General features: G+C 46.7%; 54 protein-coding genes and 1 riboswitch (1 of these 55 running past the window's edge). Of the genes, 22 read left to right on the forward strand and 32 right to left on the reverse strand.

The annotated features are described in order from the left end of the window. Nucleotides 1-153: the end of an oligogalacturonate lyase family protein gene (locus tag ACWPOD_RS07630; RefSeq protein ID WP_167427158.1), read on the forward strand. 1,014 nt of this gene lie to the left of the window's left edge; 153 of the gene's 1,167 nt are visible here — the last part of the coding sequence; its start codon lies beyond the left edge, outside the window; its stop codon occupies nucleotides 151-153. 86 nt (nucleotides 154-239) lie between these two features. Here the strand turns inward: ACWPOD_RS07630 and ACWPOD_RS07635 are convergent, their stop codons facing one another. The 3 genes from ACWPOD_RS07635 to ACWPOD_RS07645 form a co-directional block, all read right to left on the reverse strand. Next, nucleotides 240-1,013, reverse strand: a complete 774-nt coding sequence (locus ACWPOD_RS07635) for a siderophore-interacting protein (protein WP_167427159.1) — start codon at nucleotides 1,011-1,013, stop codon at nucleotides 240-242. Nucleotides 1,014-1,224: 211 nt separating this feature from the next. Further along, the gene (locus ACWPOD_RS07640) at nucleotides 1,225-3,147 is read right to left on the reverse strand and encodes a prolyl oligopeptidase family serine peptidase (protein ID WP_456231741.1); all 1,923 of its coding nucleotides are present in this window, start codon (nucleotides 3,145-3,147) and stop codon (nucleotides 1,225-1,227) included. A gap of 255 nt (nucleotides 3,148-3,402) precedes the next feature. Beyond that, nucleotides 3,403-3,987, reverse strand: a complete 585-nt coding sequence (locus tag ACWPOD_RS07645; RefSeq protein WP_006740964.1) for a LysE family translocator — start codon at nucleotides 3,985-3,987, stop codon at nucleotides 3,403-3,405. 114 nt (nucleotides 3,988-4,101) lie between these two features. Between ACWPOD_RS07645 and ACWPOD_RS07650 the strand changes: the two genes are divergently transcribed. Together ACWPOD_RS07650 and ACWPOD_RS07655 are read left to right on the forward strand one after the other, a co-directional pair. Continuing rightward, complete coding sequence (locus tag ACWPOD_RS07650; protein ID WP_029862756.1) at nucleotides 4,102-4,542, forward strand: Lrp/AsnC family transcriptional regulator; 441 nt, start codon at nucleotides 4,102-4,104, stop codon at nucleotides 4,540-4,542. Between the two features lie 215 nt (nucleotides 4,543-4,757). Then, entirely contained in the window at nucleotides 4,758-5,936 is a 1,179-nt protein-coding gene (locus tag ACWPOD_RS07655; protein WP_456231742.1) for a lytic polysaccharide monooxygenase, read from the forward strand. A gap of 116 nt (nucleotides 5,937-6,052) precedes the next feature. Here the strand turns inward: ACWPOD_RS07655 and ACWPOD_RS07660 are convergent, their stop codons facing one another. The 3 genes from ACWPOD_RS07660 to ACWPOD_RS07670 are packed head-to-tail and all read right to left on the reverse strand — an operon-like array spanning nucleotide 6,053 to nucleotide 7,683. Next, complete coding sequence (locus ACWPOD_RS07660; protein ID WP_048625535.1) at nucleotides 6,053-6,673, reverse strand: HAD-IB family hydrolase; 621 nt, start codon at nucleotides 6,671-6,673, stop codon at nucleotides 6,053-6,055. A gap of 38 nt (nucleotides 6,674-6,711) precedes the next feature. Continuing rightward, complete coding sequence (locus ACWPOD_RS07665) at nucleotides 6,712-7,023, reverse strand: cupin domain-containing protein (protein WP_048625536.1); 312 nt, start codon at nucleotides 7,021-7,023, stop codon at nucleotides 6,712-6,714. Between the two features lie 9 nt (nucleotides 7,024-7,032). After that, a complete protein-coding gene (locus tag ACWPOD_RS07670; protein WP_167427162.1) occupies nucleotides 7,033-7,683 on the reverse strand; it encodes a Qnr family pentapeptide repeat protein in 651 nt (216 codons plus the stop codon). 496 nt (nucleotides 7,684-8,179) lie between these two features. Here ACWPOD_RS07670 and ompW point away from each other — a divergent pair, with 496 nt between their 5' ends. The 3 genes from ompW to ACWPOD_RS07685 all read left to right on the forward strand — a co-directional run bounded on the left by ompW (nucleotide 8,180) and on the right by ACWPOD_RS07685 (nucleotide 11,551). Continuing rightward, nucleotides 8,180-8,824, forward strand: coding sequence for an outer membrane protein OmpW (gene ompW, locus ACWPOD_RS07675; RefSeq protein ID WP_167427163.1), 645 nt, complete (start codon nucleotides 8,180-8,182; stop codon nucleotides 8,822-8,824). Between the two features lie 214 nt (nucleotides 8,825-9,038). Further along, entirely contained in the window at nucleotides 9,039-10,064 is a 1,026-nt protein-coding gene (locus ACWPOD_RS07680) for an HlyD family secretion protein (RefSeq protein WP_167427164.1), read from the forward strand. Next, nucleotides 10,061-11,551, forward strand: coding sequence for an MDR family MFS transporter (locus ACWPOD_RS07685; protein ID WP_167427165.1), 1,491 nt, complete (start codon nucleotides 10,061-10,063; stop codon nucleotides 11,549-11,551). Before ACWPOD_RS07680 ends, ACWPOD_RS07685 begins: the two co-directional genes overlap by 4 nt. Before the next feature lie 96 nt (nucleotides 11,552-11,647). Here ACWPOD_RS07685 and ACWPOD_RS07690 read toward each other — a convergent pair whose 3' ends face one another. Beyond that, a complete protein-coding gene (locus ACWPOD_RS07690) occupies nucleotides 11,648-11,893 on the reverse strand; it encodes a Rho-binding antiterminator (protein WP_005460845.1) in 246 nt (81 codons plus the stop codon). 180 nt (nucleotides 11,894-12,073) lie between these two features. On the opposite strand from ACWPOD_RS07690, the gene ACWPOD_RS07695 reads away from it, so the two are divergent. From ACWPOD_RS07695 to ygjK, 3 genes are all read left to right on the forward strand, one after another. Continuing rightward, nucleotides 12,074-13,210: an MBL fold metallo-hydrolase gene (locus tag ACWPOD_RS07695; protein ID WP_104972990.1), complete on the forward strand. Its 1,137-nt coding sequence runs from the start codon at nucleotides 12,074-12,076 to the stop codon at nucleotides 13,208-13,210. A gap of 455 nt (nucleotides 13,211-13,665) precedes the next feature. Further along, complete coding sequence (locus ACWPOD_RS07700; RefSeq protein ID WP_167427166.1) at nucleotides 13,666-14,433, forward strand: transcriptional regulator; 768 nt, start codon at nucleotides 13,666-13,668, stop codon at nucleotides 14,431-14,433. Nucleotides 14,434-14,548: 115 nt separating this feature from the next. Further along, entirely contained in the window at nucleotides 14,549-17,239 is a 2,691-nt protein-coding gene (gene ygjK / locus ACWPOD_RS07705; protein WP_140134294.1) for an alpha-glucosidase, read from the forward strand. 133 nt (nucleotides 17,240-17,372) lie between these two features. Here the strand turns inward: ygjK and ACWPOD_RS07710 are convergent, their stop codons facing one another. The 4 genes from ACWPOD_RS07710 to ACWPOD_RS07725 form a co-directional block, all read right to left on the reverse strand. Then, on the reverse strand, nucleotides 17,373-17,885 hold the full coding sequence (locus ACWPOD_RS07710; RefSeq protein WP_046875590.1) for an O-acetyl-ADP-ribose deacetylase: 513 nt from the start codon (nucleotides 17,883-17,885) through the stop codon (nucleotides 17,373-17,375). 58 nt (nucleotides 17,886-17,943) lie between these two features. Beyond that, a complete protein-coding gene (locus ACWPOD_RS07715) occupies nucleotides 17,944-18,369 on the reverse strand; it encodes a VOC family protein (protein WP_005391937.1) in 426 nt (141 codons plus the stop codon). A gap of 154 nt (nucleotides 18,370-18,523) precedes the next feature. Next, nucleotides 18,524-19,366: a LysR family transcriptional regulator gene (locus ACWPOD_RS07720; RefSeq protein WP_203485384.1), complete on the reverse strand. Its 843-nt coding sequence runs from the start codon at nucleotides 19,364-19,366 to the stop codon at nucleotides 18,524-18,526. A 151-nt stretch (nucleotides 19,367-19,517) separates the two neighbouring features. Next, entirely contained in the window at nucleotides 19,518-20,825 is a 1,308-nt protein-coding gene (locus ACWPOD_RS07725; protein WP_203534194.1) for a DUF1254 domain-containing protein, read from the reverse strand. 141 nt (nucleotides 20,826-20,966) lie between these two features. On the opposite strand from ACWPOD_RS07725, the gene ACWPOD_RS07730 reads away from it, so the two are divergent. Then, on the forward strand, nucleotides 20,967-21,881 hold the full coding sequence (locus ACWPOD_RS07730; RefSeq protein WP_456231743.1) for a LysR family transcriptional regulator: 915 nt from the start codon (nucleotides 20,967-20,969) through the stop codon (nucleotides 21,879-21,881). Nucleotides 21,882-21,953: 72 nt separating this feature from the next. On the opposite strand, the gene ACWPOD_RS07735 is transcribed toward ACWPOD_RS07730, so the two are convergent. The 5 genes from ACWPOD_RS07735 to ACWPOD_RS07755 all read right to left on the reverse strand — a co-directional run bounded on the left by ACWPOD_RS07735 (nucleotide 21,954) and on the right by ACWPOD_RS07755 (nucleotide 26,177). Further along, complete coding sequence (locus ACWPOD_RS07735) at nucleotides 21,954-22,439, reverse strand: VOC family protein (RefSeq protein ID WP_025588940.1); 486 nt, start codon at nucleotides 22,437-22,439, stop codon at nucleotides 21,954-21,956. Nucleotides 22,440-22,577: 138 nt separating this feature from the next. Next, nucleotides 22,578-22,895 (reverse strand): DUF4144 domain-containing protein, encoded by a 318-nt coding sequence (locus ACWPOD_RS07740; RefSeq protein ID WP_024702302.1) that lies wholly within the window; start codon nucleotides 22,893-22,895, stop codon nucleotides 22,578-22,580. Nucleotides 22,896-22,991: 96 nt separating this feature from the next. Continuing rightward, entirely contained in the window at nucleotides 22,992-23,702 is a 711-nt protein-coding gene (locus tag ACWPOD_RS07745; RefSeq protein WP_456231744.1) for an HAD family hydrolase, read from the reverse strand. 25 nt (nucleotides 23,703-23,727) lie between these two features. Further along, the gene (locus ACWPOD_RS07750; protein ID WP_029838629.1) at nucleotides 23,728-24,264 is read right to left on the reverse strand and encodes a DUF924 family protein; all 537 of its coding nucleotides are present in this window, start codon (nucleotides 24,262-24,264) and stop codon (nucleotides 23,728-23,730) included. 65 nt (nucleotides 24,265-24,329) lie between these two features. Beyond that, nucleotides 24,330-26,177: a M3 family metallopeptidase gene (locus ACWPOD_RS07755; RefSeq protein WP_419454464.1), complete on the reverse strand. Its 1,848-nt coding sequence runs from the start codon at nucleotides 26,175-26,177 to the stop codon at nucleotides 24,330-24,332. A gap of 231 nt (nucleotides 26,178-26,408) precedes the next feature. On the opposite strand from ACWPOD_RS07755, the gene ACWPOD_RS07760 reads away from it, so the two are divergent. Further along, nucleotides 26,409-26,771 carry a hypothetical protein gene (locus ACWPOD_RS07760; RefSeq protein WP_456231745.1) on the forward strand — a complete coding sequence of 121 codons (363 nt, stop codon included), beginning with the start codon at nucleotides 26,409-26,411 and terminating at the stop codon, nucleotides 26,769-26,771. 69 nt (nucleotides 26,772-26,840) lie between these two features. Here the strand turns inward: ACWPOD_RS07760 and ACWPOD_RS07765 are convergent, their stop codons facing one another. After that, the gene (locus ACWPOD_RS07765) at nucleotides 26,841-27,014 is read right to left on the reverse strand and encodes a hypothetical protein (protein ID WP_005391896.1); all 174 of its coding nucleotides are present in this window, start codon (nucleotides 27,012-27,014) and stop codon (nucleotides 26,841-26,843) included. 234 nt (nucleotides 27,015-27,248) lie between these two features. On the opposite strand from ACWPOD_RS07765, the gene ACWPOD_RS07770 reads away from it, so the two are divergent. The 3 genes from ACWPOD_RS07770 (at nucleotide 27,249) to ACWPOD_RS07780 (ending at nucleotide 31,055) form a co-directional block, all read left to right on the forward strand. Continuing rightward, complete coding sequence (locus ACWPOD_RS07770) at nucleotides 27,249-28,391, forward strand: sugar diacid recognition domain-containing protein (RefSeq protein WP_005460816.1); 1,143 nt, start codon at nucleotides 27,249-27,251, stop codon at nucleotides 28,389-28,391. Nucleotides 28,392-28,549: 158 nt separating this feature from the next. Beyond that, nucleotides 28,550-29,902 (forward strand): GntP family permease, encoded by a 1,353-nt coding sequence (locus ACWPOD_RS07775; RefSeq protein ID WP_258497718.1) that lies wholly within the window; start codon nucleotides 28,550-28,552, stop codon nucleotides 29,900-29,902. Nucleotides 29,903-29,918: 16 nt separating this feature from the next. Beyond that, a complete protein-coding gene (locus ACWPOD_RS07780; RefSeq protein WP_456231746.1) occupies nucleotides 29,919-31,055 on the forward strand; it encodes a glycerate kinase in 1,137 nt (378 codons plus the stop codon). 96 nt (nucleotides 31,056-31,151) lie between these two features. Here ACWPOD_RS07780 and ACWPOD_RS07785 read toward each other — a convergent pair whose 3' ends face one another. Then, complete coding sequence (locus tag ACWPOD_RS07785; protein WP_456231747.1) at nucleotides 31,152-32,588, reverse strand: aminotransferase-like domain-containing protein; 1,437 nt, start codon at nucleotides 32,586-32,588, stop codon at nucleotides 31,152-31,154. A gap of 92 nt (nucleotides 32,589-32,680) precedes the next feature. Between ACWPOD_RS07785 and ACWPOD_RS07790 the strand changes: the two genes are divergently transcribed. The 3 genes from ACWPOD_RS07790 (at nucleotide 32,681) to ACWPOD_RS07800 (ending at nucleotide 34,698) form a co-directional block, all read left to right on the forward strand. Then, the gene (locus ACWPOD_RS07790) at nucleotides 32,681-33,580 is read left to right on the forward strand and encodes a DMT family transporter (RefSeq protein ID WP_268978478.1); all 900 of its coding nucleotides are present in this window, start codon (nucleotides 32,681-32,683) and stop codon (nucleotides 33,578-33,580) included. 67 nt (nucleotides 33,581-33,647) lie between these two features. Then, nucleotides 33,648-33,932: a hypothetical protein gene (locus ACWPOD_RS07795; RefSeq protein ID WP_047009765.1), complete on the forward strand. Its 285-nt coding sequence runs from the start codon at nucleotides 33,648-33,650 to the stop codon at nucleotides 33,930-33,932. Between the two features lie 238 nt (nucleotides 33,933-34,170). Further along, on the forward strand, nucleotides 34,171-34,698 hold the full coding sequence (locus ACWPOD_RS07800; protein WP_054866721.1) for a hypothetical protein: 528 nt from the start codon (nucleotides 34,171-34,173) through the stop codon (nucleotides 34,696-34,698). On the opposite strand, the gene ACWPOD_RS07805 is transcribed toward ACWPOD_RS07800, so the two are convergent. The 5 genes from ACWPOD_RS07805 to ACWPOD_RS07825 form a co-directional block, all read right to left on the reverse strand. Further along, on the reverse strand, nucleotides 34,682-35,194 hold the full coding sequence (locus ACWPOD_RS07805) for a GNAT family N-acetyltransferase (protein ID WP_203347732.1): 513 nt from the start codon (nucleotides 35,192-35,194) through the stop codon (nucleotides 34,682-34,684). The two genes, ACWPOD_RS07800 and ACWPOD_RS07805, sit on opposite strands and share 17 nt — an antisense overlap. Nucleotides 35,195-35,227: 33 nt before the next feature. Then, a complete protein-coding gene (locus ACWPOD_RS07810; protein WP_203347731.1) occupies nucleotides 35,228-35,695 on the reverse strand; it encodes an HAD family hydrolase in 468 nt (155 codons plus the stop codon). A 118-nt stretch (nucleotides 35,696-35,813) separates the two neighbouring features. After that, nucleotides 35,814-36,284, reverse strand: a complete 471-nt coding sequence (locus ACWPOD_RS07815) for a GNAT family N-acetyltransferase (RefSeq protein WP_134646394.1) — start codon at nucleotides 36,282-36,284, stop codon at nucleotides 35,814-35,816. Between the two features lies 1 nt (nucleotide 36,285). Next, nucleotides 36,286-37,017: a glucose 1-dehydrogenase gene (locus tag ACWPOD_RS07820; protein ID WP_167427174.1), complete on the reverse strand. Its 732-nt coding sequence runs from the start codon at nucleotides 37,015-37,017 to the stop codon at nucleotides 36,286-36,288. Nucleotides 37,018-37,026: 9 nt separating this feature from the next. Continuing rightward, nucleotides 37,027-37,542 (reverse strand): GNAT family N-acetyltransferase, encoded by a 516-nt coding sequence (locus ACWPOD_RS07825; RefSeq protein ID WP_456231748.1) that lies wholly within the window; start codon nucleotides 37,540-37,542, stop codon nucleotides 37,027-37,029. Nucleotides 37,543-37,812: 270 nt separating this feature from the next. Here ACWPOD_RS07825 and ACWPOD_RS07830 point away from each other — a divergent pair, with 270 nt between their 5' ends. Together ACWPOD_RS07830 and ACWPOD_RS07835 are read left to right on the forward strand one after the other, a co-directional pair. Continuing rightward, complete coding sequence (locus tag ACWPOD_RS07830; RefSeq protein WP_085344579.1) at nucleotides 37,813-38,907, forward strand: NapC/NirT family cytochrome c; 1,095 nt, start codon at nucleotides 37,813-37,815, stop codon at nucleotides 38,905-38,907. A 22-nt stretch (nucleotides 38,908-38,929) separates the two neighbouring features. Further along, on the forward strand, nucleotides 38,930-41,377 hold the full coding sequence (locus ACWPOD_RS07835; protein WP_456231749.1) for a trimethylamine-N-oxide reductase 2: 2,448 nt from the start codon (nucleotides 38,930-38,932) through the stop codon (nucleotides 41,375-41,377). Between the two features lie 70 nt (nucleotides 41,378-41,447). Here ACWPOD_RS07835 and ACWPOD_RS07840 read toward each other — a convergent pair whose 3' ends face one another. From ACWPOD_RS07840 to thiD, 8 genes are all read right to left on the reverse strand, one after another. Then, the gene (locus ACWPOD_RS07840) at nucleotides 41,448-42,173 is read right to left on the reverse strand and encodes a phosphatase PAP2 family protein (protein WP_167427177.1); all 726 of its coding nucleotides are present in this window, start codon (nucleotides 42,171-42,173) and stop codon (nucleotides 41,448-41,450) included. Nucleotides 42,174-42,354: 181 nt separating this feature from the next. Further along, nucleotides 42,355-42,969, reverse strand: coding sequence for a thiamine phosphate synthase (thiE, locus tag ACWPOD_RS07845; RefSeq protein ID WP_167427178.1), 615 nt, complete (start codon nucleotides 42,967-42,969; stop codon nucleotides 42,355-42,357). A gap of 63 nt (nucleotides 42,970-43,032) precedes the next feature. Beyond that, nucleotides 43,033-43,824 carry a hydroxyethylthiazole kinase gene (gene thiM, locus ACWPOD_RS07850; protein WP_005391861.1) on the reverse strand — a complete coding sequence of 264 codons (792 nt, stop codon included), beginning with the start codon at nucleotides 43,822-43,824 and terminating at the stop codon, nucleotides 43,033-43,035. Nucleotides 43,825-43,842: 18 nt separating this feature from the next. Beyond that, nucleotides 43,843-44,505 (reverse strand): thiaminase II, encoded by a 663-nt coding sequence (tenA, locus tag ACWPOD_RS07855; protein WP_006740999.1) that lies wholly within the window; start codon nucleotides 44,503-44,505, stop codon nucleotides 43,843-43,845. A 54-nt stretch (nucleotides 44,506-44,559) separates the two neighbouring features. Then, nucleotides 44,560-45,510 carry an ABC transporter substrate-binding protein gene (locus ACWPOD_RS07860; protein ID WP_167427179.1) on the reverse strand — a complete coding sequence of 317 codons (951 nt, stop codon included), beginning with the start codon at nucleotides 45,508-45,510 and terminating at the stop codon, nucleotides 44,560-44,562. A gap of 22 nt (nucleotides 45,511-45,532) precedes the next feature. Then, nucleotides 45,533-46,333, reverse strand: coding sequence for an ABC transporter permease (locus ACWPOD_RS07865; protein WP_005391855.1), 801 nt, complete (start codon nucleotides 46,331-46,333; stop codon nucleotides 45,533-45,535). Then, nucleotides 46,326-47,084 carry an ABC transporter ATP-binding protein gene (locus ACWPOD_RS07870; protein WP_053809665.1) on the reverse strand — a complete coding sequence of 253 codons (759 nt, stop codon included), beginning with the start codon at nucleotides 47,082-47,084 and terminating at the stop codon, nucleotides 46,326-46,328. Before ACWPOD_RS07870 ends, ACWPOD_RS07865 begins: the two co-directional genes overlap by 8 nt. After that, entirely contained in the window at nucleotides 47,074-47,931 is an 858-nt protein-coding gene (gene thiD / locus ACWPOD_RS07875; RefSeq protein WP_161445034.1) for a bifunctional hydroxymethylpyrimidine kinase/phosphomethylpyrimidine kinase, read from the reverse strand. Before thiD ends, ACWPOD_RS07870 begins: the two co-directional genes overlap by 11 nt. Before the next feature lie 97 nt (nucleotides 47,932-48,028). After that, a riboswitch (TPP riboswitch) is annotated at nucleotides 48,029-48,136 on the reverse strand. Between the two features lie 312 nt (nucleotides 48,137-48,448). On the opposite strand from thiD, the gene ACWPOD_RS07880 reads away from it, so the two are divergent. Continuing rightward, the gene (locus tag ACWPOD_RS07880; RefSeq protein WP_046875568.1) at nucleotides 48,449-49,834 is read left to right on the forward strand and encodes a TldD/PmbA family protein; all 1,386 of its coding nucleotides are present in this window, start codon (nucleotides 48,449-48,451) and stop codon (nucleotides 49,832-49,834) included. After that, nucleotides 49,834-51,177, forward strand: a complete 1,344-nt coding sequence (locus ACWPOD_RS07885) for a TldD/PmbA family protein (RefSeq protein WP_167427181.1) — start codon at nucleotides 49,834-49,836, stop codon at nucleotides 51,175-51,177. The genes ACWPOD_RS07880 and ACWPOD_RS07885 overlap by 1 nt, the downstream gene beginning before the upstream one ends. A gap of 80 nt (nucleotides 51,178-51,257) precedes the next feature. Here ACWPOD_RS07885 and trmY read toward each other — a convergent pair whose 3' ends face one another. Continuing rightward, nucleotides 51,258-51,857 carry a tRNA (pseudouridine(54)-N(1))-methyltransferase TrmY gene (gene trmY, locus ACWPOD_RS07890; protein ID WP_134646416.1) on the reverse strand — a complete coding sequence of 200 codons (600 nt, stop codon included), beginning with the start codon at nucleotides 51,855-51,857 and terminating at the stop codon, nucleotides 51,258-51,260. 160 nt (nucleotides 51,858-52,017) lie between these two features. Here trmY and ACWPOD_RS07895 point away from each other — a divergent pair, with 160 nt between their 5' ends. Continuing rightward, nucleotides 52,018-52,542 (forward strand): DUF3087 domain-containing protein, encoded by a 525-nt coding sequence (locus ACWPOD_RS07895; RefSeq protein WP_145534167.1) that lies wholly within the window; start codon nucleotides 52,018-52,020, stop codon nucleotides 52,540-52,542. Nucleotides 52,543-53,099: the final 557 nt, after the last annotated feature.

The raw sequence follows: 53,099 nt of genomic DNA on the forward strand, positions 1-53,099 counted from the left end.
AGCACATCTTGGGATGTGTTGGATGGCGATCGCCAAATTACTCACCCGCATCCGTCATTCACACCGAACGATGATGGCGTGTTGTTTACCAGTGACTTTGAAGGCGTTCCTGCGATTTACATTGCGGACGTGCCGGAGTCTTACAAACACTGATTACGTCAAACATGATGATGAAAAACGCCCGGTGATGCCGGGCGTTTTTATTGGGATGAGAGCTGGAATCGAAAAGACATGAACCACTATTGGTTGGATTCCGCGTCTTCACGTTTAATCACTTTGTGCCCATCTTCAGACACGCCTTGCTTCCAATAGCTGCTGATGTAGATATTCTCGCGATCGACTTCTTTCTCATTGCGGAAATATTGGCGCAGCGCACGCATTGAATCGAACTCACACGCACACCATATCGAAGCGTTACCATCTAACCACTCGAGTTCGCGAACGCTATCAGCCAAGGTTTGCCCTTCGGTTAGCCAAATCAACTCCATGCCTGCTGGCGCGTGTAGGGGTTGGATGTCGGCTGGAGACATCACGCTGATCACTGCGTAGCCTTTGGCCTCTTCTGGCAACGTACGAATTTTCGCAGAAAGCGCTGGAAGTGCCGTCATATCGGCAGCCATGAAGAACCAATCCGCCTCAGTATTTAAGTTGGAGATGCTACCCGGCCCCACGATGCTGATCGTGTCGCCTTTTTGCGCGGCCATTGCCCAACGTGCGGCAAAGCCACACTGTAAATCTTGTGTGGTGTGGCGGACAAAGTCGACTTCGATGGTGTGTATTTCCGGATGGAAACGACGAATAGTATAGGTTCGCATTAATGGTCGGTCATCGTCGCTTAGCGTGCTCAAATCGGTACCGCCCATCTCATTGAACAATAGCTTGATGTAGCTACCTTCGCAGTCGCGTGGAAACTGGCTTAGCGCTTCACCTTGCAAAGTAATACGCTGCATATTTGGGGTAATTGTCTCTGTATCTGTGACAACAATCGTTTTAGGTTGAGGCTTCTTCTTCATCTTTGACTCTACTCGATAATTATTCTCTTTCTCATTTAAGGTTATCAAGATCTCTCATAAGAGGGTAGTGTCTTTATATAAATTTACACTGTGAATTGAGCTGGATTATTGGAGTATTGCAGTAGTACTGGGGACTGGGGCGAGCAAAATACGTAGAAAAAATAAGAAAGGGCACGCCAACATGCCCTCTCGAACTTAACGATGTAAAGGCTTACTGAGTCTGCTCAAGTAAATGTGTTTTTAGGAATCTATCCATCGCTTGGTAACCATCAAGACGGTTCTCTAAAGAGCGGAATCCGTGCCCCTCATTTTCCTTCACGATGTATTCGACCTCGACGCCTCGTTCACGCAGTGCATTAACGATTTGGTCTGACTCGCTCTTCACCACGCGTGGATCTTGTGCTCCCTGTAGAACCAATAAGGGTGCCTTAATTTGGTCGACATGGAACACTGGTGAGTAGGCTTTCATCATTTTCGCGTCTTCAGAATCATTCGGATTGCCTACTTGCTCGTGTAACATTGCAAGGAATGGTGCCCAATAAGGTGGAATGGAGTCCATAAAGGTAAATAAGTTAGATACGCCAACGTAGTCGATTCCGCACTTATACAAATCAGGAGTGAATGTCACCCCCGCCAGAGTTGCGTAGCCGCCATAAGAGGCACCATAAATACATACGTTGCCATCTTGTGCGTAACCTTGTTCGGTAGCCCATTTGACACCGTCGGTAATGTCATCCTGCATGGATTGTCCCCATTGCTTGAACGACTTCTCCCAAAACTCGCGACCATAACCAGTTGAGCCTCTGAAGTTCATTTGCAGCACGGCGATACCACGGTTAGCGAATAATTGTACCTCAGGCTGAAATCCCCAGTGATCACGAGCCCATGGACCACCGTGTGGGAGCACAAGCAAAGGCAGATCTTTGGCTTCTCGACCCTTCGGCAGCGTTAGGTACCCATGAATGGTTTCTCCATCGCGAGCGGTGTATTGGATAGGCGTCATCTTCGCCATATGTTCTGGCTTATGCCATGGAGCGTTTTCTGCCAATTTCTCCAATTTGTCTGCTTTACGATCGTAGAAGTAGTAATTTGGTCGATCGACATCGCTGTAGGTGACGACAATCATTTTACTTTCATCTCGCGTCGCACTGGTTACAGAAATTTCTACATTTGGCAGTTTCTCTGAGAGGCGCTCGAAGGTTTGTTGGTAGGAATCATCTAAGAAGTGATAGTGGTTTTTATCTGTCACGTAAGAGACTGAAACCAGCTTATTAAGCGCTTCAGAGTAGTGAGCGCTATTCACGTCAACTTCCGGGTGAGAGAAGATTTCTCGTATTTCTTTATTGGCTTTTACATCGTATTCAACGATGGCTGATTTATCACGCGTAATTCGTGATGCCACATATAAGTTTTTGTTGTCCGGCGTGAATGAAATGGGGCTAAAGCTCTCTTTGAAAGTGAGATTCTTTAGCGGCTTAAATTCATCTTCAACCGTATCGCGATATAAAACGGAGGTATTAACACCATCTGATGTGGTGATGACACGAATGTTGCCATCGTGATCGGTACCCCATGAGCGCACATTGCCCGGGTTTTGCGCGACGAGAGTATTTTCGCCTGTTTTTAGATTATGTCGATAGACATCAAAGACTTGCGGGTTACGCTCGTTACTCGAAATCAAAATGTCATCGGGTTGATTGTCTAGTGTGTCGATAACGTATGCCACAACACCGGATGTCGGTGTGATGGTTTTCTCTTCGCCTGTTTTGACATTAACCGTCACGAGATAAAAGTTCTCATCTCCTCCCGTATCACGAGAGTAAATTACGGTGTCTTCGCCAACCCAGTAGTAGTATGCAATGTCGCGCCCTGTTACGGATGTGACGCGTTTTATCTGATCGGGGTTATCTGTGGGATAAACAAAGACGTTCTTACGGTCTTGCCATGGCTTCATCATTGAGATGTAGTCACCAGCAGGAGAGATTTGATAGCTAGAAACTTCGCTGTTTTTAAAGAAATAATCCACTGGATACTCGGGTGGAATCATTTCAGCATCGGTTGTAGTGGATGTTTGACTGCAACCCGCCAATAATAATCCAAAAGTGGCAGCAAGAATAAGCTTGCGAGTGTGCATTGTGTAACGCTCCTTGTGTAAAGGACCTTAAGCTCATGAGCTTTTGGCCAGGGTGATAGATTCATCGCAGTTACTGCGAGCAAGCAACGAACATAAAAATAGCTGTGGCTTATGATTAGCGTGCTTTTAATAAATAGCGCATTGCTTCGCTACTATGACCCTGGCATTGTCCAAAAGTGGCGTTAGATTATGATTATTGATTCAGTATCTACCTGAACTTTGTATTAGATCACGGTTTTACGGATATTTTGTCTTCTATATCATTGGGATAGTCGACAGCAGTAAAAGCGCTGCCATCCCATAGTTAAACCCTTTTACACGCCTAGATGTGGTCAACCAGCGTTGAAGTTGCATGCCTGCCGCAGTCCAAAATGTTACCGATGGCAAGTTAGCTAAGCAGAAGATACCCGCGATAAAAGTCAGTTCAAGCCAAGAACCGCCACTGGTGTATACCGTAATGGCCGTCAACGCCATCGACCAACCCTTCGGGTTCACCCATTGGAATGCCACCGCCCCTAAAAAAGACATTGGGCGAAAATCGTGTTTTGCTTCGGTTTTGCCGCTCGTGGCGATTTTGTACGTCAAGTACAGCAAATAACTCAAGCTCAATACTTTCAAAATGGAGTGAGTAATCGGGTAAGCGTTGAAGAGACTCATCAAACCAATGCCTACTAAAATCAGCATGGCACCAAAACCGAAGGTAATGCCCAACATGTGTGGAATGGTGCGTTTAAATCCAACATTTGCCCCTGAGGTCATCAACATAATGTTATTGGGACCCGGCGTAAAAGTGGAGACAAAAGCGAACAACGCCAAAGCGCCCAGTTGATGATATTCCATAGATTGTTCCTTGAATCAGTTCTCGATAAGTTGAGAACAACTATAAGTAGAACTGAGGTCAATATTGTGCTTTTATTTGATGATTAGAAACTAAATAAGCAATGAAACATCATCATGGATAGATTTGACGAAAGAATATTGCAAGTGCTCAAACGAGATGGAAGAATCTCCAATGTGGAGCTGTCGGAACGCGTTGGTTTATCTCCGTCTGCAACCTTACGCCGAGTGCAAGATTTAGAGCGTAAAGGCGTGATCAAAGGCTACCGAGCAGTACTGGATAATCAGCAACTTGGCGTGGGTTTTGTCGCTTATGTGTCGATTGGTTTGGCCTCGCACTCTAAGCAAGCACAGCTTGGTTTTGAAGAACACGTGCGCTTTGTGGATGAAGTGGTGGAATGTCACAATATTACGGGAGCTAATGAATATTTAATACGCGTAGAAACGCAAAGTTTAGCCGCATATAAAGCGTTCCATGCCGATGTACTGGGTGAGTGTGAGCACGTCAAGTCGATCACAACCATGGTGGTAATGGACACACCGAAAGACGAACGTTAGTCGGTCAAGAGTGGCATGGTTTTGTGGCACATGAATTTGAAGTGACTCGAAAGAGTCAGTCGAGTATGAGATAAGTACACAACAAATGCTGGAAAGCAGATGGCACTCTTACAATTTCCACCTTTATTCTCACCTTCGAAATAATCTCATCCTGCTAGTTTTGCTTAAACCGCTTGTGTTCATGAGCGGCGAGTCAGCAAATTTAAGGATGAACGATGAAATCACATGTAACACTTCCTCTTTTGAGCTTAAGCGCTGTTGCCGCATTGAGCTCATTTAACGTCAACGCCCACGGCTGGGTAGAATTTCCAAGTGCTCGTCAGAATACGTGTTATTTAGACGGTGGTTTTTGGACTAATGAGATCCCCAACCAAGCGTGTAAAGCGGCTTTTGAAGAATCTGGTGCTTACCCGTTTGTGCAACGCAGTGAAATTGCAGCAAACGTACCAAATTACCGAGATATGGAGCATGTTAAAGCCGTAGTCCGTGACGGCGAACTGTGTTCTGCTGGAGATGCGGCTAAGAAAGGCTTGAACATTCCTTCTCCAAACTGGCAGCGCACCAATGTTACGCCAGATGCAAATAACCAGATTGAATTGGTGTTTTACGGCAAGGCGCCGCACAACCCATCATACTGGGAATTCTATCTCACCAAGCCGACCTATGATGATTCAAAGCCTCTTACTTGGAGTGATTTAGAGCTGATCGACACCGCAGGTGATGTGTATGTTGATGCGGAAAAACGCTACCGTATACAGGTGACTTTCCCAGCTGAGCGCTCGGGCGATGCAGTGCTTTATACTCGTTGGCAGCGCATTGATGTGGCTGGTGAAGGTTTCTACAACTGTAGTGACATTACGTTAAACGGAACAGGTACGACGCTGCCGACTGACCCCGTTGATCCAACCGAACCGGGTAATAATCTGACATCTCTGGGCTACTTTGTTCAGCAAGGTTTTGGACCAGTAGAAGCGGGTGACACCATCCGTTTCCGTACGTTTAATGCGACAGGCAATGAAATTGTTGATATTTCACTGCCAATCAGCGCAAACAATACGACGACTTGGGCGGCAGAAATTGCGGATCAATTTAACGCGCAGCAAACGGGCGATTGGTATGTGGGCATTTGGCATCAAGAGATGAACCACTACATGTTCGATGGTAAGAACGTGAATGCGAACCAAGTATTAGCGCCAAGCGCAGACTTCAGTTATGCGTTGTCACTGATCAAAGCGGATGTACCGCCACCAGTTGAACCAACCAACTTATGGGACAAGACGGCCGTTTACGACCAAGGTGATGTGGTGACGCACAACGGTAAAGAATGGACTGCCCAGTGGTGGACGTCTGGTGAGGAACCAGGCACAACGGGTCAATGGGGTGTATGGCGTTAAGCCATTTATTCGGGCCCTGATCAATAAAACCCTTCTCATGTGAGAAGGGTTTGTTTTTTCAGTCTAAAACGACCACTTTGGCGGAGTGGTTGTCTTGAAAATCAGAGCACATATCGTTATTCGCTTGCTCTCCACTCGATCCAGTTGAGCATCGCGTAGTCTGCCAGTTTGAGCATCGGAATGTCTTCGTGTGTATCACCGTAGGCATAAATAGACTCAAACTCGTCGAGCGAAAACGCCGCCTTAACGCGCGAGACTTTTCTTTCTAAACTGCAATCACCTTGCTGGTAAAAGCCACTCAGTTTTGGCTGTTCTGAGATCAGTTCACTGCACAGCAAGCGGTAACCGTTCGCTTCACACCAAGGCTTGAGATACGCATTGAGTGATGCCGACACCACCACAATGGTATCGCCTCTGTGTTGATGCCACGCCAACCTTTCCATCGCTTCTGGCCGTAAGTACAGCGGGATCACTTCATGGGCAAACTGAGCGCCAATCGCTTCAATTTGCTGCGTTTCTTTCCCTGAAAATGCAATAAAACTGCTGAGCGGACGCATAAGACGAGCGGGTAACACTCCGAGTTTGTACAGCGCATAAAATGGCATGATAGCGACCTTTCCTACTCGCTTGCGCAGGCCATAAGCAGAATAGTGGAGGAAAAGGCTAAACATATCCTCTCGGGTAATGGTGCCATCAAAATCAAACAGTGCCAGTGACGGCTTGGTAGTATCGAGCAAATTCAGCGCCTATTTTTCGATTTAAGATCGTTTTGTGTTTATTGATAAAACACTGCCAACCAAATGGTTTCTTGCGTTGGGTCAGTCCAGCTCACTTTGTGTTTAGTATGAGCTGGAATCGTAATGTGATCGCCTGCCTCAAGTCGTTTCACTGCACCTGATTCAAAAGTCAGCTCTCCAGTTCCTTTAAGAACCAATACCCATTCATGTTCTTCTTGATCGTACCAGCCACTTTTGGGCGAGGTTTGCCCTGTTGAGACAATGCGTTCTATACGCAGGTTTTTGTGGGTCAGCAGGTCTTCGAACACTTCCTCGTCGAGGTTATTCGGTAAGTCTTTAAACAGGTTCATGGCCTTTCCTTAGATAATGATCAGTCCAAAAGGCGCAAGCAATTGCTCTTGTTGCCAATCACAAATTTTAACACCAAACAGAGAAACGCGGCGAACATCCAGCCCGTCTAGTTCGACATGAGTCAGATCACATTGCTCAACGTTAAAGGCTCCCCATTGTTCTGGCGAGAATTCGCAGCGAGATAAATCCGAGCCTTTAAGAGTTGCCCCCGCGAGGTTCGCTCCGTTCCAACGGTTTTCAAAGAGGTCACATTTTTCTAGTAACACTCGCTCGAAGTTACAGTAGGTGAGGTTGCAGCCAGTAATAAAAGCAGAACAGAAAAACATGGTGTTACTGACGCGATTAGCAAAGTTCGCACCTTGGAAGTTTGCCCCTTTGAGATCGCACTTACGCAGCTCCAAGCCCATACAATTTGCGCCGTTAAACAGGCTCATCGCCAACATACAGTTTGTAAAGCTGGCATCTTTTAAGTTCGCGAAGCGAAAACTACACCCCTCTAGCGCTTTGGATTCGATAAAGCGACAGTCGATGAACTTAGCATCGCGCAGATCGGCATGGTCGAAACTGCACATATAAAAGTGGCAGTTTTTAAAGATGGCATTCTGAAAATCGTGATGAGAAAAGTTTTCTCGTTCAAAAATGAGATCGGTTTTTAACATATCTTCTCCTTAGCTGCGAGCAGACTAGCACTCCAAGTGACTGATTTTCCAGAAAAATAACTTCTTGTATTTCAGTGTTTTACAAACCCCTCAAATCGCGATTTTAAGGGGTCAAATGAGCGTTTTAAGTAGGTGGTTTTTTGAAAATAGAAGACGTAGAGGAAGAAAAAAGTTTTTGCTGTCTACGGACCTTAGCGAGAGGATTCGTGTTGTTGAGCATGTATAGCTTCTCACACGCACAGTTTGCATTACAGGATTGTATCCGATTTGCATAATTTGTTGATCGGTATGGCGTTTCTCTATACAAAAAACCTATATTTTTCACAAATTGATTTCCATCAAAATAGTAGGGTTTCTATGTGCTAGATTGCGCGCAGCTCAAAAAAATATAGATGCCCGTGTGCTTCAAGGCGATGAGTTTACTTGAAATCTAAGGCCAGTCAGCAGGCACACCTTTGGGTACGACATAACGAAGCCCTATAAAAGGAAATAAAAAATGAAAAAAACAATCTGCAGTCTAGCAGTGGTTGCTGCACTCGTGTCACCAAGTGTTTTCGCTCATAAACAAGGTGACTTCGTTCTTCGTGTTGGTGCGGCGTCTGTCGTTCCAAATGACAGCAGCGATAAGATTCTTGGTTCTCAAGAAGAATTGAAAGTGGATTCAAATACGCAGCTTGGTTTGACGTTTGGCTACATGTTCACAGATAACATCAGCCTAGAGCTTCTAGCAGCAACACCATTCAGCCACGATATCTCAACAGATTTGTTAGGTCTTGGTGATATCGCGGACACCAAACATCTTCCACCAACGCTAATGGTGCAGTACTACTTTGGCGAGCCACAAAGTAAGTTCCGTCCATATGTTGGTGCAGGTCTCAACTACACCATGTTCTTTGATGAGGGTTTCAATAGCACGGGTAAAGGCGCTGGCCTTTCAGATCTTAAGTTGGAGGACTCATTCGGTCTAGCAGCGAATATTGGTGTGGACTACATGATTAACGATCAATGGTTCCTCAACGCTGCTGCGTGGTACGCAAACATTGAAACAGAAGCAACTTACAAAGCAGGTGGAGCGAAGCAAAAAACCGACGTCAAAATTAACCCTTGGGTATTTATGATCAGCGGCGGTTACAAGTTCTAAGAAAAACCAGTAGTTACACGCACATTACTATTATTGGCATGACTTTGGGGGCGGTTACGGGGACTGCCCCTCTTTTTTATCCTCGTTTTGATTGCACATCATTTACTCCACTTAGCAACATGCAAAATTGGATCTTTACCTTGCAGATCATTTTATTGTCGGAAGATCGAAAAGTCCTACACTGATCACATAATTGAACAAGTGGACAATATAAATGAGCGGCGACATAGCGAAGCATTCTTCCTCCAGATCTAAGCTGGTAAAAACTCTTTTCTTTACTCTCTGTGTTATCGCATTTGGTGCGATGTATTGGTCTTGGCAGTATTCAGACAGTCATCCAAGCACGGAAGATGCCTACGTTAGGGCAAAAATTTTGTCGGTAGCGCCTCAAGTAAAAGGCCAAGTGGTTTCTGTGGATGTCAAAGATTTCCAATCTGTTAACAAAGGTGACCTACTGCTGAAGATAGATTCACGTCCATATTTGTTGGCAGTGAAGCAAGCAAAAGCGGCATACCAATTGGCGGTCCAGCAACATGACGTTGCCGATAAGCAGGTAACTGAAGCCGTTGCGGGCTTAGATGCGGCGCGCTCTAACCTGACAGAAGCGCAAGTAGAATACAAACGTACGGATTCCTTGGTGAAACGCAAACTGGCCTCGGACCAAGATTTAGATACGGCGAAAAACAAACTTGCCAATGCCCAAGCGAGTCTGGAGCAAGCGCGCGCGACGGTAGAAAAAGCCATTGCGAACCGTGGTGAAGAAGGCGCAGAGGCTGCGGTTGTTCAACAAGCGGCAGCACAGTTAGCGCAAGCGGAGCTGAACTTGAGCTACACCGACATTACGTCACCAGTGGATGGCATTGCCGGTGAGATCAATACGCACGTAGGCTCGGTCGTTAGCGTGGGTCAAACGCTGTTCCCTGTGATTTTAAAAGATAGCTATTGGGTACGCGCGAATTTTAAAGAAACCGATCTTACTCACATTAAACCTGGCATGCATGCGGATGTGGTGATTGATATGTACCCAGACGTGGTGTGGAAAGCAACGGTAGAACAGCTATCACCTGCGAGTGGTACGTCGTTCTCCTTGATGCCACCAGAAAACGCAACGGGTAACTGGGTTAAAATCAAACAGCGTTTCCCTGTACGTTTGGCATTAGAAGTACCGGCTCATGCGCCGCAACTTCGCGTGGGTGCGAGCTCAGAAGTCACCATTGATTTGCAAAGTAGCGTGCAATGAACCATCAAATTACGGCAGACAAACGGGGGATTGCCACCGTCGCCGTGATGCTTTCTGCCATCATGGTGTTAATCGATATGACCGTTGCGAACGTGTCGCTATCGCACATGATGGGCGCGTTGGGCGCAACAGCAGACCAAATTACGTGGGTGCTGACGGGTTACAGCATGGCGGAAGCGATCTTCATTCCGATGACCAGTTTCTGGGTGTCGCGCTTTGGTGAACGCAAAGTCATGCTGGTTGCTGTGATCGGTTTTGTGATTGCCAGTGCGCTTTGTGGGCAAGCACAGTCTCTTGAAGAGATGGTGCTATTTCGCATTATCCAAGGCGCTTTCGGCGCGTCGGTGATTCCATTGGCGCAGTCGACGTTAGTGCAGATCTATCCGTATGAGCAAAAAGGCAAAGCGATGGCGATTTTCTCCATCGGCATTTTGCTTGGTCCTATTTTGGGCCCAGTTGTAGGTGGTGTGATCACCGACAACATTAACTGGCGCTGGATTTTTTACATCAACTTGCCATTCGGTTTGATCTGTACCTCTTTGATTTATCGCTATATCCATATCGACAACAAATCCAAACCTAACTTTGACTGGTGGATCATCGGTTACATGGCGTTAGGTGTGGGCGCGTTGCAGTTTGTGTTGGATAAAGGTAACGAAGAAGACTGGCTCAACTCACGCATGATTCAGACGGCGATATTGCTCGCGGTCATGGGATTGGTCATGTGGATCCATCGCAGTTGGAAAACCAAAAGCCCAATAGCGCCATTATGGCTGCTTAAAGACCGAAATCTTATGGTCTCGTCGCTGATGATTGCTGTGGTGTCGATGGCGATGTTTGGTCTGACGACTCAACAACCGATGTTGTTGGAAAGCTTGCTGAATTATCCGGTCTCAACCACTGGCTTGTTAATGGCACCGCGTGGATTGGCGTCAGCGGCGATGTTGATTTTGGTGATTAAACTCAATCCGCAATTCGATCCCAGAATCAAAATAGTCTTTGGCTTGAGCTGCATCGGGATTGGTAGTTATTTGATGACGCAATACTCACTGCAGATCGATACATTTTGGATTGTGATGCCGAGTATGATTCAGGGCATGGGGCTTGGTTTAACCTTCTCGACGCTGTCCACCTTGGCGTATTTAACGATTCCGAAAGAGCAATCTGTCGCGGCGGCGAGCATTTACAATCTGTTCCGTACCATTGGTAGTTCGTTTGGTATTTCTATCGCCACCACGTTCCAATATCGAGATAGTCAGCAGCAATGGCATGCGCTGGGAGAGGGTATTAATCCTTATAACCCCAACTTGCATGACTGGGCGGCCAATCAGGGGCTTTCCATTACTGACCCGGTTGCGTTAGACCAATACCAACAGATGTTGCAGCAGCAATCGCAAATGGTCGCGTTTGTGCACACCTTCCAGCTTGTGGGAGTGATGTTCGTGATCATGATGCCGATGCTAGTTTTCATCCGGTCGCGTGAATAACAACAAGTTCAGGTGAACCGTGTAAGAGAACGCCTCTCAAGTTGTGTCAGCTTGAGAGGCGTTTTTTATTGGACGGCGTCAGTGAAAGAAGAACGTTTACTCAAACGTCACTTCGTCAAAATGCGGATTGGCTTTGAGCGCGCGCATTGCGACTAATTGTTCAGTCGGGAAAGCGGTGTGCTCACCATCCATATCTAAAAACAAGCACTCTTGTCGCTGCATGTCGTAGCCTGTGTCGAACGCGTTGCCCTGATGAGTTTCACCATTTTTTAGTGTGATCTCGATAGGGAGCTTAAACATACAGGCGATTTCAATAAAATCGTATTGGCTGCAAGTCACCATAGTTTTCTCCTTTCAAACCGACGCAGTATTCAGAAGGTTTGAGAACCGTATCCTTAAATAGAAGACGTTTGATTGAAACTGAATCTTCATCTTACACCTCATTTTGGTCACGAAATAGACATACACGCACGTTTTAATAAACCTACTGTTGAGCGTTCGCAAGCGAGACAAAACAACGATATGTCTGAGACGATACTTAAGCGCACATACCTAACGAGTGAACAAAAGACACAAAAGCCAAGTTCACTGATTCCGCCTCAAACCTACCATGCGCAGTTGGCGCACCGTGTTCACCACTCGCCTCAATTTGAAAACGGCCGCGTTAAAAACGAGATGCCAAATGTCCCTAGTCCGCAATCGTTCTGGCAGGTTTGTTGGAGTTATCTTGGTGGTAGAACACCGTTGAGTCCTAACGAACATCTGCCACATTCCCCAATTCAACCCACGCAGTTTGCGCAGCGAAGTGAATCGATGCGCCTTACTTGGCTGGGCCATTCCACTATGCTGGTGGAGGTCGATGGCATTCGAATTCTGACCGATCCGGTATTTGATTACGCTTCTCCGTTCATCGCAAAAGCGTGGTTTGAACGCAATATTCCCAATACTCACGCCAGAGATTGTTTGCCGATTCCTGAAATTATCGTGATTTCGCACGATCATTACGACCATTTAGAAGCGTCGACCATACGTTTCTACGCCGATAAACCCGTGACGTTTTATGTGCCCTTAGGGGTTGGCAAGCATCTGATAAAATGGGGCGTTTGCGCAGACAACATCGTGGAATTCGATTGGTGGGATAGCGTGCACTATGCTGGAATCGAACTGATTTGTACGCCCGCTAACCATAATTCGGGTCGTACTTATTTCGATAAAAACTCGACCTTGTGGGCTTCTTGGGTCATCAAAGGCAAAGAAGAGACGCTCTATTTTAGTGGCGATTCAGCTTACGATTCGCACTTTTCTGAGATCGCACAGCGATGTGGGCCAATCGACATTGCCTGTTTGGAAGTGGCTGCCGATGTGAAAGACCAAGGTTATCCGGTCGAAAACTGGGGGCACATGCAGGCTCATCATACCGTGCAAGCGTTTCGCGATTTAAATGCGAAAAAACTGTTGCCAGTACATTGGGCTACATACGAACTGTTTACTCACCGCTGGGACGAACCGATTTTAGATTTGCTTACCCATTGTCAAAAAGAACATATAACGCTGCTGACGCCAATGCCGGGGGAGAGTTTTTACGTTCATCAAGAACATATAAATAAACAATGGTGGCGAGAAAAAGAAATATGTGAGCCAGATATAATTTTTACTTAATAACATGATCTTACTTCAATAATTATTTTATAAATTAACCTTGTTATTTTCAGAATATAACAAGGTTTTTACTGGTCATTGAAATTCAAAATTTCCATAGGTTCACTTTCCAATTGTGATCTCACGCTTTTATAAATCGATTGGTGTCATTTTTTGATACTTTTCATATGAAAATTTGCGCTCTTATCAGAAAAGTTTTAGTAAAAATCTTTGCCATCTTAATTTTACTCTTCAAAACAATTATACTGACTATTATCTTGATAAGCCCATAGAGCAATGTCCATAACTTGTTCAGATTGGGTAAAATACATCCAGTTAAAGAAAAGTAAAAAATTTAATGGATAAGATATGTTTTACGCCAACAAGATAGAATATTGAGACCAAAATCACAAGAGTAGGACTCTCTTGAATTTATCATCATGGATGCTGAATAAATAAAATACAGGCATTGTTAGATGAATAATTCTGCAACGTATTTACTTGCTGCTTTACGAGAAAAAATAAAAGAAAAAGGCATTGGATATTCCGAGCTTTCTATTGGACTTGGAATCCCGCTTTCTACTATAAAAAGGCAGCTTCACAATACGTCTCTTGGTTTAGATAAAATCTTGTTGTACGCCACGCACCTTGATACGGATTTGGTTGAGTTATCCATGCGAGGTAAGCAGCTGCAGCAAGAGAGTGAACAGTTTATCACCGACACCAACAGTGAGATTTTCCATCAATATCCTCACTTATTTGATTTTCTTTATCTTTTGCGTCGACCTGAGTGGTCTTTAGAAGAGATCGCTCGGAGATACCAGCTGAGTGATACTTCCGTTGCGCTCTATTTACGTGCACTAGAAATGATGGATTACATTGAACTGAAAGGGGATAAACACTATCAATTTAAAGATACAGGCCGCTTTATTTTTGAAGAAGGTTCAAATTTAGACTCGCTATTTGCACAGCGCTTTCGTGAAGAAGTGTTTAGCCACGATATTCGACCTCCAATTTGTGTTGGACGTATTGCGATTACCGAAGAACAAGAAGAAAAACTGGCAAATGAAGTGTACAACAAATTAATTGAGTTTGATGTTCAAAATAAAACCAGTGAAAACAGTCAACGCCTAAAAAACGTTTTACTCACTTTTACACCTGGTAATCAGATATTTTTGGCTGACACAATTCCGAATATTAATGGCGATTTATTAAAATCCATCACTGTCGCTAAAGAAAAATAAAAGAATAATTATCGGAAGCTTGTGCTTATTTAGTGCGAGCCGGGCTTCTGCACACTAAAAACACTCATTTATATAAATGAGAATATAAAAATAACGTAAATAATAGGGAAAAAGTATGTTTAAAAAGAGCACACTTGCCATTCTGATCGGGGCTACTATTTCGCTTGTTGGATGTGGTTCCAATGATAAAACTGAAATCCGTTTACCACAGGCGCCAACGTCAGAATTTACTAACGTGATTGATCGCACTGGTAATCCAACTTACCTGCGTGATTACGACAGTTATTCGAACCTGAAGTACAATGCACTCACGGACAACGGCGCGTGGCATGGCCATTTGCTACCTGAAGATGCGGCGGGTTATGGCGCTTTCGGCGGTATTATGCAAGTGACGCAAGAGTACGCGCATTTTATGTCTGGCCAAACGTTCGACAAGCTCACGTTGACCGACAAAGTGAGTGGCCAAACTTACGATTTATCGAACGCAGAAGCGAAAGTCTATTCCATTCCAGGTGCGTTAGTGCAGGTGTTGGACTTGGACGATATTCACGTGCAAATGGTGCTGCGCTTCGTGACTGACCGCTCTTCGCTGGTGGAAACGCTCATCACTAACAAAACTGATCGTGATATGAACTTGGCGTTGGAGTGGGACGGCGAGTTGGTGAAATACGCGCTGTCGACGCGCAAAGACCAAACCGTGGCGCAGTACTACCCAGATTACAAGCGCCAGATTTCGACCATCGAAAACGGCATTAAAATTAACTTTAGCGAGATGAAAGACAACTGGGCGATCCGTAATGACCGCGATGCCGAGTTCCGCATTACTCGTTCTCTACCGACGAAGACGTTCACCAACGAAACCTCATTCAGTTCTACCGCGGAGATGAGCCTACCAGCTGAGCAAACATCGGCGGTTTATACGGCGTATTCTAACCTGCACAATGCGAAAGAAGTGCAGTTAGAATCGTTGAAATTGCAAGATGTATTGGCGAATCCAACTCAATACATGGAAGCGTCGAAAGCGCGTTGGGACGGCTATTTAGCGAATGGTCTTATCAACAAAGAAGCGACAGCAGACCAAGCTCGCGTAGCGGTAAAAGCGATGGAGACCCTAAACGGTAACTGGCGCTCTGCGGCGGGCGACATTGAACAAGCGACAGTCACGCCATCGGTCACTGCGCGTTGGTTCTCTGGTAACTTAACATGGCCGTGGGATTCGTGGAAACAAGCGTACGCGATGGCGCATTTCAACCCAGATGTTGCGATGGACAACATTCGCACGGTATTCCAAGAGCAAGTTCAAGCTGATGACAAGATTCGTCCGCAAGACAAAGGCTACTTGCTGGATGTATTGACGTACACCAAACCTGTTAGTCGTGGTGGTGCTGGCTCTGAAAACTGGAACGAACGCAATACGAAACCATCGTTGGCGGCATGGTCTGTGATGGAGGTGTATCACGCTCTCGTGAACCAGTTTGATCGCCCAGAAGACGCGCAAAAATTCATTGATGAAATGTATCCGAAGTTGGTGGCATACCACGATTGGTGGCTATCAAACCGCGACCACAACCAAAATGGTGTGCCTGAATACGGCGCGGCAGTGGACCCAGCACACAACACGGAAGAAGGCGTGATGTACGTTTGGGTAGAAACGCGCGATCCTAACTTCACGACCATTATTCCTGCAGAAGACATCATCGAGCAAAACGGCAATTCTTATAAAGTAAAAGGCATGGCGTCTTACAATAAGATTCTCGATAAAGTGGATTACATGACGATTCACGTTGGCGCACAAGAAGCGGCGGGCTGGGAATCGGGCATGGATAACGCGGCTCGTTTTGGCTTTATCTACAACATCCACAATATGAATTCGCAAGCTGAAGACATCAGCAATCCAGACAGAAATGTGGATCAACTTGGTCGCTACGCGGCAAGTGCGTACGGCTTTGATAACAGCATCAAGCTGGAAGGCGAAGAGTGGGTGTACAGCAACACGTCAGCGGAAAACTTAGCGAAACTCGATCTAGCGAAGAAAGATTGGGAAGTTCGTTTTGCAGAAAACCGCACCAACAATAACGCTGCGGACGGCGAGCTGCTTGGCTTCTCTATGCTGCAAGAATCGGTGGATCAAGCCTCTTACATGTACTCAGACAACAAATACTTAGCGGAAATGGCGAAGTTGGTGTCCGATGGCGTAGAAGGTAAAGATCGAGCGCAAGAATTCCTAAATGGCGCGGAAAAAATCAAGACGTACATTAACCAATGTATGTTTGATGAAAGTACAGGATTTTTCTACGACATTCACTTAAATGTGGCTGAAGATGGCACTACTCCTGCGCCTCTTGCAAATGGCTGTGCGGGTTTGCCGATTGTAGAGCGTGGACGTGGCCCTGAAGGTTGGTCGCCGCTGTTTAATGGTGCAGCAACGCAAGAGCATGCCGATAAAGTGATCGCGGTGATGCGTGATCAAGACGAGTTCAACACGCCAGATAAATTCCAAGGAACGGGAGTACCTTTGCCGACCGCATCGCAAACCAACCCTGCTTACGGTAAAGATGTGTACTGGCGTGGTCGCGTGTGGCTAGACCAAGTGTACTTTGGCTTCCGTGCAATGGAAAACTACGGCTACAAAGAAGAAGCGATTGCAATGGCGAATGAGTTGTTTAACAACGCAGAAGGTATGACGGGTGACATGCCAATCCGTGAAAACTACAACCCAGAGACGGGCGCGGTACAAGGTGCGTCGAACTTCTCTTGGTCTGCGGCGCATTTGTACATGATGTACAACGGATTCTTCAAAAACTAGATCGCACACATTAGGCGCTTTGGATGACCCCCCTAGCATTCGTAGCGCTTAACGAACGATAATTCAGTGATAAATAAGACAAACCGGACTGTATTGGCAGTCCGGTTTTTTTATGTCTCTTGTCACACAGATTTTAGTGCTGGGTCAGGGCGCGTTGCCAAATCGAAAGCATCTCTTCACTAAACAAGTAAAAGCGCATGTCGAGTGCCGCGTATTCCGGTCTTTGGCAAACGGCCATCGCGACTTCTGCTGCTTCTTGGGGCGGGTAACCATACACTCCGCAAGAAATCGCAGGCAGTGCCACACTTTGGCAATGCTTGTCGAGCGCGAGATCCAGCGAACGTTGATATGCAGATTCCAACACCGCTTTTGGATCGGCGAATTTATCGTAAATCGGGCCAACGGCATGAATGACGTAACGCGCGTTTAAATTGCCAGCCTCAGTAATGCGTGCGTCACCAAACGGGCATCGAATACCGTCGACATCATCAACGGCATAACACGCATTGATAAGCGCAGGCCCTGCTGCGCGATGAATGGCACCATCGACGCCACCTCCGCCGAGCATTCTCGGGTTTGCTGCATTCACGATGGCATCGACATGTGCGGTGGTGATGTCGCCTTGGACTAACGAGATCGCGTTCATTTTTTGAGCCTTCTACAATGATGAGAAACAAATGGTCAGGAACACAGTTAAGTGTAGCTTACTCATCAATCACTTGAGGTTTTAACTCGACGACATTTCCTTCCGGATCATGTATATAGAGTGATCTACCGAACCCTTGTGCGCCATACCGCTTCGCAAACTCTTCGGTTTCAATGCCGTTCGAACGCAGATATTCAAGTATTTCATTTTCGGAAAAAGGCGCTAGTTGCAGGCAAAAATGGTCAATATTACGACCATTTTGAACTGGTGGCTTTCCGCCAAGTTGCCCTAACTCGCTGTCCACCGTCACCACATCAATCAATGCGTTACCAGCCCTGAGCTGGGTTAAACCAAGCTCCATTACTTCGCGCTCGACAGGGCAGCCCAAAATATCTCGATAGAAATGCAACATGGCGTCGAGGTTGCACGTTCTTAGCACAACATGATCAAGTGCTTGGATTGCGATTGGGTTGTTGGTGGGCATGCTTCACTCCTTTTGTGCGGTTATGGAAAAGTATACGACCTGAACGTCCATATTGATCGTTAAGCCATTTTTAACATATGCGCATTTAGTCATAAAGAGTGCGTTTAAGAAGAGAGAAAGAGTTTTTGGCGAAACGCCTTGATGTGCGACCGAGTCAGGCGTTTAGGCCTGTAGCAAATTGGTCACGCGCCCAAGCTCGCAAACATTGATGGGAAGTGCTGGATTCATCTCGTTTATGGAAAATCAGTTTATAGCTGACTGGCTCGGAAAACATTGGAGTTTGAATGACTTGCAGATTCAAAGCCGATTGCCATTTCTGCGCCAAAGACAGGGGAAGCACGCCTAAGCAATCGTGTTTCGCTACATAGAGCATCATGCCAGAGAGCGATGTTGTCATCATTTCCACATCACGCTCTTGCAGCCCTGGCTGGTGAACTTCGGTGTCGCTAACTGGGAAGTCTTCGTCTCCGACAAACCGACAGTGCTTTTCAGAATAAAACTGTTCTTGTTCGATTTTTCCTACGATACGTGGGTGATCTTGACGACAAATCACCACCATTGGCTCTTCAAAAATTGATTCACTGATAAACGATGGGTCATGAATGGTCGTTGGGCTAATAATCAAATCGATCTGTTTAAGTCGTAGATCATTCAATAACGAAGGTAAATCCGTATCGGCGCAAATGCTGATCGTGTTGGTTGGTGTGATGCGGTGGAGCAGCGCTTCGTTACAGCTCAGGCGGAAAGTGCTTTGATCGGAAATGGCATCATTGATCATCGCAAACGCCTGATGAAATTTAGGTAGCAACTGATGCGCTACAGAAGTGAGTTTGATTTGTCGCCCATCCTTCACAAATAACGATTTGTTGGTTTCTTTTTCCAAACGCTTCATGGATGCGCTAATCGCTGGCTGAGTTAGCCCTAGGTGCTCTGCGGCGCGAGAGTAAGATTGATATTCAGCAACAATTAAAAAGGTTTGGATTAGATTAAAATCCATACGATACCTAAATAAAAATAATCACTAGATTCAGTGGGCGTCTCTTTGATTTTTGGGCTAGATGTTCGCCCTAGGCACCCACCTTGAAATAAGCCTCCTTAACGCACTTACGAGCTAAGGAGGCGACAGAGTAGTGGTTCGTTAAAACGAATTATTTAACTACTTTGATTTCAGGCATTTGATACTCACCACTTTGGATTGCATCGTCTGCGCCGTAAAAACGCATGATGGCGTAGAACGGTTTTTCAGGTACTGGCAAGAAGTTTGGATCGTCTGCTCGGTCTTTCTCGTTCGCACTCATGTAAATGGTGTAGTAACCGTCTTTGTCCGCTTTCATGGTTCGGTCGCCACGGCTGTGACGGTTTAGGTCGTTTTTCGCCATCAAACGGTTGTCGTTGCCGTAAATAGTAACAGACCAGAATTCGCTGACGTTCGGCGCTTTAAAGCGCATCACGTAATCATGCTTCGAACCATCCAGTTTTTGACCAGTGCTGTCGAAATCTGATTTACGGTAAGACGCTTCGATAGGTGGTAAACCCCACTGACCAAGGTAAGTACCTTCTGCAAAAATATCGCGTGGCGCATCACCCAAGGTATCGCGTGTACCAAGCAACGTACGAGCATCTGTCATTTTAGGTGCAAGTTCGACGAGGTGTTCCATGCCTTTCTTCTCACCAACTTTTGCCAGTTTTAGCTGCTCAGGTGTGAAGTCAGTTTTGCATGGTTCAACGCCGATAGATTGGTATTTGTCCAACCACTGTTTGTCTGCATTGCCCATCGAGCCATCACATAGCACGAAGTTCACGCGTTCAAGCCATGTTGAATTTTTTGGATCTGGATACGTTCTTTGTACTGGTTTTGGCCCGTTCTTACCTAAATATTCCGATAGGGTACGAATGTTCCATTGGTCCATGTAGTTAAGCGCGACTTTCGCATCTTCGTCATTCACTGCCATGATGCGACCCATCAGCTTCACAAGGTTGCTGTCTACGCGAACCACTTCGTCGACAGAAGCTGGCACTTCTCCTTGCCAATCTTGTGCTGCAAACATGAACTGGCCGCCTTTTGTGCCGCGAGTACGAGAACTGAACGCTGCGTTGGTGTAGTGGCCCATGTCCATTGTATGCAAGATCCAGTAACGGCCTTCATCCATATCAGGCACGCTCACAATGACAGGTTCTGCAGCAACATCTAACCAGCCCATAAGGTGAAGCGTATCGTTATTAATGGTTGGGTGAGCAGTGTAAGAGTCATCAGCTAGAGCACGAATATTCTGAAAGCGGTTGAGCGGATAGTTGTTTTCTACCGCCGTGTGATAGAAAAACTTATACGCTTCATCAATAGAGTAGCCGTAGATATAAGCATCTTCTGCAAGATCAACATTGGTGTTAGCCGCAAATACAGGGCTGGCACCTAGCGCTGATAATCCCAATAGAGTAACGAGTAATTTTTGTTTCATGGCTGGTTTCATCCATTTGGTTGTGAGGATATGTTTCCAGCTAAGCTTAGTCGTTAACCCGTTTATTACAGAAATGAATTGTGAGTATTTAGTCTATATCAAAAGTGATATACTTTGAGAAAAGCTAAAGAGATAATGTTGATGAACTTTGATTACAATTTGCTCAAGGTGCTTGCAGTGATTCTTGAAACACGTAACACCACAACGGCTGCGGAGCGTTTGTGCACCAGCCAGCCTGCTGTGAGCCGAAGCTTGCGTAAAATTCGGGATTTGTTTAACGACGACATTTTCGTGCGTAAGGGCACCAATATGGAGCTCACGCCGAAAGCCGAAGAGATCAAAGCGCAGCTTTCTGGGATCATCAACGACATCGACAAGCTGGTGAATGTTTCTCATAGTTTTGATCCTGCGACCGAAAGCAGTGTTCTGCGTGTTGCGATCAACTCGTCCATTGCACAATGGTTTTCTGCCGCGTTTACTCAGCTGCTAGCCAAAGAAGCGCCGTTTATGAACTTGGTGATCGAAGACTGGACGGAAACCACGCCAGACAAAATTGATGCGGGTAAAATCGCTTTTGGTATCAACTATTTCCCTATGGAGTTGCCGAAACATCTGGTTCAGAAAAAAGGTGGGCGGGACGACTTTGCTCTGGCCTGCCGCGCGACGCATCCGCATGGTGGCAAACGCATGCATTTGGATGACATTTCAGAGTACGCGTACGCGGTTCACATCATCCAACATTGGAATGAAAAAGAAGATCACATCTCGCGCTTATTACAGCCTTTTTCAGTTGTCCCAAGAATTCAACTGCGTACCACGCACATCAACACCATTTTGAATTTGGTTGCGGATAGCGATGTGCTGTTTCCTTGTTCGCGTCACTTGATCAATCAGTTAGATAAGCGTTTTTCTTTTATCGAATTTGATGACGCGCTGCCGAAATTAGAGGGTAACTTCGGTTACGTTTACAGCGTAAAGCGCCGTAATGATCCGTTGATATTGTGGGTTAACAATACCGTTGAATCGTTGATGAAGTCGTTAGGCATTGAGTCGTAACAATGGTTGGTGAAACGGTTTGAACAACCGGGTTCAATAACGCACTGATCCCGGTTGTATTACTTGATGTAATTACTCGTATTCAGAAGCGTAAGTTTCTTCATAAGTGTGCGAGTAAAGCTCGAACAGGTTGCCGAATGGGTCTTCTAGATAAACCATTTTCGCAGGCTTGTTATCGTCTTCTGGGTGGTAACGCATGATGTCCATACGAACTTTGCCACCCAACGCTTCAGTGCGCTTGATTGCACTTTCAAAGTCGTCTGTCTGCAAACAGAAATGGAAGATACCGATGCGAGAAAAATCCACTTCATGGCGCTCTTGACGCTCTTTCATTTCAAATAACTCAAGTCCGATGCCATCGCTTGTCACTAGATGCGCAATGTTGAAGCCTTTAAAGCCCTCACCAAAGACTGCAATACACATTCTGCCAATTGCGGTTTCGCGTTCTTCAATCACTTTCGTGTTGCCCATAACGACTTTTAGACCAAGCGCTTGCGTGTAAAACTCAACCGCTTTATCCATATCTCCGACCATAATACCGACATGATTCATTTTCATTTGTTTGCTCCCAACATGTGTGCTTAAACGTTGTTTTGTTTCGATGTGGGAGAGTATATGGCGCGGTTTTAATTACATGAAATTATCATAAATTATAAAAATAATAATTTTATGTAATCAACATGAGCCAAGTTCGAGTTAATTGGCTAATGCCTCAACTGCTTGCTGTACCGAGGTGAAGTGTATTTTGATGATGCACCTTTGTGCGAGACAAAACTCATGCGACTGGATGAGTGACGTAACTTCCTCGACGGACAGAGTGCGTTCTTCCGGTTGTAAAACGGTGGTGTTCGAATCGTTGTATTGCAACCCGAACGTGTTGCCATTTGAGTCAATTACGTAATCATCTGGCCCCAAAATGAGCGCTTCGCATTCGGAATCAAGATCGGCATGAGAACGCAAATAGATAAGTTCATCGTCGCCATCGAGTTTCAATAAACATGGCCATGTAACCATGGGGCCTCCAGTGTAGTGGCTAAAATTGTTTCAATGTCTGAAAGGGCAAGGTGAGCGCTGGCATTCAAGGTGTTGACCTTAAACCGCAGTCAAAAATTACGTGTGTTGAGCAATAATCGAAAACAGCTCGTCAACCGTTCTTGCCACGTAATCTGGTTGCACGCTCCAATGCTCTGGCATTGCGCCGCTGTACGCTGCTGCAACGGCAATCACTTTACTTTGGCCACCCAACTGCTGTTCGATGTTGCGTGCGAATTGCGTGTCGGCTTCATGGTCACCGATGTACATCAGCTGTCTATTTTCTGCGTGACCAAAAATCGACTCAACGCATTTGATGCCACTGTACGCATCGGGCTTTTGGTGTCCGTTCGAGACGTCATCATACCCGACGACGGATTTAAACGGCGCGCTGATGCCGTTGTCGGACAGCACTCGACGAATATTGCTTTGTGAGTTTTGAGAGCAAATGCCGTGAGGCAGCTGCGCAAACTCTTTAATAACGCCATCAATGCCTTCAAACAGGGTTACTGGTGTTTGGTTTTTCTCTTGATGCTCTGCCCATAAACCGCCAGCTTTTAGCATTTCATCATGGGACATGCCGTAGTAATCCACGTACAGCTCTTGCCAGTTTTTCGCCGCGTGGTTTGCGTAGTGATAGTTGGCTTCTGAATGGAGATATTTCGGTAAATTATTGCCAGTTAAATGCGGGGCAACGATGGATAAGATCGCTTTGGTGATGTCGATGTTTTTCGGTACAGAGTTTACGAGTGTCCCATCGTAATCCCACAATATGGCGTCTAATTTCATTCAACGTTCTCGTTGTTATTGATGGTTAAAAGCTGGAGCCGGGTTGCTGCAAAAATGCTAACTCTTCAGGAGTGCTTTCTCTACCCAAGATGGCGTTGCGATGTGGGTAACGTCCAAATTGGTCGATGATGGCTTTGTGTTTTAGCTCAAAATCGTAGTTATTTTCAAGCCCTGATGCGCGAAACAATTTCTCAGCTTCGACATGAATGAGGCGAGATTCACTGTGCATAAACGGCATGTACAAAAAGCTTAGCTGCTCAGGCGCTAATTCTTGATCGTGTCCTAACCGAATTGCTTCTTGAGCCAATGCTAATGCGAGCGGGTCTTGCGCAAACGCTTTTGGGGTGTTGCGATACACATTACGTGAAAACTGGTCGAGGACGATGATTTCGGCCAATCGTCCTTGTGCGCTGTCACGCCAATTAAACAGTTCACAACGAGCGGCTTGTTCTAGTACCGAGGCAAATCGTGACGCAATATGTTTGTCCAGTTCTGGGTTGCTTTCAAACCAGTTTTGAGGCGTTAGCTCCTCGAACCAGAACTTGATGATTTGTTGATGCATGGCGCTTCCTTTTGTTGTGCCTTAATAGTAAAAAGCCAGAAGCGTGGCTTCTGGCTCTTGGCGTGTTATCGACCGTAAGTCTCTATGATGTAACGTTCAAAATCGTCACACATTTGTTCGTCAGAGATGGCGTTGCTTGCCAGTTCTTTACTGCCGTCGACGACTTTAATCGTCGCGTTCAGTGAAGCGACTGGTGCTCGTTCTCGCGTTGCAAGTGAGTCGATTTTCTTCTGCTGTACTTCCCACGCTTGCTCTGGCGATAGATTACATACATCTGCCAAGTACTTAGCATTGAACCCCTCGCCAGTCAGGCTGAAAATGGTTTCGTTGTGCGATAAGTGATTGCCTGCGTGCCAGTAGTGTTTTGCCAACAGTGGGCCAATTTCTGGGTTATCCGTCAGGTAGCCAAACTTCTCAAGGAAGTATGCGCGGGTCTGATACACCGCCATGTGCGCGAGTAGATAACCTTGATACGCACAAGCCGCTTCGTCGGATAGCAAATGTGGAATCGCCATCAGTGGGCGAGGGCTGCATTCCAAACCAAGGATCTGTTTTTCACAATCGCGAGCCAGCTTAGTGATGCGCTCTGGTGTTAACTCATCATCGCTCAGTTGATATAACGCGCGCTCAAAGTAAGGTACAACCAAGATGCTACGTTCTTCATAAGCTTTGAATGGCTGACGACTGTTGATCATCGCTTGAATAATCTCATCAGGCACAGAATTCCCTTCATCATCCAGTGCGTACTGTTTTAGCCAATCGGCATCGGTTAACAGGCTGTCACAGAACATCGACTGAGTTTCTGCATAAGCCATTGACGTCGGCGCAAACTCCTGCGAGAAACAAGGCGCGTTCATTTTTACGTTCGCAAAGTGTGCTGCGTGGCCGCCTTCGTGGAACAGCGTGTTAATGCCATCGTAGCCGCTGCCCACTTGGTCTGGTTTGGCATTGCTGGTGAAGTTCACCTGCGCTGCGACCCATTCGCCTTGATTGTAGAAAGAAGGGATAGGGCCGTGGCAGAACCCGTTCGGGTACTTACCTTTGCGGTCTAATAAATCAAGCGTTAGCGTCGCGCCAGAGTAATCAATATTCAGACGACCAAACGATTCTACCCAGCGTCTCAGAGATTTAGAGAACGGCACGTATGGGTCAAGGTCACGCATGACGTCACCCGCGAACGAGTAAACAAAGTTGAAGCCAGTGAGTGCGCTTGCGCCTTTCTCTTTCGCCAAGTTTTCTAAGCTGTTTAGGTGCGCATCTCGCGTGCGTTGTTCGAAATCTTCCAAAATCTCGAATAGCTGCTCAGAGCTCATCTTTTCCGTTTTTTGCACGGAGTAATCAAAGAAGGTCGCATAACCCAGTGAGCGAGCGAACTGGTTGCGCAGTTTGATCAGTTCTATAAAGCCGTTTTGCAGTAGCCATTGTTCAAGGTTCAGCAACGCTTGATGAGCCGATTGGCGAACTTCTTCATGATTGCTGGTGCGAATGGTTGAGCTCAATACTGGCAGTGAACCTTCCACTTGCTTGCCGTTTTCATCGGTAAACGTTTGTACGTGGTTCTGTTTTTTCTCGAACAGCTCAGCTTCAAAGGCAATGAGCTGATTTTTCAACGCTTGTGCCTTTTCGCCCTCGATTGCGTGAGATTCAAACATCGCCAGCCAACCAGAAAGACCCGTAATGGTTTGCTGTTTCTCTTGTGGGTCGGTAATTGAGTCCGCGGCTTCAAGCTGTTGTTTGATGGCAGTAATTTGCTCGGCGTTGCTCAAAAAGCTTGTCCACGCCGTTTGTGCTTGCGTCGAGCCATCATGGTCATCGCTGATCCCCATGTAAGTTTCCCAAAAGAAATCTTCTTTGGTGCGGTGAATCGCGAGGTAACGTTGATTGAGGTCGTTGAGATAATCCGTTGCGGTCATTTTGATCCTTCAAATGGTTTCGTTATGTAGACAGTTGATTATTGCACGCTTGGCCGCGAGAAAGGAGCGACAATCTCATTTGTCGATTTTGCATCGCGTAAACGTGATTTTACTATTTGTTTACATTTTAAATGGTTAGTAGGTTATTTGTTGTGGCGCGCCTTACGTTTGGGCGCTGATGGTATACAATTTATAAAATTTCTTGTTGCAGTCGTACAAAGCGGAAACGAAATGATAAATAAAGCAAAAGTAACGTTGCTGACGCTAGGAGTGGTTTTAGCGGGATGTTCGTCAGTGACGGCTCCTAAAAAGGATGCCATTGAGAACATTCAACAAAAGTGCTCCGTAATTTTAAGCAGTGATGTTTCAGGTGAACAGCGCTGGCAGACATACAACGGCTTGCTTGTAGAATATGCTGTGCATGGCATTAAAACTCAGGCGCAGTTAGAACGCTTTGAAGCGTTTGTGCAGCGAGTACAAAATGATGAATCTGGACAGTTAGTTACCGAGCTGATTGAAGTCACCGATTGGGGATGCTCAAACGGCAATTACCTTGAAGATATGGGCTTGTTTATTCAAGAAGTTCAAAAGTAAAAAACCGAGCGTTAAGTCGCTCGGTTTTTCTGTTTATGGAGCGCTTTGTGCGCTGGCCCGTCAGGACGTTTACTCCTCTGGGTACTCGCCCATACCTTGCGTTTTACCTTCCGCTTTCCAATGCTCACCGGGGTCAAATGCTTCATCGCATAAATCTACGGTGTAGCCCATTTCTGTGATTTCCTTTAATGTGAGGTTATCTGCAATTTTTGCGACTTCACCCGATTTATTACGTAATTCCATGTTGTTTCCTCCTCTGTAGGTAGACGAGCGGTATCGATGCACAGTGACGAATGCATCGGTGACCTTTGTTTTAAGTATATAACTCTCAGCTCAAAATGAGGGTTTAATCCATTTTTATCGTGTGGTTAATTGAGTAATGCTTTGAGCTGCTTCAGTTATTTTTAACTGTATCGTCGCGACAGTTGGCTATTTGTGATTTATTGAATGATTAAATTGTCAATCTGGAAAATCGAAATGGTTATTCTCGACCACTCCCTAGCACAGCAAATTGTCGATCGAACCATGTCCATCATTGGTCACAACGTAAATGTGATGAACTCCGCAGGCATCATCATTGGCAGTGGCGATCCCAAACGCGTTGGGCAAGTGCATGATGGCGCGGTATTGGCGTTGAATCACGGCGATTCGCTAGAGCTGAATGAGCAGCAATGTTTGACGTTGCAGGGTGTCAAACCCGGAATCAATATGCTGTTGAAATTGCATGGAGACGTGGTCGGTATTGTTGGTGTCACAGGCGAGCCCGAGAAAATTCGAGATTTCGCCAAACTGGTTAAAATGACCGCTGAACTAACAATCGAGCAAGCTGCGCTGGTGGAAAAATTTCAGTGGGACAGACGTCATCGTGAAGAGTTTATTCTGGCTTGGATCAATGGCAAATTGACCGATGAAGAGCTGAAAGATTGGGCGATGCGTCTTTCTATCGATGTTACTCAACCACGGGTGGCAACGGTGATTGAAGTCTCGACGCCGTCCGCCTCTAAAAGCATGAAGAGTGTGCGCAATATTGTTGAGTTGCTTGAATACCCAGAGCGTAACAACCTAGTTGCGATTGTCTCAGTGAATGAAATTGTGGTGCTGAAACCGTGTCATTCCGCCAAGCAATGGGATAGCCAAATCGAAAGTGAACGCATTGATAAGTTGATGTCGCGTTTAAGCGATCACGATTCGCATACGTTTCACATTGCGCTAGGGCAGTTGTTTAATGAACCTAAAGATGTCGCGTTGTCATACCAAAGCGCAAAGCAGGTATTAGCCATTGGCAAGCAGTTCTACCCAGAGAAACGTAAGTACCTGTTCGATGAACTTCGTTTGCCTGTGCTGTTAGCGCCGTTGGCGGATATTTGGCAAGGTGAACAAATTATTGATGGCGTGAAACGGTTGAAAGAGAAAGACAAATCTGGGCAATTACTGAAAACCCTAGATGCGTTGTTTGAATGCAATGGCAATGTGACGGAATGCTCTAAAATGCTGTTTATTCACCGGAACACTCTGCGTTATCGGTTAGAAAAAATCACCGAGATAACAGGGCTGCCAACCACCAATTTTGTGGGGTTAGCGGAGCTTTATATTGCGACTCGGCTCTCAAAAATGGCGTGATATTGTGCATTTGCACAATACGCGTCATTTTTTGACCACATCATTTGTCACTCCGCCTAAAGGAATTCGAAAGCAAACGATTAATAATTCATGCGTCCCTACATGTTGAGTGAGCCAACACGGACTCGCTCAGCAAAATAAGAATAAATGGAGTTATCATGAACCTTATATTAATCCTGCTCGGGGTGATCGCATTTATTGTGCTCACGACCACCAAATTCAAATTACATCCCTTTTTAGCGCTGATCATCGCGGCGTTCCTTGCGGCATTTGCTTACGGCTTACCGGCAGATAGCATTGCCAAAACCATTGCTTCTGGCTTTGGCGGCATCCTTGGTTACATTGGCTTGGTTATCGTTTTAGGTACCATCATCGGTGTTATTTTGGAGAAAAGTGGTGCGGCGATCACCATGGCCGATACGGTTATTAAAGTGTTGGGTGAGCGTTTCCCAACATTGACTATGAGCATCATCGGTTACATCGTTTCTGTTCCGGTATTTTGTGATTCAGGCTTTGTCATTCTGAACTCGCTCAAAGAATCACTCGCGAAGCGTTTAAAAACCTCAAGCGTTGCGATGAGTGTAGCGTTGGCTACTGGCCTATACGCGACGCACACGTTTGTGCCGCCAACTCCTGGCCCGATTGCCGCTGCGGGTAACTTAGGCCTGGAATCTAACCTTGGTTTAGTGATTGGTGTGGGTGTGTTTGTTGCAGCGGTTGCGGCGTTAGCGGGTATGCTGTGGGCGAACCGATTCCAACATGTTGAACCAGATGGCATTGAAGCCGCAGATGAAATTCAGCAAGACTGGCAAGCACTCAAAGCGTCTTACGGCAAATTGCCAACGGCGAGCCAAGCATTCGCTCCTATTTTTGTTCCTATCTTATTGATCTGTTTTGGCTCTATCGCGAAATTCCCAAGCTTACCGTTGGGCGAAGGTTTTGTGTTTGATGTTCTGACTTTCTTAGGACAGCCACTAACGGCATTGGTGATTGGCCTGTTCCTTTCTGTTCGCTTACTCAAGTCAGACAACAAGATTGAAGAATTTGGCGAGCGAATCAGCCAAGGTATTACGGCTGCTGCGCCTATTCTTTTGATTACCGGTGCGGGTGGTGCATTTGGCGCGGTATTAAAAGCCACGCCGCTAGGTGAATACTTAGGTACGACGCTATCGGCGCTGGGCGTGGGTATTTTCATGCCATTTATCGTTGCGGCTGCGCTAAAATCGGCGCAAGGTTCATCAACGGTTGCATTGGTGACCACATCGGCTTTGGTTGCGCCTATGCTTACGCAATTGGGGCTCGATTCAGAAATGGGCCGCGTATTAACGGTGATGGCGATCGGTGCAGGTGCGATGACGGTTTCTCATGCAAACGACAGTTTCTTCTGGGTAGTTTCGCAGTTTAGTCGCATGTCGGTGGGCTTAGCGTACCGCGCGCAAACCATGGCTACGCTCGTTCAAGGTGTCACGGCAATGGCATTGGTGTACATTTTGAGCCTCGTTCTCTTATAAGTCTCTGGAAATACGTATGAAAGTGGTAATTGCACCTGATTCATTTAAAGAAAGCTTAACCGCCAAACAAGTGAGCGAGGCGATCAAAACGGGTCTTGCTCGCGTATGGCATGATGCTGAGCTTGTTACGGTTCCGGTCGCAGACGGTGGCGAAGGCACGGTTCAATCTTTGATTGATGCAACTCAAGGCGAACAAGTCTTCACAACGGTGACCGCGCCATTAGGGAATGATGTTGAAGCGTTTTATGGCATCCTCGGCGACGGCGAAACCGCGGTTATTGAAATGGCGGAGGCCAGTGGGCTGCACCTTGTGCCGAGTGACGCTCGCGACCCAAAACTGACCAGTAGCATTGGTACCGGACAGCTGATCAAACACGCGCTAGACCGCGGTATTCAACGCTTAATCATTGGTTTGGGCGGCAGCGCTACTAATGATGGTGGCGTGGGCATGTTGACCGCGTTAGGGGTAACGTTTCTTGATGAATCTGGTCATGCAATTACCCCAAATGGAGGCGGGTTAGCGGCGCTTGCCTCCATCGATATTTCTGGTCTTGACCCACGTTTAGCAACTTGTGAAGTGTTGGTAGCATGCGATGTTGACAACCCACTCTGTGGCGACAAAGGCGCGTCGGCTATCTTTGGCCCGCAAAAGGGAGCGACGACGTCAGACGTCGCTCTACTCGATAACGCATTGCGCAAGTTTGGCGAGTTGACGGAACAAGCGACGGGTAAGCACGTACTGACGCGTGAAGGCGCAGGTGCTGCTGGTGGTATGGGGGCGGCCTTGCTCGGGTACACGCCGGCACGTTTGCAACCGGGAATTGAGATTGTGCTTGAAACGGTCAAGCTTGCTCAGCATGTTGCGGATGCGGATATTGTATTCACAGGCGAGGGTCGAATCGATCATCAAACCGCACATGGCAAAACGCCGATGGGCGTTGCTCAGGTGGCTAAGCAGTGTAATTTACCAGTCATTGCATTAGCAGGCTGTGTGGGCGACAACTATCAGGCGGTTTATGAGTGCGGCATTGATGCGGTGTTTGCTTGTGTACCAAGGGCGATGAGCTTACCTGAGGCCATGAAAGAGGCCGACGTCAACGTTGCCAATTTAGCCGAAAACGTCGCGAGAATGTGGCAAATTAAGTCGCACTGAGGGCGATAACGATACGAGAAAACTCCACCTTTGCGTGGAGTTTTTTGTTGTTACCAGTCTACGTATGCGGGCATAAGTTCATTTATTAAGAGCGAGTTAACAGACATGCTTTGCTATCAACTTTGCCAGTGTTTGCATCGCGTGACTCCAATCGGTTTCACTACCAAAGTTTGCCACGCTGAGGCGCACGCAATGTCGATATTGCCCTTGAGTGCCAAATACGGTACCGGGAAGTAGGCTGATTCTGTGTTGATTACACGCTTGATACAACGCATAGCTGTCCGTTTCTTTGGGCAGGCGCAACCAAAGCAAGAACGAACCTTGCACGGCGTTGATCTGGTATCGATTTTTTAGAGATTCGTATTCATCCAAGTATTGATGAAGCATCTGGATAAATCGGCGCATGTTGTTTTGATAAACCCGACCCATTCGCGCAGTATGCGTTCGATACTTACCGGACGTTAGAAACGTTGCCACGGCTGATTGCATTAGGTTCAAACTGCCCATGTTTTCACACAGTAGATATTGCTCAATTTGATCTCGATATCGCCCCGCTAACATCCAACCAATTCTCAAACGCGAATCGAGCGTTTTGGATAACGAATTCACGTAAATTACGCGTTGCTTGTCATCGAGCAAGCTCAAGCTTGATAATGGTTTGTCATAACCTAACCCGCCAAACACATCGTCTTCGATAATAGGAATATTGCCAGATGCCAAGAGCAATTGCTGGCGCTTTTCTAGCGGCATCATGGCACCAGTTGGATTGGTGAAGTTTGGCGTTACGATGATCGCTTTTATGTCCCATGTCGCCATTGCTTTTGCTAAGGCTTCGGGGCACATACCGTCGCGTGGGCAACTCGGAATTTCCACCACTTTGAGGCCGAGTGATTCTAGCATCAATAAGTTGCCAAAATAGCAAGGGGACTCCACCGCGACGATATCGCCTTTTTGTGTCGTTGCGCGCAGCGCTAGGCTAATGGCTTGTTGCGCGCCGTGCGTCACCATGATCTCATCCAACTTGGCTGGCGTGCCCAAATCTTGTGTGATTTTCGCCAGTTGTTTGATTAAGAGGTGATCACCGGGTGGCAATTGGTAATGGCTCGGTACATGCGTTTGCTGGCGGCTGTGGCGGCCAATCTCGGCGTACAAGCTTTTGATCGCGGGGGAATCAATATTTGGGTGGGCAGAGCCAGCGGGCAAACGCTCTTGGTATTCAGGGTACGTGAGGATTTCTTTGCAGATCGAGAGCAAATCCACGCGAGTCGGATCCGGAATTGAGCGAGAAGTCGGCAAGGCGACTTTAACTCGATAACCCGATTTGGGAACCGAGTAAACCAAGTTTTGTGCTTCCAGCTCTTGATACGCACGAATCACGGTATTTTTACTGACGTTTAATTCTTGGCTCAACGAGCGAATGGAGGGCAGTCGATCATCCGCCTGATAAACGCCACCATTGATGGCTTGTTTAAGGTGCTTTTCCACCACGAGGTACTTATTCCCTTCACCGCTTTCCAATAAATCTGTACCCATAAAAACACTTCCATCTGTCACTTTTTGAAAACACTGTACCTAATTACATTAACAGTATCTCAAAACATAAAACAAGCGTGAGTGAGGCGATCATGTTAATCCGAGCCATCCCTTTTGTATTTGTCATCCTTTGGGCTTCTGGATTTGTTGGTGCGCGTTTTGGTTTGCAGTATGCCGAGCCAGCGACACTACTTTCTATCCGTATGGCATTCAATGTCTTACTGTTTTTGGTTCTTGTGGCGGTATTGCGTAGAAGGTTGCCGACAGGAAGCGATTTCTGGCACAGCTGTGTGGTGGGTGTGTTGATCCATGGCTTCTATTTAGGCGGCACTTATTTCGCTATTGATTTGGGTATGCCTGCCGGGCTGAGTTCGTTGTTGGTGGGCATTCAGCCGATTTTAACCGCGGCTTTGCTGGTGGTGTTTGTTCGTGAGGAATTTAAACCCTCGCAATGGTTGGGTTTGGCTCTAGGCTTTGTCGGCATCGCTATGGTGCTGATGGGAAACATGGAGTGGCAGTCTGAGCAACATAAGTTCTTAGCCATTGGAGTCTGTTTACTGTCTTTGGTTGGTATCACGTTAGGGACGCTGTATCAGAAAAAACATTGCCAACAGGTGGATATGGTTGGTGGTGCGATGGTGCAATATTTGGCCGCACTCATCATGTTTCTGCCTGTTGCGATGCAGTTTGAAACCATGCAAGTTCAGTGGGAACTGGAGTTTATTTTAACCGTCTTGTGGTTGGTCGTCGTGCTCTCTTGTGTGGCTATCCTACTGCTGCTGTACATGGTGAGAAATGGCGCGTCTTCGAGTGTGGCGTCTGTGTTTTACCTAGTGCCGCCAACAACCGCGATTCAAGCTTGGCTCGCGTTTGGTGAGTCGTTTGATTGGATGGGCATTTCTGGCTTTGCATTAGCGGCCACGGCGGTCTATCTAGTGGTTAAAAAGCCAGAGCTGACGATAAAAAAATCGGTTCAAACAGAATATACCTAAATTGGGTAGGGACATTCACGTGCCAGTGAGTACAATTCTGCTTCATCTTAATCCGTGGAGCAGAGTGATGACGTTAAAGCCAGATCGAATGACCGCGATGCGTAATATCATCGAGCAAGTAAAAGCTGAGCTACCGATTTACGAACCGGAAACTTTTGTGTGTGGGCCGGAAGGGCAGTGCATCGGTTGTCCAAAGAAATTATTAGAAATGGTCGATTCAGAGGTTACTTATTGGGAGTCGGCAATGGAGCGGGGTGTGATTCCGCAGTTTGATGAGATCCGTCGTTTCGGGAAGATGTGCACTAACGTACGTCGCGGACTTGTTCGTAATAACGTTCCACTACTCGGGTAATCTACTTCAGTAAATAAGTGATTGATAAATAAAGTCCTAAAATTGACACATAAATGTGTGCGTTTGCATATTAACTTGGCGAGCGGTCTCAACTTTGGCCCATGACTCTTGTTTGTCATCTACTAGGGCTTTAAACGTTTTAAATCAGCGATATATTGGCAAGGTCTCACATGGATGTGAGGCAAACGACCATTCATTCTGCTGAGATAAAAAAGTGAGATTAAAGGGATTTACGCTGATGGAAATCACCATAGTGCTCGCCACTTTGGCTTTCATCGCTTTGGCTGCGTTGCCAACACTACTCCACATTCATCGCCAAGCCTATGCGTCGATGTTACACAGTTCCAATTCGTCATTGGGTACCGCGCTTAAATTTTTTAACGCCCGAGTGGCGATAGACAATGCCGCCGAGCAAAACCAAGTCCACTATATTGATAGGAACGTAAAAACCTTAAGCGGTATGCCAGAAGCGAGCGCCAATAGCATTGGCGCGTTATTAGAAATCGATTTGCCGCAGAGTGGCGTGTCCAAAATTGATGTTCCCTGCAAAGGCAGTGACTTTTGTATTATTGGTCAGCAACACCCAAATAGTACCCACTTTGTGTCTATTCCCGATTATCAATTTGTCGACCAGTCAGGTCTTGATCGGGTGGTGTACATTTGGCCGCAAGGGTATACCTTGGCAGAAGAGGCATGCTATTTCTATTATGTAAATCAAGCATCCACAGAGTCTATCGTCCGAGGGCACGTTACTGAGGGTTGTTAGGCGCGCTTAACATCATCTTCTGACTCATCAACACTTCGCCATTGGGGAGAGTGACTTCTCCTAGTTCACCACGGTGCTCAAATCCAAATCGTTCATACAACGCTATCGCGGCAAGGTTGTCCTTATAAACATTAAGTACAATGGTGTCGTAACCATATTCCCAGGCACTTTTAAGTGCGACAGACAATAGCTGCTTACCTAGCCCTTTTCCTCTGAATGTTCTATCGATATGAATACCTAAAATGCCTGTGCTAGTGAGTTGACCGCCTTCATAACCGCACAGTTCGGCAGGAAAAATCTCTACACTACCAATCAGAACGTGATGGTCCAAAGCAACAAATTGAGGAATCGATTCAAGTTCTACGCGACGTAAAATATTGGTCAGGGTGTCTTTATCTGGAGCCGGACTGCGCAGGTATTTACCTTCGGCATAGACTCGGTTCCACAGTTCGGTAAAGCGCTCGATATCGCTTACCTGGATGGGTCTGATTTGCATTCATCTTCCTTGATTAGTGCAGGTTAGTGATGGTTAAGGTACGAGTTCAGATAAACAGCGAATTTGGTTCGGAATGGGATCGGCTGGCGCATTGGCTCCTGTTGGATTAAACCAAATCGTATTTACGCCAGCTTGCATTGCAGGGTAAATGTCTTTATGAGGCAAGTCGCCAATCATAGTTAACTCACTCACGTTAACCCCTAGCTGTTTTGCGATAGCAAGATAAAACTCAGGTTGGTTTTTAGCGATGCCGAGATTGGCAAAACAAAAGTAGCCATTTAAGTGCTGGTCTAAGTCGACGCGGACGAATGCACGCTGAACCTCTTCCATGTTGGAATCAGACGCACTGGTCGCGATGTAAATAGCATGATTTTGGGAAAGTGTTACCAGTGTTTCTTTGGCCAGAGGAATCGTTTCTACGTGTTCCCAATCGCACATTTTTCCTTGTGCGTGAGGGAAATCCACCATTAAGGTGTTCCCCCAATCGAAAAGATAAATCATGTTCGAATCTCCTTTATCCGCACATCATATCGTCTTTTCTAAAATCAGGGGATAAATTGCATCGATAAATGCGATTTAGGTGGCTTTAGTCGTGAAAAGCGCTTAATTGTTGTTATCGTTACAAATGTTTCAGCATAATGCGTGAGTTAGTTTTAAAACCTTGCTTGTCGTAAAACCGCTGTGCTGGTTGATTGAATTCCATCACTTCTAATCGAACTTGTGTAGCATTGGCATCGCGCGCCCATTGCTCACAAGCCTCAAGTAGTTGGCGACCGATGCCTTGTTGTTTTTGCTCCTCATCGACAACAATCGTTCCTACTCGACAAATAGGATCTTTTATCAGAAAGCTGACGGTTTCATTCTGAGTGATCATCGCGGTTAAAAAGCCGACTACCTCCTTTTCATGTTCTGCGACTAAAAACAAGCGTTCATCATTCTCGAGAGCCTGAGTGAGGAACGCTCGGTCGTCTTCCGAAGGTGCTACAAAAGCTTCAGGCGCATTGGCAAAATGCAGTGCGTTGATTTGTAGGTTTAATTCAAAAATTGCATCCAAATCGTCGGGACTTGCTTGTCGAATGTTGACTTCCATTTTACTTACCGCCTGAAAGATCGATAAAAGAGCCTGTAACATAAGAAGCTTCATCACTGAGTAGCCAAGCGATCGCATTCGCCACTTCTTCTACCGTACCGCCCCGTTTCAGTGGTATTTGAGGGCTGAGCCTATCCACTCGGTTTGGTTCTCCACCATCGGCGTGCATATCGGTGTAAATGAAACCAGGTCGAACGCCATTGACGCGAATATTTCGGTTTGCCAATTCAAGCGATAGCCCTTTGGTTAAGGTATCCATTGCGCCTTTTGATGTGGCGTAATCGACATATTCAAATGGCGCGCCTGAGCGTGATGCCCCAGAAGAAACATTCACAATTGCGCCACCAGTACTGAATCGCTTCGCCGCTTCTCTACAACAGAGAAAGCAGCTATTTACATTAGTGTTCATTACTTTCTGAAAGCGTTCCAAGCTGATTTCCGCCAACGGTGACTGAGTAAATAGAATGCCAACGTTGTTGACCAAGTGCGTCACTGCACCAAATTCACGTTCTGTTTCATCAAACAAGGAGAGCACTTGTTGCTCGTCAGATACATCTGCTTGAACGGCGATCGCTTTTCCGCCATTTGCTTGTATGTCTCTGACCACTTGGTGAGCTGCTTCACTTTGCGCACGGTAATTAACACACACGGCATAGCCTTGCTCGGCCAGTTTTTTCGCTGTTGCGGCTCCAATGCCTCGGCTTGCGCCAGTAACGATGACTACTTTATTCAAAATACATCCTTAATTTTGTAGCGAGTAGATTTTGTCGGCGTAACGCTTGTCGCCAATTTGGTATGCGTCAGGAATGACTTCAGATAGCTCGAATCCGCACTTCATGAGAACACGCTCTGAAGCAATATTCCCTTCAGTGACCGTAGCGGAAAAGCGGTCGATGTAATGTGTTGCTCTCGCCCAATTTAGAAGCGCTTGAAGGGTTTCTGTTCCAAACTGTCGGCCATGAAATTCAGGAAAAAGTAAGTAACCCACCTCTGCGTTACCTTCTTCAATGGCAAGGCCAGTGACGCCAATCGGTTGTTCAGATTGCTTATCGAGTATGACGAGGCAAAGCCAGTGCTGACTGTCTGGTGTCCATGGTAATAATCGCGAAGCAAATTTTTCTTTTATTTGTTTTTCGCTCGGGCGATCAAAACAGAGCTCAATGATCTCTGGTTCGGAATGTAATCGCTGAAATAGTTCCCAATCGCTGGCTTCGATAGGTCTTAATCGGCTTCGGTGAGTCTCAATATAAACTGACATGCGTGTCCTTACAGCATTTATGTAGAGAGCCAGTTTCTCATCCTCTTATCTCTTTAATCAAACGGTTGCACTTACAAAAGTGATTTGTGTGGTGAATGTCTAGTTGGGGAATGAATTCTTACTGAATATTCATTTGTGGGATGAAAATAACGAAATTTCATACTTGAGACACATAGAGCAACACGGAAATGATGTGGATCAAGAGAGAACTACCCATAAAGTAGTATTTTGCGATCTATAATTACATTTTATTTGGAAGTGTTGCTAATTATGTCAATAAAAAAACGATATGTTGCACTGCTGGTTGCTGCCGGCATTGGTGTGGGCTGGTTAACATTAGGTGGTACTGCAGCGGTAATGCATTACACCTCTGATACTGAGTTCTGTCTCTCGTGCCACTCTATGGAAATCCCTTACAAAGAGTACCAAGGCTCAGTGCACTTCAGTAATGCGAAAGGCATTCGTGCCGAGTGTTCTGATTGCCACATCCCACAAGAACCGATGGACTACCTGATCACGAAGATTCGTGCATCGAAAGACATCTACCATGAGTTCGTGACTGGCAAGATCGACACGCCAGAAAAATACGAAGCGCACCGCAAAGAGCTTGCGGAGATGGTGTGGGAGCAGTTCCGTGAAAACGACTCTGCAACGTGCCGTTCTTGCCACGACTTTGACGCGATGGAAGAATTTGAGCAATCTCGCGATGCAGCGAAAATGCACGAGTACGCAAAAGCGAACGATCAAACGTGTATCGATTGTCACAAAGGCGTTGCTCACTTTGCACCAGAAGCTGAGCTAGACAGCAAGGCATTTGAAACGTTGATGAGCTTCACCACAAAAACATCACCTGGTGCCAGAGTCGTTTATCCTGTGACTGAAATCGCAATGGGTGAGATGGGTAAAATTAACCCAACGACGAAGTTAGAAGTAATCAGCTCTGAAGGTGATGAGCGTACTGTTAAGTTGGACGCATTCCAAATGAAAGGCGCAGAGCAAGTGCTGTACATGGGTGAAGGTCAACGTGCCATCGTAGCAACGCTAACCGAGCAAGGTCAGCAAGCTCTTGAGGGCGGTGAGTTTAAGGCCGACGTTTACGGCAACGAATGGCGCGCAGTGTCACTAACAGGCACGATCGATTCTCCTGTTGTAGATACGCTTGACCCAGTTTGGTCATACGCAGAAGAGCTAGACAACGTTTATTGTGCAACTTGTCACGCGAAAATTCCTTCAAATCACTTCACGGTGAACGCATGGGGACCAGTGGCGAAGAGTATGGGTGATCGAACAGACATCACTGCCGAAAACCTAGAAATTCTTACTAAGTTCTTCCAGCACCACGCGAAAGATGTGGTTGGTCACTAACGATAAATAGAAGGATAAGATTATGACTAATTTAACCCGTCGTGGATTTCTAAAAGGCACAGGTCTGGCGGCTGGCGCCATGGCATTTACTTCTTTTGCGCCTATGTCTATTGCGTCTTCAAACCAGCGTGGTAAGGGCATTTTGACTGCGGGCCGCATGGGCCCAATGTTATGTGAAGTGAAAGATGGCAAGCTAGTATCGACCACTAATGCTCTGCCACAAACTGTACCAAATAGTCTACAAACTACTGGGCCTGACCAAGTGCATACCAAGGCGCGTGTGAAGTACCCAATGGTACGTAAAGGCTACTTGGCAAACCCATCGTCGCCAGAAGGTGTGCGCGGTAGTGATGAGTTTGTGCGTGTGTCTTGGGATGAGGCTTACAAGCTGATCCACGAACAGCACATGCGCATTCGTAAAGAATATGGCCCAGCTTCTGTGTTTGCTGGCTCTTACGGCTGGCGTTCAAGTGGCGTGCTGCACAAAGCACAGACCTTGCTGCAACGTTACATGAGCATGGCAGGCGGCTACTCAGGCCACTTGGGTGACTACTCAACGGGTGCTGCGCAGATCATCATGCCGCACGTTGTGGGCTCTATCGAAGTGTACGAGCAACAAACCACGTATCCAGTGGTGCTAGAGCACAGTGATGTGGTTGTGCTTTGGGGCTTAAACCCGATCAACACCCTAAAAATCGCGTGGAGTTCAACAGACTGCGCGGGGCTTGAGTTCTTCCATCAATTGAAAAAATCAGGCAAGACGGTTATTGCGATTGACCCTATTCGTTCTGAAACCATAGAGTTCTTTGGCGAGAATGCGGAGTGGATTGCTCCTCACCCAATGACCGACGTGGCAATGATGATGGGTATCGCACACACCTTGGTGAAACAAGGTAAGCACGATAAAGCCTTCCTCGATAAATACACCGCTGGTTACGACAAATTTGAAGCGTACCTGATGGGCGAAGAAGACGGCGTAGAAAAATCAGCGGAGTGGGCATCGCAAATCTGTGGCGTACCTGCGAAGCAACTTGAGCTACTGGCTGACATCTTTAGTAAAAACCGCACCATGCTGATGGCGGGTTGGGGCATGCAGCGCCAACAATACGGTGAACAGCGTCACTGGATGCTGGTTACACTGGCAACGATGTTGGGTCAAATCGGTTTACCGGGCGGTGGTTTTGGTTTCTCTTACCACTACTCAAACGGTGGTAACCCTGCTCGTGACGCTGGCGTGCTTCCTGCGATTTCAGCATCACTGGGTGGCGGCTCTTCTGCGGGTAACGACTGGGCGGTGTCTGGCGCGGTGCAAAGCTTCCCTGTGGCGCGTATTGTCGAGGCGTTGGAAAACCCAGGTCAATCCTACCATCACAACGGTCATGAACTGACGTTCCCAGATATCAAGATGATTTGGTGGGCAGGTGGTGCGAACTTTACTCACCACCAAGACACCAACCGCTTGATTAAAGCATGGCAAAAGCCTGAACTGATCGTGATTTCAGAACCTTACTGGACAGCGGCTGCGAAGCACGCGGACATTGTCCTACCAATCACCACATCGTTCGAGCGCAACGACTTAACGATGACGGGTGACTACAGTAACCAACACTTGGTGCCAATGAAGCAAGTGGTTGAGCCGCAAGGTGAAGCGCGTAATGACTTCGATGTATTCGCGGACATGGCGGAGATGCTAGCACCGGGTGGACGTGATGTGTACACCGAAGGCAAAACCGAAATGGAATGGCTGTACGGCTTCTACAAGGTGGCGCAACAAGGTGGCCGTGGCTCTCGCGTAGCAATGCCGAACTTCAGCAAGTTCTGGGAGGATAACCAACTGATCGAGATGAAGTGGAACGAGAAGAACGCACAGTTTGTTCGTTACGCGGATTTCCGTGAAGACCCGATCATGAACCCGCTAGGTACGCCAAGTGGTAAGATTGAAATCTTCTCGAAAACCATTGAAGGTTACCAGTTGGAAGACTGTCCTCCTCACCCTACGTGGATGGCACCAACCGAGTACACCGGCAATGCAAAAGATGGCGAGTTGCAGCTAATGACCGCGCACGCAGCGCATCGTCTACACAGCCAGTTTAACTACGCGAAGATTCGCGAAGAGTACGCAATTGCAAACCGTGAACCTATTTGGATTCACCCTGAAGATGCGAAAGCGCGTGGTATTAAAACGGGCGATCTAGTTCGTGCGTTTAACGACCGTGGTCAAGTATTGGTTGGCGCGGAAGTGACTGACCGAATCAAGCAAGGTTCAGTATGTATTCATGAAGGCGGTTGGCCGGATTTGGATCCGAAAACCGGCATTTGTAAGAACGGCGGTTGTAACGTGTTAACGTTGGATATTCCGACCTCTCGACTTGCAAACGGCTGTGCGGCGAACTCGGCACTGGTTCGTATTGAAAAATACACTGGCCCAGAATTAGAACTAACAGCGTTTGAACCACCAAAAAATGGCTAGAAAAAAGTAGCGCTTGAAAGCAAGAAGCCAGCGAATCGCTGGCTTCTTTTTTATCTAGTAATCGTTCACATTAGCGCGAAGCAAGAGAAACAAACGGCATCTGTTTCTTAATCTGAAATGTCGGGAGTAAAGTAAATACAATCGCGACAAACAAGACTGAGCCTATTAAATCTTCAGGGCGATGCATGCCCAGCCATAAGCGGCTATATGCTACGCTCATTCCCCACATCCATAATGACAGTGCAGAGATATAGCACTTGTTCTGTAAGAACAACCCACCAAAGAAAGCCAAACAAATCGAAACGAAAATCGTATGGCCGGATGGGAAAGAATAGTCTTTCTCGCCTTGCCAATGGCGCGTCCGCCAATCACTGACTCGTTCAGAAATCTGGTTAATTACGTTGGCTTGTTGTTTTGTATCTAACTGATAAAACGTTTCTGGTGTTTCAATCAATTGTTCTGCTGCGAGCAATTCCGTGTATGGGCGCGGGCTTTCTGTCATCAGTTTTAGCCCCGTTTTGCTGGCAAAGCCAATCACAAGTAACAGCCCTAACATTGAGAGTTTTTGCATCCACTCAGTGCGACTTGGTTTAAAGCGAAATAAAGAAAGCAGTAGCAGCGTTAAGGTAATTAAAAAGCCTTTGCTGCCAGCAGAATCTGTGAGCAAAGTAAAAGTAATACCCAGACTTTCAGGCACCTGTGAAGTGAGATTGTGATAAGAGCCAAACAGCGACATTGGGATGATGCCAAGAACAAACAAGGCGAGCATCATCAATCCATATTTTTTGGTTTTCATTGAGAGCGTTTTGTTTTTATTGAGGGTTATTCAACCACGTGAAATAAGGGGCTTATCTTACGTTATCTGGCGTGAAAAACTTATCAACGCTTTGTCAATTTGACGAGAGAATGAAGGCTGAGTGATGAATTGATGACATTTATCCGGAGGGTAAAGGCGCTCATCCTTAAGCGTTGGGGTCTTAATCCATCAGAGAACGTAAGTATTCTGCTGCTTTGGTTGGGTTTTCTGCATGACAAATGGCAGAAACCAAAGCCAAACCATGCACACCTGTCGCACTCAGGGCAGGAATGTTGGTTTCGTTGATGCCACCAATAGCGACGATTGGTAAAGACGTGGTGTTCAGCGCCATCTTCAAACCTTCAATACCCCAGTGTTTTTTGGTGTTGGTTTTGGTTGGTGTAGCGAAGATGGCACTCAAACCGATGTAATCAATGGGCAGAGAATCCGCCTCTGCCAACTGCTCTTCAGTCTCAATCGACAAGCCTAGAATCTTGTTTGGGCCAATCAATTGACGAGCGATCTCTGCTGGCATGTCTGACTGCCCGAGGTGAACACCATCGGCATCGACGGCAAGGGCAACATCAACACGATCATTGATGATTAACGGGACGTCAGTGCCTTCAAGGACCGTCTTTACGGCTTGAGCTCGTTCAATAAATGCACGAACGTCACCATGTTTTTCGCGTACCTGTACCATGGTTACCCCACCTTCTACCGCCTTTCTTACAACGTGTTTGAGAGTGGATAAATCTTGTTGGTCGTCGGTGACCAAATACAAACGATAGGCGTTCATTATGTTTCCTTTTGCCTCCCACTGTCTTTGGAGTGAGAGGCGTTTAAAGCATTGAGAAGTGATTTATCTCACTTGTAATTTAAGACGTGTTGCCAGTGTTTCTTCGTCCAGTTGGTAAAGCTCATCCAAAAGATGCATTTGCAAGCTACCAGGCCCTCGCGCTTGCTCAGCCGCAATTTCACCCACAACGCCAAGCACCGCTGCCGCAGCAAGGCCCGTTTCGTCGCCGATTGCTGCGAAAGCGCCAGTCAGTGCCGTCAGTGTGCAGCCCATGCCCGTTACGTATGGCATCATCTCGTGACCATTATTCAACTGGACGGTTTGCTCTTTTGTCACGATGTAGTCAGTTTCGCCGGAGATCACCACGCTCGCTCCATATTCTTCAATTAAGAAGTGAGCCGCCCCAAGGGCTGCATCACTACTGTCGAGTGCATCTACACCTTTGCTTTGCGCTTGCTCACCAGCGAGAGCAATGATTTCGGACGCATTACCACGAATGATTAACTTGTTTGCAAGGCGGGCGATTTCGCGCGAGGTTTCGGTACGTAGTGAACTTGCACCGCAACCGACAGGGTCGAGCACAACGATTTTACCGTTCGAGTTGGCTTGCTCGACGGCATAGCTCATGCGCGGCGTCCAAACGCTGTCTAGGGTGCCGATGTTGATCACCAAAGCGCCAGCAAACGACATCATTTCTGCCATTTCTTGCTTTGAATGCGCCATGATTGGCGAAGCACCGATAGCCAACAAAGCGTTCGCCGTGTTGTTCATCACCACGTAGTTGGTAATGTTCACGACTAAAGGCTTTTGCTGACGCACTGCGGTTAATGCTTGAGTGATTTGTTCTATTAACATGAGATTCTCCAATTAACCTTATTGCGCGTTTAGACCTTGTTGCCAAAACGCCACTTCCATACGCGTTGCGGTTTTGAAGACCTGAATTAGGTTTTGACCGCGCTGGCTGTGGATGTCTATTTCAGCCAGTAGCTGGTTAAAGTGTTCGGCCCCACTTGCCACGCCAGATTGGAACTCTTCACCGCCGTACAAGTTAATCCAACTTGCGTAAGGATTGCCTTCGAATACCGTGTTTTCATCTTCAATCAGCATTTTACCAATGACGGCGTAGCCGATGGAGCAAGGGGCGAGCGCGGCATACAAGTCAACTAAGTCGCCCGTCATTCCCGCATCCAATACGTAGCGCGTGTAAGCCACCGTGCCAAAATCTTCCGGCTCGTTTTCGAGATCAGATTCCGTCAATCCCCACTGACCGCAGTAGGTAACATGGTGGGCAATCTCTGAATCTAAAAGTGCATGTACACTTGGTAGTGCGCGGCGCATGTCGTCTAACGTACGTGCTTTGTAGATTGCCAGCGCATAAGCTCGCGCGTACTGTTTTAGGAATAAGAAATCTTGTTTCAAGTAATGCAGAAAACAAGGTTGAGCCAGTGTGCCTTTGGCCAATTGCTGCACGAAGGCATGCTCTGTGTATTCTTGCCAATCTTGGCGGCAAGCGTCGATCAAATCTTGGTATTTCATTATGGGTATCTCGTTATCAAAAGACCCTAGGCTGAGATCCTAAGGTCAGTAGAATTAGTCAAAGCTCGGTACGTAATCTTTCGCTTTTGGCAGTGTTTTGATGATTTTTTGTGAATACATGAACTCGGCGTAGTCGTCATAGCGTTTTAGATCGACTGCTGATGGGCGAAGCGCGAAACGAGTTAACGTGTCATTCCAAGCGCGTTGGTTGAGCTCGTTGTTTAGTGTGTCTGGCGAGTAAGCGACAAACTCTTTCCAAGACTCTTTAGGATGGTTGACGATGTAAGTGGTCGCTTGCTCCAGCGCTTTGTTGAACGCTTTGATAGCCGCTTTGTCATAGGTTTTTGCATTCGCCACAAACACCAGTTCGTCATACGCTGGTACGCCGTGTTCTTCTGGGAAGAAGGCTTTGGCTTTGTAGCCTTCTAGCGCAAGTTGGTTGGTTTCGAAGTTACGCAAGCCGCCCCAAATAGCGTCTACTTTACCGGATGCGAGAGAGGAAGAGAGAGCCCAACCGACGTTGATGATTTGCACGTCAGAAAACTTCACGTTCTCCTGCGTAAGCATGGTGCCGATTGTCGCCTCTTCGTTACCTGCGATAGCAATACCGATTTTCTTGCCTTTAAGGTCGCCAAGGTTATCGTTCTTACCGTTATCCAACACCATCAATGTGTTGAGGGGAGTAGCAATCAAGGTCGCAGAGCGAATTAATGGCAAGCCAGCCGCTACGTCGATGGTCAGGCTAGGTTGGTATGAAATCGCCATATCGACTTTGCCAGCCGCAACTAGTTTGGGTGGAGTGCTTGGGTCGGCGGGTTCTTGGATATTGACCTTCAAACCTTGCTGTTTAAAGTAGCCGCGCTCTTGTGCGATCACGATAGGGCCATGGTTCGGGTTAACGAACCAATCCAGCATTAAAGTAAGCTCCTTTTCGGCAGCAAGTACGTTAGTTGAAACGATTGAAGCGAGCAGAGCAGCAGCGCTCATAAGTTTGTTTTTATTCACGGGGTTCTTCCTTTTTCTTTCCCTATTTGTTTTCCCAGGGAATGGCTTTTTTCAGTAATTTGTCAGTAGTGAAATAGAGTGCGATAGACAGCGCGGCGAGGATAAACAGCGCCGCAAACATCTCATCAATGATCATGCGAGCGTTAGCTTGGAGCATCAGATAGCCCAAGCCTTCACTTGAGCCGACCCATTCACCTACCACGGCACCAATCGGCGCAATAACCACGGCAACGCGAATACCAGACGCTAACGTTGGTAGGGCGGCAGGTAGTTGAATATGGCGCAGTAATTGCCATTTCGATGCGCCCATGGTTTTGGCAAGATCGAGGTAACCAGTTGGTGTATTGCGTAAACCGTCGTAGCAACATGTCGTGACGGGGAAAAAGATGATGATCGCCGCCATTACTACTTTCGATGCGATGCCGTAACCGAGCCACAGCATCAACACGGGCGCGATAGCAAATACTGGAATGGCTTGGCTAGCGATAAGAATCGGCAATAGCCAGCGTTTGAGCGGCTCGAACATCAGCATTTGCAAAGCGAATAGCAAACCCATCGATAAGCCGAGTGCGAGGCCAAGTAGGATCTCTTGTGCCGTTACCCAAGTGTGTTTGAGTAGCACGTCGTATCGAGTGACTAATCTATCCAATACTTCAATTGGCGAAGGCAAGATGAAGCTTGGCATGTCAAACACCACTACAATGAGTTGCCACAAACCTAAGATCACGGCTGCGCTGATCAGCAGACGCAACGCCGGATGAGTTACGCGTTCCTTTTTACTAATACGCGCCGAAACGGAGTTGTACTGAGTCATATCACTCATAGTCTTTCTCCAACTGATCCAAAATCGCCTGCTGTAGCGCTGCGCACTCTCCATCGAGAGATCTTGGTGGCTTGGAGTCCGGAACAACCAAGTGCTGCGCTTGAGCAGGCGTGCCTTGCAACACATAGAGTTGGTGTGACAATCGCACCGCTTCTTGTGGGTCGTGCGTAATCAAGACAACGGTTTTGTCCTTTAGTAGCTCGGCTGAGAGAGTTTGCAATTTGTGGCGAGTCACGGCGTCCAATGCCGAGAAAGGTTCATCCATCAAAACCAAAGGTTTGTCTTGCATCAGAGTGCGAGCAAGGGCTACGCGTTGTCGCATACCTCCAGAGAGTTGAGCGGGTTTGGCGTTAGCATAATCAGCCAACCCAACGTGCTCTAATAAGTTGAGAGCACGTTGTTTATCATCCGCTGAATTTGAGTTGGCGTGAGAAAAGCGCGAGCTAAGGCAGACGTTATCCAGCACGTTAAGCCACGGTAGCAATAAATCCTGCTGAGCCATGTAAGCGATACGGTCATGCAGTGCGGCGCCATCGGTTGTGATGAGTTCGCCATGCCAGTCAACTTGGTTATCCAGTAGGCCAGCTAAGTAACGCAATATCGTGGTTTTTCCGCAGCCACTTCGCCCGAGTAATACCGTCCATTGACCGATAGGAATGACCATGTTCACTTTCGCTAAAGTCGGTGTTTGGCTGTCTTTGTATTGCAAACTGGCGTCGGAAAGCTGAATGCCAATCGCGTTAGCGAACATAAGTATGACCCGAAAAAAAGTGATTCACAGGGCCGTGACCTTTACCGACATCCAATTCATCAGCGTGTGCGATAGCTTGGCTGATGTACTGCTTACCAAGGTGCACTGCTTTGTGTAGGTTGTTGCCTTGGCTAAGGTAAGACGCAATGGCGGAAGACAGTGTACAGCCCGTACCGTGGGTGTTTTTGGTCGGAAAACGCTTGGCGCTGATTAACTCGGCACAGTCTTGCATGATCAGCAGATCGTTGCTGTTTTCATTTTCTTCAAGATGACCGCCTTTGAGCAGAATAGCTTTGGCACCAAGTGCACGAAGGTCGGTAATCATATCGTTCATTTCAGATTCTGATTGAGGCACTGGCTTACCCGTCAATGCTGCACCTTCTGGCAGGTTAGGAGTGATGATGTCTGCCAGTGGAATTAACTCTTCTTTTAATGTGCTGATTGCCGACTGTTCCAGTAATAGATCGCCGCTGGTGGCCACCATTACAGGGTCAATCACGAGGTGTTTTGGCTGGTATTGTTTAATTTTGTCTGCAACAACTTTGATGATGTTGGAGTCGGCTAGCATGCCCACTTTGACTGCAACGATGTTGAGGTCGGTAAATACTGCATCAAGTTGGCTCTCTACATGGTCGAGAGGAATGGGGAAAATCGCAGAAACGCCTTGGGTATTTTGCGAAGTAATCGCCGTGATTACCGAGCAAGCAAAACTGCCGGTTGCGGACATCGCTTTGATGTCGGCTTGAATACCTGCACCGCCACCACTGTCTGAGCCCGCGATGGTCAATACGATAGGGGTAGGCAAGGCTGGCGTGTGATGTGAATGAGGTTGTGATTGCTGCGTCATGGTCGCTCCTACTACAAGACGTATAGGAACTGACTTTGACCGTTGCAGATAGATCGATTTTTCGATCGCTATCGCTTACCTAAGAGGGGCGGCGAAAGGCAAAGTGCGCATAGTTCCCTACGTCAGTGCTAACTGAATCAGGTTCAACGGGTCTCGAATCTCGATCTCAGCCAACGCTTATCGCGTGGCCCCCCGACTATTTCGCTCGGATGATAGCAGGACCATTGCGGAAGGGATACGTTTTTTGAGAGTAATTATTATTGAGTATTCAATTATGCGAGGTGAGTGATAGGGTAAGCATCTAAATGGTTCGTCGTGTGGAATTTACTAGTGCAACGCTCTGGTGAAAGAGCTGAACCTGGAATATTTAATAAATAATCGTGGTCTCGCTAAGCAAGGATTAGCACAAAACAAGGTTAAAAAACTGTTAAAATTTAACGCGTTGCCAATTTAACTTTGTTGAACTTTTCGACAGTTAATTAGGAAGGCTAAGACGATCATCGAGCAAGGAGACTTCATGCTTAATTCTGCAACAGCGAAGTCAGTGATCGATCATGCTCTCTTTTTAGGGGCTGATTTCGCTGAACTATTCGTTGAACATCATCAAACTAACACCGTCCAGATCGCATCTGGTGAGGTGGACAAGATCAATTCGGGGATTGATTTTGGTATCGGTATTCGCCTCTTCTTCGGTCACAAAGTGCTTTATGGATACACCAATAGCACGGACGAAGCCGAGCTAAAACGCGTAACCTCATTGCTTGCGGCAAAAGACAAGCGTGAGCAAATCGCGTCAGCAGGTTCTTTAAATTTGAACCGCTACCCAATCCAACACGGTTGCCGCATGCCGTTAAGTCAGGATGCCAACTTAGATTCAAAAATCGCGTTTCTATTGAAAGTTGACCAAGCTGCGCGTGCAGAAAGTGAGTACATCAGCCAGTTCATTGGTAGTGTGCTTCAGCGCGAGCAGCAAGTGTCTATCTTCAACTCAGAAGGTTTGCATGTAGACGATACGCGTCACTACATTCGTGTGGCGGGTAACACCGTTGCTCAAAAAGGTAATGAGCAGTCTTCTGGTATGGAAGGTCCTGGCGCTCTTGCTGGTTGGGAGTTCAGCGAACAACTTGATTCGAAAGAGCTGGGTCAAACTATCGCGCAGCAAGCGTTAGTGAAACTTGGCGCGGATGCTTGTCCATCGGGTGAAATGCCAGTGGTAATTGGTAACGGCTTTGGCGGCGTTATCTTCCATGAAGCGTGTGGTCACTTACTCGAAACCACTTCGGTTGCGAAGAAAGCGTCCGTATTCCACGACAAAATGGGCGAAATGGTTGCTCACACTGCAGTGAATGCTGTCGATGATGGCACCATGACCAACGAATGGGGCTCGATTCATGTTGATGACGAAGGCATGAAGACTCAGCGAACTCAATTGATCAAAGACGGTAAGCTAACCAGCTTTATGGTCGATAAAATGGGTGGCATGAAGACAGGTTATGAGCCTACGGGTTCTGGTCGTCGTCAGAACTACAAGTTCGCACCAACCTCGCGGATGCGTAACACCTTTATCGAAGAAGGCGAGCATTCACTTGACGACATGCTGGCAGGTATCGAACGTGGTATCTATGCGAAGAAGATGGGCGGCGGCTCGGTTCAACCGGGAACGGGCGAGTTTAACTTTGCTGTTCGTGAAGCTTACCTCATTGAAAATGGCAAAATCACCAAACCTCTGAAAACAGCAACGCTGATCAGCACGGGTCCAAAAGTGTTGAAAGAAATCAGCATGGTCGGCAAAGACATGGCGCTTGCGCCGGGCATGTGTGGTTCAGTAAGTGGTTCAGTACCAACAACAGTCGGTCAGCCAACACTGAAAGTAGATAATATTCTGGTAGGAGGCGGTAACTAATGAGCCAAGAACAACAACTTCTTAATGCGGTTGATTACGTCCTATCAGAAGCAAAGCGTCAAGGTGCGGAAGCGGACGTGATTGTGAACCGTAACAGCAGCTTTTCGCTGAAAGCAAACCAAGGCAAGCTGGATGAGTACAAAGTAAGCTCAAGTCAAGTGCTGGGTGTTCGAGTTATTAAAGATGCTCGTGTCGCGACAAGTTATTCTGAATCACTAGAGCAACCAAGTTTAGATTTGATGCTCACAAACGCGCTGCAAAGTGCTCGCTTTTCCAAGCAAGATGAGCATCAAACCATCAGCTGCGTAAACAGCAAAATCACCACTGATATTGCAGAAATTGCGCAAGACGATACCACATCGGTCGATGAGAAAATTGAACTGTCCCTTGCGCTTGAGCAAGGTGTTGTGGCTCTGCCTCACGCTTCAAGCTCACCATACAATGGTTACAGTGACGGTGAAACTCAGCTCATCATCGCGAATACTCAAGGTACGTTATGTCAACATTTCGAGCGATCGTTCACTTGTTACGCGTATACCTTGTTTGAAAAAGACGGCAAACAGTCGATGGCGGGAAGAATGTCGCTAGGTCGCCGTTTTGATGAGTTGGATCCAGCTTATTGTATAGAAGGCGGTTACAACCTTGCTCGCGATCTTCTTGAAGGCGCTCCGGTTGCGACAGGTAACTATCCGGCCATTTTCCACATCAATGCTTTAAGCAGCCTGTTTGGTGCATTCGGCAGTGCGTTTTCTGGTGTGAGTGCGATGAAAGGCATCTCGCCACTGGGTGACAAGCTTGGTCAAAGCGTTGCAAGTGAACTGATCACCTTTACCGATGCGGCTTACATGCCAAATGGTATGGCAATCGCAAGTTTTGATAGTGAAGGCTTTGCTACTCAAAACAATGTGTTGATCGCCAATGGCCAACTGAATACGCTATTGCACAATAGCCAAACAGCGAGTTATTTGGGTGCAGTGTCGACGGCAAGTGCATCTCGCAGTGCAAAATCGAGCCTAGACGTATCGGCAAATCATAAAGTGATTGCGACAGGCAACAGCAGTGCGCCAGAAGTCAAAGCAGGTGAATACCTAGAATTAGTCGAACTGCAAGGGGTTCACTCTGGTGCAGATGCTGTCAGTGGTGATTTCTCATTTGGTGCGAGTGGCTTCTTGTGCCGTGATGGAGAGCGCGTTCAACCAGTTCGTGGGATCACGGTAGCCGGTAACTTCTATAAGATGCTGCAAGAAGTAGAAGCTGTGGGTGATACGCAGCTTATTAATGATAGCCGCACTTTCTTCGCGCCAGATGTGCGTTTTGCTCGATTGAGCATTGGCGGTAAGTAAGCGCGGCATAGAAAGTCAGAAACAAAAAAGAGGACTCGATCGAGTCCTCTTTCATCATCTAGCAACGTGTACGCGAATAACTATAATTCGCGGATATCCAGTTCGTTGTGGATCAATACCACACACTGAGAAGCGAAAAGCATCTTAGGACCTAAGCTGATCTTCTCAGTACCTAGGCGCTTCAAGCTGTTGAACGACTTCTTCGGCATCGGGATGTGATCGGTTAGCAAGAAACATGGGTTTTCACCAATTTCTGTGTCACGAACAAATTCGCCTTTCTTGTCCAACATATAAAGCTGGTGATCTTCGGCTAGTTCTTGAACCAAGCGTTCGAAGCTTACTGTACGAACCGTAATACCCGGTTCAACTTCGCGAAGCTGCTCTTTACCCATACCAACAGATGCGTCTAACGCACGGGCAACGGCAGCGATCAACGTTGACTCGTGAAAACCACCAATATTGGTAATGTCGTTTGAACGAATGGTAATCGTGCGCGAGTAATCCTTCGTGCTCTCTAATACCAAGTGGACAACCACATCTTCACGGTGAGATTGTGCCACGAACATGGTGTTCATCATGGTATGAGCAAGGATCTCGGTATGCGCCTCGTTACCAACACCTTCTAATAGTGCTTTGCTGGTGGTTGGCGCCGCGCGAGCTCGTAAAACAAAAGAGCGCATGAATTTAGCCTCTATATAGGAAGAGTGAATGCGCGGAAGTATATACCCAAGCAGGGAAGGGATGCGAGTTTAATAGTAAATGTGAACTTACTTACAAAGCTTCGATTGTCGTGCGGAGTGTGCTGGTTAGAATAGGAGGCAACCCTGTTAGGAGCGGTATATGGAAATCAAAAAGATAAATAAAGACATTTATAAAAAGAAAGTAAACCTGGTGATTGGCGGTTTTGTTGCGTTGCTCGCTATCTCATCTCTTGCCTTTAGTACCTTGCTTATTGTTTTGTTTGGCAACACTGAAGTCGTACCTGAACAATCAACGGGAAACTTTCATTGGAATTTGATTGGTGTCGTTCTCGCAGTCGCAACTTCCCTCTCTTTATTGAATCAAATTAAAACTCGACCATACATGGAAGAGGTGCTGTACGTTTGGAAGCTCAAGCAACTGCACAATAAAATATTTCGTAAACTAAAAAGCATTAAAGCAGCCGCGAGCAATGACGATGTAAAAGCGCTCACTACGCTTAAGTTCTATTACAAAACTCAACAACAAGTGTTTGAGTTAGACAACAACACATTGACGATGAATAGTGTAAATAAAGAATTAGAGGCAATTGAGCAAATCGAAGCGGCGCAATCACTGGATCTTGATATCACCAGCTTTAAAGAGAGCTGGGTAGACACATACTGATTGCCTATTTGCTACTTGAAGTTAACAACTGAGTGCTAAAAATAAGCGTTTGAGTGAGATTTAATCATTCGACGCTTTTTTTTAGTTTTTTTTCTAAAAAGGGGTTGCCAAGAAAAATCATCTCCCTATAATGCGCCTCCGTTGTCAGGGCAAAGCGTAAACGCAAAAGCGGTTGGCAACAAGGCGAAAGAAAAGCTTCTAAAAATTAATTTAAAAAAGTGTTTGACACTGAAAGTTAATTCCTTAAAATACGCCTCCACTTCGATAGCAAAGCTTACGAAGCAAGCTCTTTAACAATATAGACCTATCAATCTGTGTGGGCACTCGTTGATGATAATCCAATTAGAAGCTTCGGCTTCAAATTAGGTTTCAATGAAACGAAGTGACCATTCGAATTGGAAAGCAGCCTTGAGCTGTTTTATTTCACTTTTTAAAAGTGAAAACCAATAAGAGCACAGTCAATTCAAACATTACTTATGTAATGTTCAGTATTCATTGAGCCGAACAAAATCTTAAATTGAAGAGTTTGATCATGGCTCAGATTGAACGCTGGCGGC

Source organism: Vibrio sp. JZG120 (assembly GCF_053890955.1).

Excerpts from the sequence above, each read along its gene's own strand:
- ACWPOD_RS07670 (WP_167427162.1), bottom strand. The coding sequence starts at position 7,683 with ATGTTAAAAACCGATCTCATTTTTGAACGAGAAAACTTTTCTCATCAC.
- ACWPOD_RS07650 (WP_029862756.1), top strand. The coding sequence starts at position 4,102 with ATGGATAGATTTGACGAAAGAATATTGCAAGTGCTCAAACGAGATGGA.
- ACWPOD_RS07635 (WP_167427159.1), bottom strand. The coding sequence starts at position 1,013 with ATGAAGAAGAAGCCTCAACCTAAAACGATTGTTGTCACAGATACAGAG.
- ACWPOD_RS07680 (WP_167427164.1), top strand. The coding sequence starts at position 9,039 with ATGAGCGGCGACATAGCGAAGCATTCTTCCTCCAGATCTAAGCTGGTA.
- ompW (WP_167427163.1), top strand. The coding sequence starts at position 8,180 with ATGAAAAAAACAATCTGCAGTCTAGCAGTGGTTGCTGCACTCGTGTCA.
- ACWPOD_RS07865 (WP_005391855.1), bottom strand. The coding sequence starts at position 46,333 with ATGAGTGATATGACTCAGTACAACTCCGTTTCGGCGCGTATTAGTAAA.
- ACWPOD_RS07885 (WP_167427181.1), top strand. The coding sequence starts at position 49,834 with ATGAGCCAAGAACAACAACTTCTTAATGCGGTTGATTACGTCCTATCA.
- ACWPOD_RS07835 (WP_456231749.1), top strand. The coding sequence starts at position 38,930 with ATGACTAATTTAACCCGTCGTGGATTTCTAAAAGGCACAGGTCTGGCG.
- ACWPOD_RS07730 (WP_456231743.1), top strand. The coding sequence starts at position 20,967 with ATGAACTTTGATTACAATTTGCTCAAGGTGCTTGCAGTGATTCTTGAA.
- ACWPOD_RS07790 (WP_268978478.1), top strand. The coding sequence starts at position 32,681 with ATGTTAATCCGAGCCATCCCTTTTGTATTTGTCATCCTTTGGGCTTCT.
- ACWPOD_RS07830 (WP_085344579.1), top strand. The coding sequence starts at position 37,813 with ATGTCAATAAAAAAACGATATGTTGCACTGCTGGTTGCTGCCGGCATT.
- ACWPOD_RS07690 (WP_005460845.1), bottom strand. The coding sequence starts at position 11,893 with ATGGTGACTTGCAGCCAATACGATTTTATTGAAATCGCCTGTATGTTT.
- ACWPOD_RS07645 (WP_006740964.1), bottom strand. The coding sequence starts at position 3,987 with ATGGAATATCATCAACTGGGCGCTTTGGCGTTGTTCGCTTTTGTCTCC.
- ACWPOD_RS07695 (WP_104972990.1), top strand. The coding sequence starts at position 12,074 with ATGTCTGAGACGATACTTAAGCGCACATACCTAACGAGTGAACAAAAG.
- ACWPOD_RS07685 (WP_167427165.1), top strand. The coding sequence starts at position 10,061 with ATGAACCATCAAATTACGGCAGACAAACGGGGGATTGCCACCGTCGCC.
- ygjK (WP_140134294.1), top strand. The coding sequence starts at position 14,549 with ATGTTTAAAAAGAGCACACTTGCCATTCTGATCGGGGCTACTATTTCG.
- ACWPOD_RS07700 (WP_167427166.1), top strand. The coding sequence starts at position 13,666 with ATGAATAATTCTGCAACGTATTTACTTGCTGCTTTACGAGAAAAAATA.
- ACWPOD_RS07800 (WP_054866721.1), top strand. The coding sequence starts at position 34,171 with ATGGAAATCACCATAGTGCTCGCCACTTTGGCTTTCATCGCTTTGGCT.
- ACWPOD_RS07715 (WP_005391937.1), bottom strand. The coding sequence starts at position 18,369 with ATGCCCACCAACAACCCAATCGCAATCCAAGCACTTGATCATGTTGTG.
- ACWPOD_RS07750 (WP_029838629.1), bottom strand. The coding sequence starts at position 24,264 with ATGCATCAACAAATCATCAAGTTCTGGTTCGAGGAGCTAACGCCTCAA.
- ACWPOD_RS07760 (WP_456231745.1), top strand. The coding sequence starts at position 26,409 with ATGATAAATAAAGCAAAAGTAACGTTGCTGACGCTAGGAGTGGTTTTA.
- ACWPOD_RS07805 (WP_203347732.1), bottom strand. The coding sequence starts at position 35,194 with ATGCAAATCAGACCCATCCAGGTAAGCGATATCGAGCGCTTTACCGAA.
- ACWPOD_RS07735 (WP_025588940.1), bottom strand. The coding sequence starts at position 22,439 with ATGAAAATGAATCATGTCGGTATTATGGTCGGAGATATGGATAAAGCG.
- ACWPOD_RS07740 (WP_024702302.1), bottom strand. The coding sequence starts at position 22,895 with ATGGTTACATGGCCATGTTTATTGAAACTCGATGGCGACGATGAACTT.
- ACWPOD_RS07795 (WP_047009765.1), top strand. The coding sequence starts at position 33,648 with ATGACGTTAAAGCCAGATCGAATGACCGCGATGCGTAATATCATCGAG.
- ACWPOD_RS07775 (WP_258497718.1), top strand. The coding sequence starts at position 28,550 with ATGAACCTTATATTAATCCTGCTCGGGGTGATCGCATTTATTGTGCTC.
- ACWPOD_RS07725 (WP_203534194.1), bottom strand. The coding sequence starts at position 20,825 with ATGAAACAAAAATTACTCGTTACTCTATTGGGATTATCAGCGCTAGGT.
- tenA (WP_006740999.1), bottom strand. The coding sequence starts at position 44,505 with ATGAAATACCAAGATTTGATCGACGCTTGCCGCCAAGATTGGCAAGAA.
- ACWPOD_RS07825 (WP_456231748.1), bottom strand. The coding sequence starts at position 37,542 with ATGTCAGTTTATATTGAGACTCACCGAAGCCGATTAAGACCTATCGAA.
- ACWPOD_RS07720 (WP_203485384.1), bottom strand. The coding sequence starts at position 19,366 with ATGGATTTTAATCTAATCCAAACCTTTTTAATTGTTGCTGAATATCAA.
- ACWPOD_RS07640 (WP_456231741.1), bottom strand. The coding sequence starts at position 3,147 with ATGCACACTCGCAAGCTTATTCTTGCTGCCACTTTTGGATTATTATTG.
- ACWPOD_RS07780 (WP_456231746.1), top strand. The coding sequence starts at position 29,919 with ATGAAAGTGGTAATTGCACCTGATTCATTTAAAGAAAGCTTAACCGCC.
- ACWPOD_RS07710 (WP_046875590.1), bottom strand. The coding sequence starts at position 17,885 with ATGAACGCGATCTCGTTAGTCCAAGGCGACATCACCACCGCACATGTC.
- ACWPOD_RS07785 (WP_456231747.1), bottom strand. The coding sequence starts at position 32,588 with ATGGGTACAGATTTATTGGAAAGCGGTGAAGGGAATAAGTACCTCGTG.
- ACWPOD_RS07810 (WP_203347731.1), bottom strand. The coding sequence starts at position 35,695 with ATGATTTATCTTTTCGATTGGGGGAACACCTTAATGGTGGATTTCCCT.
- thiM (WP_005391861.1), bottom strand. The coding sequence starts at position 43,824 with ATGTTAATAGAACAAATCACTCAAGCATTAACCGCAGTGCGTCAGCAA.
- ACWPOD_RS07745 (WP_456231744.1), bottom strand. The coding sequence starts at position 23,702 with ATGAAATTAGACGCCATATTGTGGGATTACGATGGGACACTCGTAAAC.
- ACWPOD_RS07770 (WP_005460816.1), top strand. The coding sequence starts at position 27,249 with ATGGTTATTCTCGACCACTCCCTAGCACAGCAAATTGTCGATCGAACC.
- ACWPOD_RS07870 (WP_053809665.1), bottom strand. The coding sequence starts at position 47,084 with ATGTTCGCTAACGCGATTGGCATTCAGCTTTCCGACGCCAGTTTGCAA.
- ACWPOD_RS07655 (WP_456231742.1), top strand. The coding sequence starts at position 4,758 with ATGAAATCACATGTAACACTTCCTCTTTTGAGCTTAAGCGCTGTTGCC.
- ACWPOD_RS07895 (WP_145534167.1), top strand. The coding sequence starts at position 52,018 with ATGGAAATCAAAAAGATAAATAAAGACATTTATAAAAAGAAAGTAAAC.
- ACWPOD_RS07880 (WP_046875568.1), top strand. The coding sequence starts at position 48,449 with ATGCTTAATTCTGCAACAGCGAAGTCAGTGATCGATCATGCTCTCTTT.
- ACWPOD_RS07840 (WP_167427177.1), bottom strand. The coding sequence starts at position 42,173 with ATGAAAACCAAAAAATATGGATTGATGATGCTCGCCTTGTTTGTTCTT.
- thiD (WP_161445034.1), bottom strand. The coding sequence starts at position 47,931 with ATGACGCAGCAATCACAACCTCATTCACATCACACGCCAGCCTTGCCT.
- thiE (WP_167427178.1), bottom strand. The coding sequence starts at position 42,969 with ATGAACGCCTATCGTTTGTATTTGGTCACCGACGACCAACAAGATTTA.
- ACWPOD_RS07755 (WP_419454464.1), bottom strand. The coding sequence starts at position 26,177 with ATGACCGCAACGGATTATCTCAACGACCTCAATCAACGTTACCTCGCG.
- trmY (WP_134646416.1), bottom strand. The coding sequence starts at position 51,857 with ATGCGCTCTTTTGTTTTACGAGCTCGCGCGGCGCCAACCACCAGCAAA.
- ACWPOD_RS07665 (WP_048625536.1), bottom strand. The coding sequence starts at position 7,023 with ATGAACCTGTTTAAAGACTTACCGAATAACCTCGACGAGGAAGTGTTC.
- ACWPOD_RS07815 (WP_134646394.1), bottom strand. The coding sequence starts at position 36,284 with ATGGAAGTCAACATTCGACAAGCAAGTCCCGACGATTTGGATGCAATT.
- ACWPOD_RS07765 (WP_005391896.1), bottom strand. The coding sequence starts at position 27,014 with ATGGAATTACGTAATAAATCGGGTGAAGTCGCAAAAATTGCAGATAAC.